Genomic DNA, 55,665 nt, shown 5'->3' on the forward strand with positions numbered 1-55,665 from the left:
CGATCCCGGTGCTGTCGGAGATTCCGGTCTTCGGCGCGCTGTTCGACGCCGACCCGCTCGTCTACCTGATGTTCGTCGCGACCGGTTTCTCGTGGTACGCGCTCAACCGGACGACCTTCGGCAAGCGCGTCGTCGCCAGCGGCGAGAACCCGAAGGCGCTCGACACCGCCGGCGTGAACGTGGGTCGCGTTCGGTACGCCGCGGTCCTCCTCTCTGGCGTGTTCGCCGGCATCGGCGGCGCGGCGCTCGCGTTCAGCATCGGCCAGTTCACCGGCGGCGGGCAGACGATGGTCAACGGCAAAGGGTTCATCGCGATCGTCGCGTACCTGTTCGGCAACTACAACCCCGTCGGCGCGCTCCTCTCGACGTTCCTCTTCGCCGGCCTCGACGCGCTGCAGATCCGCCTGCAGTCGGGCGCGATCGTCTCCGTCCCGGACTCGCTCGTGCGGACCATCCCCTACGTGACGGTGATCGTCGTGCTCGCGCTGTTCGGCAAGACGCGGATCCCGAAGGCCGCGGGCGAGCACTACGAGTCGGGCGAGGACTGAAAGGGCTCCGCCTTTCTACGTCGCCCGGCGGATCACGTCGTCGGGTCGACGACGGAATCGGGGATAAAGAGTTTTCCTCCCGGGATATGCACTCTCCCCAATGACCAGTTACGAGTACGACGTCGTGGTGGTCGGCGCGGGGACCGCCGGCTGTTACGCGGCGGCGACCGTCGCGAACGAGGGACTCGACGCGGTCGTCGTCGAGCGGAAGTCGGAGGAGGAAGCCGGGCACATCGCCTGCGGCGACGCGCTGAAGGGCGCAGACGCGTTCCCCGACGCGATTTCCAAATCGCAGATCGAGCCCGCGTTCACCAACACCGGCGTCGACCACGGTCGGTTCGAAATCCCGTCGCACGACACCGTGCTGGAGATCCCCGTGCCGGGCGAACTCGCGGTCATCGACCGCTGGGAGTACGGCCGGCGAATCATCGAGGGCGCGGCGAACGCGGGCGCGGATTTCCACTACGACACGGTCGTCCAGGACGTGACGCAGGACGACGACGGCCGGGTGACGGGCATCCGCGGCAAGCGGAAGGGCGAGGTCGTCGAGTACGAAGCGGCGGTGACGATCGACGGCGCGGGCGCCCTTTCCATCCTGCAGGACAAAGCGGATCTCTCGGCCGCGACGTTCGACACGAACGTCTCGTACTCGCAGTTCTGCTCGGCGTACCGCGAGATCGTCGAGGTGAACGAGGAGGTGCCGTGGAAGGACGCGCTCGTGTTCAAGCCGACGAAGCGCGCCGCGGGATACCTGTGGTACTTCCCGCGCACGGGCACGGAGATCAACGCGGGGCTCGGCTTCCAGATGAACGAAGAGCCGATGAAGCTGGTCGAGGACCTCAAGGAGGATCTGCGCGAACGCCCCGAGTTCGAGGGCGCGACGGTGACCGACAAGCTGGGCGCGGCGCTGCCGACCCGGCGGCCGTACGACTCGGCGGTCGCGCCGGGCTTTCTCGCCGCGGGCGACTCGGCGGGTCACGTCAACCCCACCACCGGCGGCGGGATCGCCGGCGCGGCGTACGCCGGCAACTACGCCGGCGAGCAGGCCGTGAGGGCGGTTGCGGACGGCGACGCGAGCGAGGAGGCGCTGTGGCGGTACAACGAGCGCGTGATGGACCACTTCGGGGCGCGCTACGCGGGCCTCGACGTGTACAACGTCCTCTCGACCGCGGTCGACGTGGACGACCTGATGGGGCTTCTCGCGTCCCTGCCGGGCGAGAAGCTCGCGGAGGCGCTGTACTCCGGGAAGACGTCGATGGGGTGGAAGCTGAAGCTCCAGACCGCGGTGCAGAGCCGCGACTACTGGGGCGTCATCTGGAACTTCTACCGGACGAAGCGCCTCGCGGAGGAACTCATCGAGCACTACCGGCGGTACCCGACGCGACCCGGCGCGCTCGCAGCGTGGCAGTCGGGGCGCGACGACCTGATGGACCGCATCTACGAGACGACGGGCGCGGAAGCGAAGTACTGAGCCCCGTCCGCCCCGATCGGACGCCGGACGGCTCGGTCAGCGCCGGCGTCGACGTTCGGTACGTTCTCCGGATCCGGGGCGTCGCTCCAAGAGACCTATAAGGCCCCGGCCCCCACGTGGACCAACGAGTCTGACCCACGGGAAAACACGAGCGGTCGCAGTCACGGAGAACACATGGAACGTTCGACGCACCGGATACTACTCGTCTCGGTCATCGTCGCCCTCGTGCTCGTGAGCGCGGTCGCGCCGATCGCCGGCCTCGCGGTCGCAGCACAGTCGCAGGACGAATCGCACCAGTCGCCCCGATCGACGCCCGCGGAGCGGGCGGTCGGACCGGCGGAGACGGCGTTCGACGCCCCGTCGATCCAGCTTTCGGGGACGGCGACTGATCAGCCCGATCCGGGCGTGCAACTCGCGGCGAGTTCGTCCGGATCCGTCGACGGCGGGTTCGAGCCCGCCCTGACCGCGTCCGGCGAGCGAGTCAGCCCGCCGGGGATCGTCCTCCTTCTGGGCTACAGCCGCTACGACGGGTCGAGTCCGCTGGACAACCCCGTCCGGCGGCAGGTGTACGACACGATCGCCGACTCGCCCGGTGCGTACGTCTCCGACATCGCGGAGCGCTGTGAGACCCCCCGGTCGACGGTCAGATACCACATCAAGGTGCTGGAACGCGAGCGGCTGGTCTTCGGCGAGAAGATTCGCGGAAAACAGCGGTTCTTCCCGGCCGGCGCCGAGGAGGTCGAACTGACCGCGGCGCTGGACGACGAGGCCGCGGCGTCGGTGCTCGACGCGGTGGCGCGGACGGCGCCGGCGACCGTCTCGCAGGTCGCAGAGGAGGTCGACCGGACGCCCGGAACCGTCTCACACCACCTCTCGCGCCTGGAAGAGGCGGGCCTGATCGAGCAGGAACGCAGCGGCGGGGCGGTGCTCAACCGGCTCGCGACCGACGTGCTCGACGAGGACGGACCGATCGACGTGCGGATCGAAGCGGCCCCCTGATCGGCGTCGACGCCGAGCGGCCGGCGACGAAACGACCGTTTTGACGGTTCGGTCAGAACCTCTTTTTCCCGTTCGTGGCTGTTGACGAGTGGGCCGAACGGCCCGCGAGCGCACGACCGACGATCCGACACCCGATTCCGGGGTTCGCCTCGAACCGACCCGGTCGGCGGCTCCCCGACGAGGGGACGGCCGAGACGGCGGGGACGGCGCGCGCCGCTCGACGAGTCGGGCACCGCGGAAAGCCACCCACGCAACGGACACGTGATCAAACGATGTCTCAGAATCAACGCAGGACGGCAGAAACGCGAGCACGAAAGGAGGAGCGAACCGGACGGCGGGAAGCCGCCCGGGAGGACGCCGTTCGGCGGTGCCCCGAGTGCGGCGGCGCGTGTTCGAAGAGCGCCGACGGCGAGGAGCTCGTCTGCAACGAGTGCGGCCTGGTCGTCGACGAGAGTCGGATCGACTTCGGGCCGGAGTGGCGCGCGTACGACCACTCCGAGCACCGCGACAAGTCCCGCGTCGGCTCCCCGCTGACGGAATCGATACACGACCGCGGTCTGAGCACGACCATCGACTGGCGCGACAGGGACGCGAGCGGCCAGATGCTATCGGCCGATAAACGCAGCCGGATGCACCGGCTCCGCTCCTGGCAGGAGCGCATTCGGACGCAGAACGCGAAGGAGCGCAACCTCAAGTTCGCGCTCTCGGAGATCGAGCGGATGTCCAGCGCACTGGGCGTCCCTCGCTCCGTTCGGGAGGTCGCCTCGGTGATCTACCGGCGCGCGCTCGACGAGGATCTGATCCGCGGGCGCTCCATCGAGTCGACCGCGACGAGCGCGCTCTACGCGGCCTGCCGGCAGGAAGGTATCCCGCGGAGCCTCGACGAGGTTGCCGAGGTCTCGCGCGTCGAAAAGCGGGACATCGGCCGGACGTACCGGTACATCTCACAGGAACTCGGCCTCGAACTCTGCCCGGTCGATCCGAAGCAGTTCCTGCCGCGGTTCTGCTCCGAGTTGGAACTGAGCGAGGAGGTGCAGGCGAAGGCGAGGGAGGTGCTCGACGTCGCGGCCGAGGAAGGGCTCCTCTCGGGCAAGTCGCCGACCGGCTGCGCCGCGGCCGCGATCTACACCGCCGCCATGCTCTGTGCCGAAAAGCGGACCCAAAAGGAGGTCGCCGACGTCGCACAGGTGACCATGGTGACGATCCGCAACCGGTATCACGAGCAGATCGAGACGCTGAACCTCGTCGAAGACGCCGCGGCCTGACGGGCAGCATCGATCGCAGACCACGCAGAACGACCGCAGACCACAGAACACGCAGAGGCACTCACGACTCACGCGCGCGGACGCCGCGCCGACTCGATCGGCGCACGCGTCCGCGATCGCCCCTCGGCTCCCTCACGGACGCCGCGCCGCGATCGCTTCGATCGACGCGGCGAGCACGTCGACCCCGATCGGGATGGACGCTTCGTCCACGTCGAACGTGCCCGTGTGGTGGCCGCCGGGGTGGTCGGTCCCGACGTTGACGTACGCGGCGAGGCCGCCGGCCTCCTGGACCCGGCGCATCAGGTAGGTCGCGTCCTCGCTGCCGCCGAGCGAGTCCCGCCGGATCACCGACTCGACGCCCGCCGTCTCGCCGCCGACGTCGGCGACGAGGTCGACGAGGGTGTCGTCGCTGCGGGCGCTCGGCGCTCGGCCCTCCGTCGTTATCTCGACCTCGCAGCCGTGCATCTCCGCGGCCGACCGCAGGACGCGCACCGCGCGCTCTCGCATGTACTCCATGAGTTCGGTCGTCTCCCCCCTGACCTCGCCCTCGACGAACGCCTCCTCGGGGACGATGTTCGTCGCCGTCCCGCCGCCGACGAGGCCGGCGTTGACCCGCGTCGCGCCGTCCGAGTGCCGGGAGATGCCGTGGAGGTTCTGCACCGCCGTCGCCATCGCCAGCACCGCGTTGTCCCCCTCCTCGGGTTTGGCACCGGCGTGCGCCGGGGTGCCGGTGAACGCCGCGCGGAAGTGGTGGACCGCGAGGAAGCCGTCGATGCCGGCGACGATCTCGCCGGTCGGGTGGTCGAGGCCGACGTGGACGGCCAGCAGGTAGTCCACGTCGTCGAGGTGGCCGCTCTCCGCCATCGGGCCGCCGCCGCCGACGACCTCCTCGCTCGGCTGGAAGAACACCTTCAGCGTCCCCTCGAAGTCGCTCTCCGCGATCGCGTCGATGACGCCGATCCCGAGCGTCGCGTGGGCGTCGTGACCGCAGGCGTGCATGTAACCCGCCGTCTCGGAGCGGTACCCCCCCGCGGCGGGCGCGTGGCTCCCGTCGTCGGATTCGGCGATCGGGAGCGCGTCGATGTCGACCCGGAGACCGACGGTCGGGCCGTCGCCCCGCCGGACGACGGCCACCGCGCCCGTGTAGCCCCCCGCGAGCGATTCGAGCACGTCCTCGCGCGCGCCCGCCTCGCGAGCGCGCTCGAACCACGCGTCGAGGTCGGTTTCGTCGGGAACGGCCATGCGGTCGTCGGTGAGCACCTCGCGGCCGACGTACAGCTCGTCGACGGGACGCGTTTCGAGTTCGTCGACGATTCGCGCGGTCGTGTAGAACTCCCGCCAGGCGGGTTCCGGGTGTCGGTGGAGATCGCGCCGGAGCGCGACGAGGTCTTCGGGTGCCGATCGGCTCATGCGCGTTCGGTCGCGACGACGGGGTATAAACACCGACTCCGCGGCAAGGAACCGGGTCGGGGGTCCGCCGTCCGCGACGAGGATCGGGTCGGGGGGCCGTCGGCGCGCGCTTCGGCCCCCCTCGGATCGCGCCGCTTCCAGGTCGCACCGTTTATTACCCGCGAACGGATTCGTGTGGTGTATGAGTACTGTTGACGTCGATGACCCACCAAACGAACGACAGCTCAGATTCCGCGGCGGGCGGCTAGTGAGCGGCTTCCCGATCGGCTTTTTCATCCTCTGGGCGATCGTCCAGAGCGGCGTGCTGGGGATCGGCGACACCACGGGCCTCGTCGCCGGGATGCTGATCGGGCTCATCCTCGGGATGCTGTTCGTGAAAGGCAACTGGAAGTACTACGCGGACACGGTGTTCGAGGGGATGACACAGCGGGTCGCCGCGACGGCCATCGTCGCGTGGCTCTGGGCGGGAATGTTCGCCCAGACGCTTCAGGACGGCGGGTTCGTCGACGGCCTCGTCTGGGCCGCCCAGGCGTTCAACGTCGGTGCTGCGCTCTTTCCCGCCGTCACGTTCCTCCTCGCCGCCCTGCTGGCGACGGGTATCGGAACCGGTTACGGCACCGCCATCGCGTTCGTCGGCCTCGTCTTCCCCGCCGGCGTGCTGCTCGGCGCGAACCCGATACTCATGTTCGGCGCGATCCTCTCGGGGGCGGTGTTCGGCGACAACCTCGCGCCGGTGAGCGACACCACCATCGTCAGCGCCGTCACGCAGGAGGCCGACATCGGGGGCGTCGTCGCCTCCCGGTTCAAGTACGCGATCGTCGCGGCGGTGTTCGCCTTCGCCGCGTATCTGGTCGCCGGAGCCGCGATGCCGGGCGCGAACGTGCAGGGACCGGGCGTGGGCGAATCGGCCACCGCGCTGGGCCTCGTCCACCTGCTCCCGATCGCCGTCGTCATCGGCACCGCCGTCAGCGGTCGCCACATCATCGAGGCGATCTCGTGGGGGCTCATCGCGGCGGTGGTCCTCAACCTCGCGCTCGGTCTCGCGCCGGCGAGCGCGATGCTGCTCTTCGAGGCCCCGCAGTCCGGACTGACGCGGGCGATCGCCGACGCGCCCGTGATCGGCGCGGTGGTGGAGACGGTTCCGGCCGAGGACGCGGCCGTCGGCGGGAGCATCTACGACGGCGCGGCGGGCTTCTTCTCGCTCATCGTGCTGGTGCTCCTCATCGTCGCCGGCGCGCAGATCATGCGCCGCGGCGGCGCGTTCGACGCGATTCAGGACTTCCTGCTCGACACGGTCGCGACCTCCGTCCGCCGGGCGGAGACGACGATGGTGCTCGGGACGGCGATCGTCAACGCGACGATCACGATCAACACGGCCGCCGAGATCGCGGTCGCGCCGTACATCCGGACGCTCGGCGAGCGGTTCAACATCAACGGCTACCGTCGGGCGAACATCCTCGACGCGAACACCTCCGCGCTCGGGTACATCTTCCCGTGGGGCGGCGGCGTACTCGCGGGGTACACCGAGATGCAGGGGCTGCCCGAGCAGTACGAGTGGTTCACGCAGGCGATGGTGGTGAACCCGGCGAGCGTGTGGCCGTACGTCTTCCACGGGTGGCTCCTCGTCGCGGTGTTCCTCGTCGCGGCGTGGACCGGTTTCGGCCGGGAGTACGTTCCCGACCGGCGGAGCGAGGAGGTGTCTCGCGTATGATCGGGAAGTTCCTCGCGGGCTGGAAGTTCAGGACCAGCACGCCCGCCTACGAACCGGGCGACGAGCTCACGGCGTTCGTGACGGGCGACCGCGGCGGGGCGGCCGTCGTTCGGGTCGGCGACACGATCATCAGGCTGCCGGACGCGGATCCGTCGCTCGTCGAGCGTCGGATCGAGCTGCGCGTCGTCGAGTTCGACGCGAAAACGCACGAGGGACGCGGGGAAGTCCTCCGCGTGCTCGACGGGCGGGAGTGAGCGGACCCGTCTATCAGTTCAGTTTCGACGGTAGCCGAGCGGCTTCTTCTGTTCGACTTCGATCTCCACGTGGACGCTGTCGGGGAAGTCCCGGTGGCCGATCTCGCGGGCGATGTGCTCGTTGCCGTGGATCTCGAGCCGGCGCGAGTACACCGTGTACGACCACGGCGGAAACTCGTCGCCAGGCGAGAGCCGCCGGTACTGCGGCACGATGAGCCGCTCCGGCGGCGAGGAGTGCGGCCCTTTACACTCCGCGCCCTTGCGTTCGATCAGTCGTTTCAGGTCGTCGACGACGCCGTCCAGGGCGGCTCGATCTCCGCTCTGGAAGCTGAGTTTGGTTACGAAGGTCATGAGCTGGGTCGTTAGAGAGGGGTGCGGTCGCGAGCCGTAAAAACGCATCTACCGACGGGTGCGGTCGCGACCCGGGCGCGGGTTCGCCCGCTCCTCCCGAACCGGCGCGTCGCCGCGATTCGCTTGTCCCGCCGGAGGTGGGTGCTACCGGTGGTTGCGCGGCCGTTCTCCGATATTCTCTTAACGCATGACCGATTACATCGAGCAATGACGGTCAAAGCGGTCAGCGCTGGGGCCATCCTCTTCCGCGATACCCGCGGCCAACGGGAGTACTTGCTCCTGAAGAGCCGACCGGGGGACTGGGAGTTCCCCAAAGGCGGGGTCGAGGGGAACGAGGAGCTTCAGCAGACGGCCATCCGTGAAGTCGAAGAGGAGGCGGGGATCGCCGATTTCCGCCTCGTCGACGGGTTCAGAGAGGACTACGACTACGTGTTCGAGGCGGGCGGGAAGACGATCCACAAGACCGTCCACCTGTTCATCGCGCGCTCGTTCGAAGCCAGCGCGGAGCTATCCAACGAGCACCGCGACCTCCAGTGGCGCGACTACGAGCAGGCCATAAACACCATCACGCAGGACGGCCCCCGCGACATCCTGGAGCGGGCGCATGCCTACCTCGACGAACTCGAATCGAAGAGCGAGGACGCCGAGGGCGGTCGAACGTACCTCGCGTAATCCCCCCGCCGTGCGACCTCACCCGACGGCCGGCCTTCGACGGGCGGTGAACCCGTGAGCGCGCGGTGCCCGGACGATTCGGAGTTCGTCTTCGAACTTCAGACCTGCCGGTGGGCCGAGCGCGCGTGGCCGCCGGACGGCGAGCGCGACGCCGTCCTCGTCGCCAGACAGCTCGGAACGCGCCGCCGCCGATGGGACACGGTGATCGTCGAGACGAACCCCGAAGCGCTCGCGGCGCGGGTGCGGTTCGGCCCGCGCGAGCTCGATTCCGACCTGCTGCACGTCGTCAGACACGCGCCCGAGGGGTGGGCGTGGTACCGCGACGCGCTGCCGCACCCGGGCTACCCGTGGCGGTACGTCCGCGCCGCCGTCCACCGCGCGGCGGGCCGCGGCGTCGTCGAGAAACGCCGCCGGGGCAATCGGATCGAGATCCGACGGATCGCGCCGTACCCCGACTGGGTGCGCCGGATCGTCGCCGTCGAGAACAAGCCCGACCTGGACGCGAGCGCCGCGCGCGCGCTCGCCTCGCAACTCGAACACGACGTGTCGCGGGCGCTCGCGGACGAGGTGTGGGTCGCCACGGCGACGACCGACGCGAGCGTCGAGCCGGCGCTCCTGGAGGACATGCCCGTCGAGGTCGGCATCCTGACGATGGACTTCGCCGCCGGGGCCCGGTCGGACGCCGGCGAGGTGCTCTGGTACCCGAGTGGGTTGGAGCCGCCCGGCGAGGGTGAGAGCGGAGCCGGAACCGACGACCGCACCGGGACGCGGCTTCGGATCGCGGAGCGCGCCTACGGTCGGGGCTGGCGCTCGCACGTCGAGACGATGCGGCCGGACTGCCGCCACTTCGAACTCCGTCGCCGCGGGGACGCGCTCCTCCCCCGGTGCGCCGCGAAGGGGAGACACCAGACGGCCGCGGAGTGCGCCGGGTCGTGCCCGCGGTTCGAACCGGAGCCGCCGGGGTGGCGGACGAAGGGGTGGCCGATCGAGGGGGGGCCCGGAAAGGGGATACAGCGCCTGCTCGCGGCGCGTCGCGAGTGGGTCCGCGAGCGCGAACTCGGCGGCCGCTGACCGGGGTCGAGAAGCCTCTCAGAGACCCAGCGCCTTCGGGGCCCACCCCGCGATCGTGTCGTCCGTCTCGCGCATCCGCTCGACGAGCCGCCGTTCGAGGCGTCGGCGGACGTCCCTGTACGCCGGGTGGTCGACGAGGTTGGTGAGCTCGTGGGGGTCCGCGCGCAGGTCGTACAGCTCGTTCCGGTCGGGAACGTTGAACACCAGCTTGTACCTGTGGGTCCGCAGCATCCGCTGGGAGTAGAGTCCGAACTCGTCGCCGTGGTACTCCGCGAACGCGTCGTCCGGCCAGTCGTCGGGCGCGTCGCCGCCGAGCAGCGGGCGGAGGCTCCGTCCGTCGAGGTCCGGCAGCACGTCCGCGCCGCCGACGTCGAGAAGGGTCGGCATCAGGTCGAGCAGGCTCACGAACGACTCGCAGACGCTCCCCGGTTCCGTCACGCCGGGCCACCGGACGAAAAGCGGCACCCGGTAGGTGTCCTCGTACATCATCGGGCCCTTGTTGAACTGGCGGTGGTTGCCGACGAAGTCGCCGTGGTCGGACGTGTGGACGGTCACGGTGGAGTCGGCGAGGCCGAGGTCGGAGAGGGCGGTCAGGATGCGGCCGATCTGCTCGTCGATGAGCGTCATAAAGCCCATGTACTTCGCGACGAGGCCGGCCCAGTCGTCCCAGTCGAAGCCGGCGACGCCGCGGTAGGCGAGGTACCGCTCGTGCGCGGCGGGCTTGCCCGCGAACGTCTCGGCGTACGTCGGCCACGGATCGATCTCCGCCGGGTCGTACATCGACGCGTACGGCTCCGGGATCACGTACGGGTGGTGCGGCCCGAGGAAGTCCGACCGGTGGAAGAACGGGCCCGCCTCGTCCCCCTCGGCGACGGCCTCCAGTCGCTCGATGGTCCGCTCCGCGAGGTAGTACGGCCGCGTCGCCTCCGCCGGCACCGGCGTCGTCGCCGCGAGGAGCGTCGGGTCGCGTTCGTGTTCCGTGTACACGACGTCTTCGAGTTCGATCCCGTCGGGATCGACGCCGAGCCGCCGCCTGTAGTCGCGGAAGGACGATTCGAGCTGCGGGTCGTGGTGGCGGTCGCTCCCTCCGAGGTACTCGAAGCCGAAGTCCGCGGGCCCCTGATCCCGTCCGACGTGCCACTTGCCGAGGTAGGTGTTCCGGTAGCCCGCCTCGGCGAGGCGCTCCCCGAGCGTCGGCAGGTCAGACGGGAGGTTTCGCAGGATCGCGTCGTCCTCGTGGCAGTTGTTCAACATCCCGTGGTTGTGCGGGTACAGCCCCGAAAGGAGCGAGGCGCGCGCGCTGCTGCAGATGCTGATCGGCGTGTACGCCCGTTCGAATCGCAATCCCTCGTCGGCCAACTCGTCGATCGCCGGCGTCTCCGGGCGGCTCCCGGGGGTCGTGAGGTCGTACCGCTCCTGGTCCGTCAGAAGCAACAGGACGTTGGGTCTCTCTGCGGGCATCTAGAGGTATCCGAGGTCGCGGAGCCTGTTCTGAGTTGCGGCGGTCATCGAGACGGCGTCGCCGTCCCCGTCGACGTTCGAGACGTCGCCGAACGCCCCCAGCCGCTCTTCCAGCACGGACCGGAGCGACGCGGCGCGCTCGGGTCGAGCGTCGACGAGGTTCCGCGTCTCCCCGGGATCGTCCGAGACGCGGTACAGCTCCTCCGCGCCGTCGGAGTGCGCGATGAACTTGTACTCGTCGGTTCGGACGGTCCGGATGGATCGGTCGTACCGATACAGCTCCGGCGGCAGGTCGCCGAACCGCGCCTCGAGCGTCTCGATCGACGGTTGCGGGCGAACGTACTCGGCGAAGACGTGCGCTCGCGGCGGCTCGTCGCTCTCGGGGTGGAACGATCGGGCGCGGCCGTCGAACTGCTCGCGCGCGGCCGGATCGTCGATCCCCGCGACGTCGAGCAGCGTCGGCGCGAGGTCGAGCACCTGAACGAGTCGGTCGGTCCAGCCGCGGCCCGCGAACGGCCCGCCGGAGATCACGAGCGGGACGCGCAACAGCGTGTCGTAGACGCAGTACTGGTGGCCGAGGAAGTCGTGCTCACCGACGTTCTCGCCGTGGTCGCCGACGACGACGAACACGGTGTCCTCCCACTTGTCGGCGGAGACGAGCGCTCGCCGCAGTTCGTCGATCCGCGCGTCGAGGTAGGCGATCTCGGCGCGATACAGCCCGCGAAGGACCTCGAACTCCGCGTCGGTGAGATCGAACAGCCCGGCGTCGTACTCTCTGGGTTCTTGTGGCAGCGCCATCGCCTCCTCGTAGCTCCAGCCGTCGGGGAGAAAGCGCTCCGCGAACGCCCGCGGGGGCCGGTACTGCAGGTGCGGTTCGATGAAGTTCGCGAAGAGGAAGAACGGCTCGTCGACGCCGTCGAGCCAGCGTTCGATCCACTGGACGGTCCGGTTCGCGCCGTCGTCGCCGTCGAATCGGAGCTGGTCGCAGACGGCGTTGACGGCGTTCGCGAGGGGATTCCCGTCGAAGAGGTGGGAGACGAACGTTTCGAGCTTTTGTCGGGTTCCCAGCACGTGCCGGAGTTCGCCGAGGTCGGCGTCGGTCTGCACGCGCTGCCAGGTGCGGTGGAACGTCTCGAAGCCGCGAGCGAGTCCGAACTCCTCCGTCACCCAGGTGTTGTTCGAGGTGCCGGCGGTCGCGTAGCCCTCGTCGCGGAACGCCTCCGCGAGCGTCCTGAGTCGGTCGTCGAGCAGCGTGTGGTCACCGTGCGCGCCGTGATCGACGGTGTACGTGCCGGTGAAAAGAGACGCGTGGGACGGCAGCGTCCACGGGGCGCTGGTGAAGGCCCGCTCGTACCCCGTCCCGGACGCCGCGAGGTCCGCGACCGTCGGCGCGGTCTCCGGATCGACGTCCACCATCCGAGCCGTGTCCATGACCACGACGACGACGTTCGGACTCGCGGTCGTTCCGGTCATGTTCGTGGCGACGACCGCGGACGACGGGGGCCTACGTCGCGACGCCGCACCGATCCGGTGTGTGGCTCTGGAGGGGTCACGTTGGAAGCATCGGCGCGTATTCGAAAGAACGTCGAGGTTGTATATACAGGGTGTTCACGCCAGTTTCGGCCGATCAGACGATCTCGACGTCCACGGCGTCTCGCTCGACGGCCAGCCGGAAGGTCGGCACCGTCCGGTAGACGACCTCGACGACGCCCTTGCGGCGGAGGCTCTGGAGGGCCCGTCTGACCGCTTCGACGTCGGGATCCGCGTCGAACTCCTCCCGGAGCTTGTTGAGGACGCTCACGACGCTCTCGGAGCGCTCCTCCGGGCCGGCGACGACCCGAAACACCCGCGCTTCGAGTTCGGGCACGCGGATGACGCTCGGCGTTCCGTCACCCTCGCCGCCCGCGTCGTCTTCGACGCCGGGTTCGACGTCGACGAGTTCGGCCGCCTCGCTCGTCGCCCGGATGAGGCTGTTGTCGTCGCGGTAGTAGTACTCCTTGAGGTGTCCTTCGAGGTACCGGTGGACCTCGCTCCCGCTGTCGAGCCCCCACTGCTCCTGCAACTCCTTGTTCTTCGTCGGCTGGAGGCGGACGACGTCCGCCAAGCGCCGCGTTTCCTCCTCGGAGAGACTCATGTCCGGGGGTTGGCGCACGACCTATATCGGTGTTCTGGAACCGACGGACTGGGGCGTGGCTCGCGCCCGAAGCGTTATTCCCCTCCCGCGTGAGTGCCACCCATGTCATGGGACACCGTCGAACTCGACGTCGAAGACGGGGTGGCGACGCTCACCGTCGATCGACCGGACAGGCTCAACGCGCTCAACCTGGAAACGCTGGCGGCGATCGAGGAGGCGCTCGCCGCGGCCGAAGACGGGGACGCGCGGGCGCTCGTGCTGACCGGGGCGGGCGAGAAGGCGTTCGTCGCGGGCGCGGACATCGAGTACATGCGGGATCTCTCGACCCCGGAGGCGCAGGCGTACGCGGAGCTCGGCCACCGCGTCGCCGACGCCGTCGAGACGTTCCCCGCGCCGGCGATCGCCGCCGTCAACGGCTACGCGTTCGGCGGCGGCTGCGAACTCGCGCTCGCGTGCGACCTCCGCGTCGCGAGCGAACGGGCCGTCCTCGGACAGACCGAGATCGACCTCGGCATCGTCCCCGGGTGGGGCGGCACCCAGCGGCTGCCGCGGCTCGTCGGCGACGAGGTCGCCCGGCGGCTGATCTTCTTCGGCGAGCGCGTCGACGCCACCGACGCGCTCGAATACGGTCTCGTCGGCGAAGTGGTCGCGCACGACCAGCTCGACGGGTACGTCGCCGAGATGGCCTCGGAGCTCGCTTCGAAGCCCGCGTTCGCCCTCAGGGCCGCCAAGGACGCGTTGAACGCGGCGAACGAGACGTCGCAGGCGGCCGGCCTCGCCTACGAGCGTCGCGTCTGGAGCGGCCTGTTCGGCACGCACGACCAGCGCGAGGGGATGGCGGCGTTCGTCGAAAAGCGCGATCCGGAGTTCGAGTGATCGGCGGTCGTCGGGTGCACGTGCCCGGAGCCGTGCTCCCGCTCGCAGACCGCCTCGGACGGTTCCGGCCGGAGACGCGACGACCCGAGTGTCGCGCGTCCGGGGCACTACAGGTAAGTTCTCACACGGCTAATCGTGAGGTATGCCCGAGACGGTCAAGCTCAGCAGGGTCGAATCGCTGTTCGAACGCCTCGATTACCCGACCACCAGGGACGCCGCCGCCGCGCGATTCGACGACGTCACCGTCCTCTTCGCCGACGGCGAGGCGAACCTGGGTCGGCTCGTCTCCGAGACGAACAGCGACGCGTTCGACGGACCGGACGAACTCGCCGCCGAGTTGAACAACGCGCTCCCGATCGAGGCCGTCGGCGAGCCGGGGCAGTCGGAGGGCGACGCCTGAGTCGGTCACGGCGTCGGTTTCTGCGGCCCGGATCGAACCCCCGTAGTTAAGTACGTCAGGCGACTGGAGCCAGTAACATGGAGTTCTGCGACGAATGCGGTTCGATGATGAAAGCCGAAGACGGCGTCTGGGTGTGCGGTAACTGCGGCTACGAGAAACCGCGCGATTCGGCGAACGAGGCGGCGATGGTGACGACCCAGGCGCAGGAGGAAAGCGAGATCATCGAATCCGGCGGCGGCTCCAGCGGTCTGCCGACCACCGACGCGCGCTGCCCCGAGTGCGGCAACGACAGGGCCTACTGGTACATGCAGCAGATCCGCTCCGCGGACGAGTCCGAGACGCGATTTTTCGTCTGTACCGAGTGCGAACACAAGTGGCGAGAGGACGACCACTGAATGCCGTCGCCGCCGGCGGTCCCGGACGACCGGCTCGCCGGCTGGCGGCGGATCGAACGGTCGACCGACACGCCGTTCGACGTCGGATTCTTTCGGATCACCGCGCACACGGTCGTCTACGAAGATGCCGACCTCCGGGCGGCGATCGGCGAGCGCGCCGGCACCGACCGCACGTGGCGGATTTTTCTCGCGAGCCGGCTGGTTCTTTCCCCGCCGCTGCCGCTTTCGCCCCCCCTGTCCCGGCTCATCGCCGACAGAGCCGCGGAGGGATTCGCGGACCGGCTCCGCGACCGCGGCTTCGTCGGCGTCGCGGAGACGGAGACGGGATCGCTCGACATCGACGGGGAACGCGCGCGCCTCACGGGCTACGAGGCCACCTGTCAGTCGGGCGGAGTGACGCTGGCGGTCGAGGGGTGGATCGCTCGCTGGCGATCCGACGGGCAGTTCCTCCTCGCCGGCGGCGCGTATCCGACGGCGGTGCGCGGCGCGGCGGACGACGGGACGGCGGCGGCGGTGCGCGAGACGCTGCGGCCGGAGGCGTTCCGCGACGAGTTGTTCGAGCTGATCCGCGCGACGGGGTAGCGTCGTTCCCCCGGTCGCCGGCGCGTCCGTTCGGCCGCCGGCACGTTCGCCGCGGTTCGGCGAACCGGTCCAGCGAACGCCGTCTCACCCCCGCCGCCGGGAGATCATCGCGAGAAGCACACCGCAGGCCGACACTCGCGCGGGCGCGACGCCGAGCAGCCGGGAGACGACGCCCGGTTCGACGCCGCGGCCGATCCGAGCGACGCTCCCCCCGCGCACCCTGACGTCGACCGCCGGCCCCGACTCGGCGACCTGTCGCGGCGCGGCGGACGGAATCGGGAGGGAAAAAGCGCCGCGAAGCAGCGACCGCGCGACGCCGAGCGTCGGCGCGTCGACCACGACGAGGTCGCCGTAGCCGCGGACCCGGACGTCGGCCTCCTCGATCGTCAAATCGAGGTCGGCGTCGATCGCGAGGCGTCGGCCGCGCTCGGTCACTTTTCGGAATCGCGCGTCCTGATCCGGAGCGTGCCGTTCAGCCGCCAGTGGGCGTACTCGGCGTCGTCGCCCGTTTTGTTCGGCACGTCGACCTCCATGTCCTCGAACTCGTACGTGATCTCCGCGCCCCGGCCGGTCAGCCGCTCGTACAGCCCCATGGCGAGTTCCGGCCACGTGCGCGTCTCTTCGACCTCCGGGACCGCGTCGTCGGCGCTCATTTCGAACGGACGGTTGGGCCGCGACGCTCAAAGAAGTTCGCGCTCGGCGGGCGAAACACGGGAGCGGTTACTCGTGGCGGGCGAACGTCAGGTAGCCGGTGTGACCCACGCCGGCCGTCGCGGGCCGCGACCCGCGGTCGCCGAAGTCCATGCGACGCTGGATCGTCTCGTAGGTTTCGATCCCCGAGAGGCCCCCCTCGCGGGCCGCTTCGACCGCGGCGCGGGAGCCTTCGACGAACGGCGAGTAGACGGCGACGAACCCGCCGGGGACGAGCACGTCGGGCGCGCGCTCGACGACCGCCGGCGCGTCCTCGGTGTCGAGGGTGACGAGGTCGAAGCCCGACAGCGAGTCCAGCCGTTCTGTGAGGTCGTCGGTTCGGACCTCCACGCGGTCGCTCACGCCGGCGAGTTCCATGTTTTCGCGGGCGACCGCCGCGAACGACGGCTCGCGCTCGAAGGTGAGGACCGACGCGCCGATCCGTCCGAGGTAGGCGGCCAGCACGCCCGTTCCGGTGCCGGCGTCGAGGACTCGGTCGGTCGCGGACGCGCCGGTGTGGCCGACGATGAGGCCCACGTCCCGCGGCATCATCGGCGCGCCGGTGCGCTCGAAGTGGTTGAACAGGTCCGGGCCGCGCGGCTCGCGGACGACGAACTCCTCGCCGAGGTGCGTCTCCAGCCGCTGCCCCGGCGACGCGTCCTCCGGGACGTCGAGCACCCCGAGGTCGGTCTGTAGCTCGTCGCCCGGCGCGAGGAGGTACTCGCGGTCGCCGTGGACGAGGAGGATCACTCCAGTCGGGCGATCGCCGCCGCCAGGTCGCCGTTCTCGGCTTCGAGCGCGTCGCGAGCCTCGTCTTCGGGTACCCCGGCTCGCTGGGCGACGATCTGGACGTCCGAGTCCGGGATGTCGTCGCCGGCGCTCGCTTCCGGTCCGGAGTCGGCTTCGACCTCGCCTGCCGCCTCGCTTCCGGCGTCGCGCGTCTCGGGCTCGCCGACGATCTGGTAGGTCATCTGCCCCTGCGCGTCCATGCGCGTCACCTGCGCGTCCGTGAACACGAGCTCCTCGTCGCCGGTTCGGATGACGACCTCCTCGGCGTCGAGTTCGGTGACGTCGATGCCCATCTGCTTCATCATCTGTTTCATCTTCCGCGGGTTGAGTCCGCCGCCTCCAAACATACCCTGTGGGTCGCGGTCCGGCGGCAAAAGTATGGCGAAGCCCGCGGGACGACCGGTGGCGTCGACGACGCGTTTTCGTTTCGCGGTTCCGACCGGCGGGCGTGAGTCAGGTTGTATGCTGTTCTCTGGCCGAAATTATTTCGTGTCTTCGTGATAATCTTACTTTGATCACTATTCAATGCTCATCGATGATCGGGATTCCACCGACGAGACGGCGCGCGATTCGCTTCCGGGGAACCGTCGTGACGGCCGCCGATCGGCGAGATCCGCGGACCTCGACGAACCGGATTGGATCGGAGGCGGGGACGGATGACACGAGGGGATCGACGGTCGATGCTGAAGGCGTTCGGAAGTCTCGCGCTCGTCGGCGGACTCGCCGGGTGTGCCGGCGGAAGCGGCGACGAGGATTCCGAACCGAACGCGACCGAGACGACCGAGGCGACCGAGGCGACCGAGAACGCTCACACGAGCGAAACCCCGGCGGAGACCGACACGCCGGCCGACGAGGAGACTGAAACCGAAGCCGACGACGAGCCGTCCGAGGGCGGCGGCGCGCGCGTCGAGTTCGTGCACGCCTCGCCCGACGCGCCGGACGTGGTCGCACTGGTCGACGGTTCGGCGGCGACGAAGGACCTCACGTTCGGTGACGTCGGCGACGCCGTCGATCTCGAACCGGGGTCGCACGACGTCCGGATCGTCGAAGCGACGGACGGCGACGCCGTTCTGTTCGAGGAGGAGGTGACTCTCGACGGAGCGGAGTACACGGCGGTCGCGCTCGGCGAAGTGGCGGAGGGAGCGTCGAACCCGTTCGCCGTGGAGTTTCTAGAGGACGAGACCGGCGGCCTCGGCGACGGCGAAAGTCGGCTCCGGATCGTCCACGCGTCGCCCGACGCGCCGGCTGTCGACGTGACCGAAGACGGCGGCGACGTGTTGTTCGAGGACGTCTCCTTCGGCGACGCGCCGGACACCGAACTCGCCGCGGACGAATACTCGCTGGAGGTGCGTCGGGCGACGAGCGGAAACGACGGGACCGTCGCCGAGACGTACGACGTCGACGTGTCGGAGCCGGGCGCGTACACCGCGTTCGCGCTGGGGTATCTCATGCCGGGCGGTGGCGGCGAGTCGTTCGACCTGAACGTCGTGCGCGACGACGGCTGAACGCGTCCGACGCTCGCCGCGGCCGACGCGAGCGTCTCGGAGCGTCCGACGGGCCGCGACGGCCGATCGCGAAGACGGACCGTGACGACCGATCACGATGACCGACGGACCACCGACCGACGCCGAGACCACGGGGGCCGATGCGACAGTCCGGAGGGAATGTAGTGGAGTTTATATCCGCGGTCGTCTCAGATCGACGCAGCGCGGAAAACCGGCGGACTGCAGAGACACGTGCGTTCGCGATGACGTTCGCGTCGACCGCCACGTCGAACACATGACACGACACAGTAAAACGATCTCCCGACGCGACGCGCTTCGGACGGTCGGCGGCCTCGCGACCGGGTTCGCGCTCGCCGGATGTGCGAGCGCGCCGCAGGGTGAGTCCACCCCGGCCGACCGGACGTTTCGGATGATCGGTCAGCCGCTCCGGACGCTCGACCCGGCGCAGTCGATCGACACGGCGTCCGCCCGCGTCGTCACCCAGTTGTACGACGGGCTGACCTACTACCCCAAGGGAAATCCGACGCCCGAACTCCTCCTCGCCGAGGACCTCTCGGTGTCGGACGACGGCACCGAGTACACGTTCGCGCTGAAGCGCGACGTGACGTTCACAGACGGGTCGACGCTCGGTGCGGCCGACGTCGTCTACACCTTCGAGCGGCTCGCGGCCTCGCCGAACTCCAGCTGGGCGTCGACGCTCCTCGATCTCGTCGGCGTCGAACACGAGCGGCGCGACGCCGACTCCGGGGGCGACGGCGAGTACGTTCCGGGCAGCCTCGGCGTCGAGGCGCTCGACGAGCGCACCGTCCGGATACGCCTGTCGTCGCCGTTTCACGCCACGACGGCCGTCCTCGCGCACCCGTCGTTCGGCATCGTCCCCGAGGGCGTCGTCGGCGACGTCGAGGGCCACGACGGTCGACTCTCACAGGAGGAGTTCGCGACGGATCGACCGGTGGGCGCGGGACCGTTCGAACTCGACTACTGGAACCAGGGCACCGAGTACCGCGTGAAGGCGCGCGAGGACTACCACGGCCACGGGCCGGTGTCCGCCGGCGTCCACTGGCAGGTGATAAGCGAACCGACGAGCGCGTTCGAGTACGCGCTGAACGGCAACGCGGACGCCTTCTGGACCCCCGACTCCGAGTTCGACCCCGGCTCGGTTTCGATCGAATCCGAGGACGAACAGGGCCGCAAGATCGGGTCGTACGGTCCGCTGGAGGGCAGCGGCGACACCGTCCGGTACCTGCAGGTTCCGCAGGCGGCGACGATGTACCTCGGCTTCAACGCCGAGCGCGTCCCGAAACCCGTCCGCAGGGCGGTCGCGTACGCGCTGAACCAGGACCAGCAACTCCGGGACATCCACAAAGGGCGAGGGGTCGCCGCGGCGCACCTGACGCCGCCGAACCTCTTTCCGGGCGGTCCGGAGGGGTACGACCGACACGTCCGCGAGGAATACCCCTACGGAATCGGCGAGACGCGCCTCGACGCCGCCGAACGGGTGCTGCGAGGGGCGGGCTACGCGCCGGACGACCCCGCCGAAGTGACGTTCACGACGTACGAGGGCGACAACTGGCGCTCCACGGGCGAACTCCTGCGCGATCAGCTCACCGCCGTCGGCGTCGAACTCACGATCGAGGAAGCGCCGTTCTCGGCGCTCGCGAAGCGCCGCGAGAGCGGCGCGCTGGAGATGTTCTCGTTCGGCTGGGCGATGGACTACGCGGCCGCGGAGAACTTCCTCCAGCTCCTCTCTCCGACGACCGACGCCTCACAGCACCGGTGGGAGGGCACGGACGCGTCGGCGCGCGCGGCCGACGCCTGGGAACGGATCGAAGACCACCGAACCGCCTCCGACGCCGACCGCCGGGCGCGACGACGGGCCTGCCTCGAACTGGAGCGCGCGAACTGGGAGGACGCCGTCCTCGTCCCGAAGTACCACCCCGTCGGCGAGGGCTTCTACTACCGCTGGGTCGACGTGCCGAAGACGGGGGCCGCCGGGTTCGACAAGCACAAGTACAACCACGTCCGGATCGGCCGGCGCTCGTGAGCGCACCCGATCGACGTCTTCGAATCGCGTCGGGAGGCACGCACGGAGTCGATTACGGCGTCTTGATGTACGCGTAGCCGTCTTTCGCCTGCAGCTTCGTGAGTTCACCGACGCCGGCCGGGACCGTCTCGACGCCGTCGATGAGGTCGTCGTCGGTCAGGTCGCGGGCAGCCATCGTGTTCTCACAGGCGCGGATCGAGACGCCCTCGTCGAGGAGCCGCGTCACCTCGTCGGGGAACGCGGAGGTCTCTTCGAGGACGAGATCGAGGCCGCGCGAGTTGACGACGAGGACGACCCGCTCCGTGTCCGTCGTCCCGTCTTCGAGGAGGTTCGACACGTTCGAGATCGCCCGTTCCTGATTCGATTCGCCTTCCGTCGTGAAGTGAAACACCGTGCTCATGCGTCCGTCCTCGTTCGCGCCGGATTCGTCCTCCGTCCGCTTTCGATCCGTCGATTCGGTCCGCTCCGTGGCCGGTCCGTCGGCCGTCGCCTCCGAGTCGGCACCGCCCAGACAGCCGGCGAGCGCCAGCCCGGTGCCGACGCCGGCGAGTTCGAGGAAGCGACGTCGGGTTCGACTCATCGTCTGATCGGAGGGTTCCCGACGGCGTTATTATTGACGTGCTAACGCCCGTACGTGTTCGATCGAACACGTGTTCTGCGTCGAATCAAACGCTTAAGGTCGGCCATACCCTCACGTTCGACCATGTTCGATCGGGACGACCTGGAGGAGATACGCTCCGCGAAGGAAGCGTGGGAAGCGGAGACGCTCGGACCGACGCTGGAGCGCTTCGGCGAGCGGGAGGACCGCTTTACGACCGACACGGGCGGCCAGGAGGTGAAGCGGCTCTACACGCCGGCGGACGTCTCGGATCTCGACTACCGCGACGATCTCGGCTTCCCCGGCGAGGAGCCGTACGCGCGCGGGGTCTACCCGACGATGTACCGCGGGCGCACGTGGACCATGCGCCAGTACGCCGGCTTCGGCACGGCGGAGGAGACCAACGATCGGTACCACTACCTCATCGACAACGGTCAGACCGGCCTCTCCGTCGCGTTCGACCTGCCGACGCAGATGGGCTACGACTCCGACGCCGCGATGGCGGCGGGCGAGGTCGGAAAGTCCGGGGTCGCCATCGACTCGCTGCGCGACGCGGAGACGCTCTTCGAGGGCATCCCGCTGGACGAGGTGTCGACGAGCATGACGATCAACGCGCCCGCCTCGGTCCTGCTCGCGATGTACGTCGCCGTCGGCGACCAGCAGGGCGTCCCCCGCGAGGAGCTGCGGGGGACCGTCCAGAACGACATCATGAAGGAGTACATCGCGCGCAACCTCTACATCTACCCGCCGGAGCCGTCGATGCGGCTCATCACGGACATCTTCGAGTTCTGTGCCGCCGAGACGCCGAAGTTCAACACGATCTCCATTTCCGGGTACCACATCCGCGAGGCCGGTTCGACGGCGGCGCAGGAGGTCGCGTTCACCCTCGGTAACGGCATCGAGTACGTGCAGGCGGCCGTCGACGCCGGCCTCGACGTGGACGGGTTCGCCCCGCAGCTTTCCTTCTTCTTCAACGCGCACAACAACGTGCTGGAGGAGGTGGCGAAGTTCCGCGCGGCCCGGCGGATGTGGGCGAAGATCATGGAGGAGCGATTCGGCGCGGAGAGCGCGAAGGCGAAGCAGCTGAAGTTCCACACCCAGACCGGCGGGTCGACGCTCACGGCCCAACAGGTCGAGAACAACGTGGTCCGGGTCGCTTACCAGGCGCTCGCGGCGGTCCTCGGCGGGACCCAGAGCCTGCACACCAACGGCAAGGACGAGGCGCTGTCGCTTCCCACGGAGGAGAGCGTCCGGACGGCGCTCCGGACGCAGCAGATCCTCGCCCACGAGTCGGGCGCGGCCGACACCATCGACCCGCTCGCCGGCAGCTACTACGTCGAGGCGCTGACCGACGAGATCGAGGCGGAGGCGTTCGAGATCATAGACGACGTCGACCGACGCGGGGGGATGCTCGAAGCGGTCAAGGATCAGTGGGTCCAGCGGCAGATCCAGGAGGTCGCCTTCGAGCGCCAACGGGAGATCGAAACGGGCGAGCGGATCATCGTCGGCGTCAACGAGTACCAGGTCGACGAGGAGGCCGACATCGACGTGGAGGAGGTCACGGAGGAGGACGAGCGCCGACAGGTCGAGCGACTCGAATCGCTCCGCGCCGAGCGCGACGACGAGGCCGTCGACGCCGCGCTCGCGGCGCTGCGCGACACCGCCCGCGGCGACGGAAACCTCGTGCCGCCGATCGTCGACGCGGTGAAGGCGTACGCGACGATCGGCGAGATCTGCGGCGTCCTCCGCGAGGAGTTCGGCGAGTACCACCCGTCGAGCGCCGTGTGACTTTCGCCTCGCCTCGCCCCCTCGGCCCACACCGCGGTAACCGCCCCCGGTAACCCGACGGTTAGCGAAGGTACATACGATCCGGACGGGCAGGGGAGATCGGGGGAGGAAAGTGGATTACGAGGACGCACCCGCGTATTCGACGCAGGCGTCGGCTCGCGCGCGGCCGGGCCGACCGGACCGCCCGGCCGCCGGATCGATCGCGGTCGACGCGACGTCGACGCCCGAGGGGGGGACACGATCGGAGGTGGCGTCGACCGCAGCGCACCTCGCGGAGCAGCTCTGCCGAGGGTTCGTCGCGCACGACGACCGCGACTGGGGGGCGGCGGTCCGCGCGTTCTACGAGGTGGATCGCCGGCAGTTCGCCCACCTCACCGGCGCCGAGGCGTACGAGGCGGCGCGAGCGTACGCGGCCGCGCTGTGGGAGAAAGACGACGTCGAAGCGCCGCACGTCTCGTCGGACGGCGGGGTCGACCGGGAGGGACTCTCGGCGGCGGATTGGACACCCGTCGAGGCGCGACTCGCCCGCCGGGCGTCGATCGTCGGCATGGAGCGCACCTACGCGACGGAGACGACCGCGGCGTGGCGCGAGCACAAGATCGGCGGGGACTACTGGACGCCGACGATGCGCGCACAGCGGATCGAGATTCGGGCCGCGATCGGATGCGGGGAGCACCCGGAGAAGCCGAGATTCGGGCGATCGGGGTTCGGCCACCTCGCGGCGTACTACCTCGCGGGTACCGAACTGCACGACATGCACACGCGACGCCACTGGGTGCGGGCGGCGCGGATCATGGCGCACTACTTCGAGGAGATTCTCGTTCGTCGGGCGGAAGCTAGCCGCGAGACTGCGTGAGGTCGAGGGGGTTCCGAGCCACCGAGGTCGTGCCGGGCGGGCGCACTCAATCGTCGTCGGATCTCGCGCGCACGGCCGTCGCGTCGGACGCGGCGGGGAGGGTGAAGAAGAACGTCGAACCCTCGTCGGGCTCGGACTCGACCCAGATCTCGCCGCCGTGGCGCTCGACGATCCGCTTGCAGGTCGCGAGACCGATGCCGGTTCCGCCCCCCTCGCCGGAGAAGAGATCGAAGATTCGGTCCCGTTTCTCCCGCGGGATGCCGACGCCGTCGTCGGCGACGGCGAACAGGTACGCCTCGCCGCGCTCCCCGTCGCACCCCTCCTCGCGCGGCTCCGCCCGGATTCGGATTCGGGGGGGTTCGTCCCCGGCGTACGCGAGCGCGTTGCCGACGAGGTTCTGAAACAGTAACACGAGAAGCGTCTCCATGCCGACGACCGTCGGCAGCGAGTCCACGACGATCTCCGCGTCGGTTCGGCGGACCGCGACCTGCACGTTGTCCAGCACCGTCCGCACCACCGCGTCGCAATCGACCGGCGCGCGCGGCTCCTCCCGACGGCTGACTCGCGAGTAGCGGAGCAGGTCGTCGATCATCTCGCGCATCCGATCGGCACCGTCGACGGCGGCGGCGACGAACTCCCGGGCGTCCGCGTCGAGGTCGTCCCCGTACCGCCGGTCAAGCAGCCCGAGGTAGCTCGACACCATCCGCAGCGGCTCCTGTAGGTCGTGTGACGCGGCCGATGCGAACCGTTCGAGTTCGGCGTTCGAGCGCTCCAGCTCGGCGTTCTTCCGGTCGAGTTCGGCGTTCTTCCGGTCGAGCTCCTCCCGCTTGCGGCGGAGCTGTCTCTCCCGGCGCTTCCGTCCGGAGATGTCGCGACCGATGCCGCAGACGTACCGCGGTTCGCCCGACGCGCCGCGGACGAGCGAACCGACGAACTCGTACGGCACGAGCGTCCCGTCGCGCGTTTCGATCCGGATCTCCTCGGTCGCCTCCCCGGTCGAGAGGACCTCGGACACCGCGGCCGCAGCCCGCTCCGCGTCCTCGTCGGCCATGAGGTCGAACGGGCTCATTCGGGCGATCTCCTCGCTCTCGTAGCCGGTGACCTCGCTCACGCGCTCGTTCCACCTGACGAACTCGGCGTCGGCGTTCATCACGAAGAACACGTCCGTCAGGTTGTCGAGGACGTCGTCGACGAACGCTCGCTCGCGTTCGAGCGCGCGCAGCGCTCCCTCCCGCGCCGTGGCGCGTCGCCCGTCGGTCGATCGATCGGGGCGGAGGTGACGCTCGACGGCGGCGAGGAGCGCGCGGCCGTCGTCGACGCCGTCGAAGCCGTCCGGTTCCTTCCTCCCGCTCTCGTCCGAATCGACCCTCGACACGGATTCGTCGTACAGCCCCGACGAGACGCCGCGGTCGGCCGAAGGGTCGGCGGTTCGCAGGACGACCGGCACGTCCGGGACGACCTCCTGGACGAACCGGAGAAAGTCGGCGGCGCCCTCGTGCGGGGTGAGACGGTCGTAGACGAGACAGTCGATCGGACCGGCGAGCAGCTCCGCCGTCGCGGCGTCCGTCTCGGTCGCGGCGACGACGATCGCGTCGGACGGCCCGGACGAGAGCAGGCCGGGAAGCCGGGCGTCCCGTCCGACGTACAGGACGCGAGGGACGGTCATCGGCGACGGGACGATCCGATCGGCGAACCGAGGCCCGTCCGCCGGCGAGGCGACCGCTCGACCGAAGCGCTCGAAGTGATCATTTTTCGTCGTATCCGTCCGATGACTCGTAAACATTTAGATAAATATTTTCTGTTCGGGCGGTCGATCGGACCGCCGCGACGGGGAGAGGTTTATCCGGCGGGCGGCCGAGACGCCGCACATGCAGTTCGACCACGTCGGGATCGCGACGCCGGACGCCGCGGCGCTCGCCGACCTGTTCAGCGACCTCTTCGATGCCCCGATCGCGCACGAAGAGCGGTTCGAGGGGATGACGGTCCTCTTTCTCGAACTGGAGGACGGCTACTTCGAACTCCTCGAACCCCACGAGGGCGGCGCGATCGCGCGCTACCTCGACGGCCACGGTCCGGGGATCCACCACGTCGCGCTCGCCACCGACGACGTCGAGGCCGCGCTCGCCGCGGCCCACGACCTGGACGTCGCGCTGATCGACGAGGAGCCGCGACCCGGGGCGTGGGGCCACGAGGTCGCCTTCCTGCACCCGAAATCGACCGGGGGCGTCCTCGTCGAGTTCGTCCAGCACTGAGCGGCGGCGACCGTCGTCGACCGCCGCCTCCCGTCAGTCGCCCTCCGACGACTCGCCCTCCGCGTCGCCATCGTCGCTGCGCCCGGTCGCCCTCGGGTCGCGGCGGATCGAGACGGGTCGGCGGAGGCCGACGCGCCACGGCGACCAGTACAGTTCGAGGCCGAGCCACAGCGCGGCGACGCCGAGCGCGAACGCGAGCGTCAGCGCGTCGGCCATCCCCATCCACGCCGGAAGGACGAAGCCCACGGCCAGCACGATCTCGCCGGGAACGACGGCGTAGACGATCGATCCGAGCGAGAGGTCGTCCCCGCCGCGGTTCGCCCTGGTCGAAGGGAGGTCCGCGCGGTCGGCGCTCGGGCCGCCGGCGCTTTCGGGACCGGTGCCGAGGCGCTCGGCCTCGTACGGCAGCGTCAGGTCGAGCGTCCAGACGACCTCGCCCTCCTCGTTCACCTCGACGACGCGCCCGCCGTTCGAGTCGGTGACGAGCGTGTGACCGTTGGGAAGGCGGTCGGCGTCGCGCGGCCACTCCAATCGGCTGTCGTTCCACGACCACGTCCGGTTCCACGCCCCGTCCTCGCGGCCGTACTCGACGACGCGGTTGTTGTGGGAGTCGGCGACGAGCACCGCCGGGCCGCCGTTTTCGGGCGGGATGTAGTCCGGGTTGTGCTGCTCGTAGAGCGTGTCGTAGTCGTCTTCGCTCCCGAGCGTCCACCCCTCTTCCAGCCCCGTCTCGGGGTCGAGGAAGACGACCTGATCCTGGTTCCGGAGGCTCACCATGATGCGGCCGTCGGGCAGCACCTCCACGTCGTTGAGGTGGGTCCAGTCGTGCGGGTACGGCCCGCCACCCGACGTCGGGTAGTCGCTCTGGGCGTCCCACTCCCACTCGATCACCTCCGTCTCGGTGTTGACGACGAACACCCGATCGCGGTGGATGTCGGCGACGACGAGTCGTTTTCCGTCGTATCGGTCGACGTCGTGCCAGCGGATCGTCTTCCCGTTCGGGACGATCCGCGAGTACACCTCGGTCGTCTCGCCCGTCGAGAGGTTCGTTCGTTCGACGACGTTCCGGTAACACTCGGTCTCCGCGCCGCACTCGTCGGTCGACAGGTGTTCGGAGGCGACGTACATCACCGTCCGGTCGCCCTCGGGGCTCGGGTCGACGTCCCAGTAGCTGTCGTACTCGTCGTCGTAGTAGAGCACGTCCCCCCTCTCGTCGACGGCGACCAGTTCACCCGGGCTGTCGCCGGTGAACCGCAGGTGCCAGCCCTTCGCGCCGAACCCCTGCGTCGCGACGACGGTCGCGCCGTCCGCGGGCGGGGCGACGGACCCGCCGGCGGCGACGCGCTCGGGGAACGACGGCGGCGCGGCGAGGTAGCCGGCGACGAGCGAGCCGACCGCGAGGACGAGGAGGGCGGCGAACGCGACCCGGAGGATGCGCCGTTCGTCCATTTGGTCTACTGTCCGAGGAGGGGAGGATGAAACTACCGATGCGACGACACGAGAGCCTCGGCGCGCCGACGGGATGAAGACGCGCCCGATGCGCTGCACGTCGGAGTCAGGGTGTCGTATTAACGACATTTATCGCCGATGCAAAGACAGTAGTGTGCCCGTGTCGATGAGCGGGTAATGGACGACTGGCTCACCCACAGGGCGCGGGCGACGCCGGACGTGACCGCCCTCGTCGACGCCGACGCGGGATCGGAGTGGGACTACGCCGCCCTCGACGCCGAGGTCGACGAGACCGCGGGACGACTGGCCGCGCTCGGGATCGAAGCCGGCGACCACCTCGGGACGCTCCTCCCGACCGGCGTTCCGGCGGTTCGGTTAGTCCACGCGGCCATGCGCCTCGGGGCGACGCTCGTCCCGCTCTCGGACCGCCTGACGCCGGTCGAACTGGCCGCGCAGATCGAGGCGACCGACCTGACCGCGCTCGTCTGCGGGGACGGGACCGAAGGCACCGCGGTCGAGGCGGCCGAGACCCTCGACGGACTCGTCGGCGTGCCGATCGCGTCCGTCGACGAACCCGACCGGAGGGGCGTCGAGGCGCTGTCGGCGGCGGAGCCGATCGCGGTCGATCCCGCGACGTGGGAGCGCGACGATCCGCTCGCGATGCTCTTCACCTCCGGAACGACCGGCGCGCCCAAGGCGGTCGTCCTCACGATGGGCAACGTCTTTTCGAGCGCCGTCGCGTCCGCGTTCCGACTCGGCGTCCTCCCGGACGACCGCTGGCTGGTCGCGCTTTCGCTGGCCCACATGGGCGGCCTCGCGCCGCTGTACCGGTCGACGCTGTACGGCACGGCGGTCGTCCTGCGGTCGTCGTTCGATCCGGGGGCCGCCGCCGACGACGTCGGAACGTACGGCGCGACCGGTATCTCGCTCGTGCCGACGATGCTCCGGCGGATGCTCGACAGCCGCGGCACGCTCTCCGATCCGCTCCGGTTCGTCCTGCTCGGCGGCGCGCCGGCCTCCCGGGAGCTGATTCGGCGCTGTCGGGACTACTCGGTTCCGGTGTACCCCACCTACGGGATGACCGAGACGGCCTCGCAGGTCGCCACCGCCGCGCCCGCGGAGGCGTTCGAGTTCGAGGGGACGGTCGGACGGCCGCTCCTGTGGACGGAGGTCGCCGTGCTCGACGACGACGGCGAGGCGGTCGAACCGGGCGAAACCGGCGAGATCGTCGTGTCCGGTCCCACCGTCTCGCCCGGGTACTACGGGAATCCAGAGGCGACCGAGGCGGCGTTCGGTCCGCGGGGCCTCCGGACGGGGGACGTGGGCTACCGCGACGAGGTCGGCCGGCTGTACGTGCTCGGGCGGACGGACGACCGGATCATCACCGGCGGGGAGAACGTCGACCCCGGCGAGGTCGTCGAGGCGCTGCGCGATCACCCCGACGTGGCCGACGCCGCCGTCGTCGGACTCCCCGACGACGAGTGGGGCGAACGCGTCGCGGCGCTTCTCGTCCCGGCGAACCCGGACGCGCGCCCGACGGCCGCGGAGATCGACGCGCACTGCCGGGAGCGGCTGGCGGGCTACAAACTCCCTCGAACGATCGCGTTCGCCGACGATCTCCCGCGGACGGCCTCCGGAACCGTCGCGCGCGAGGCGACGAGAGAGCGGATTCGAGCGTTCGAGGCGGCCGAAAAAGACGGGGACGAAAAAGCCGACGAGGCCGGCGACGACGAGTCGGACGCGTCGGAGATCGATCGGGACGAAGACGATGGGGGCGGCGAAACCGTCCGCGATGACGCGGAGGGACGGGTCGAGGAGCCCGACGGGCCCGAGTAAACGCGAGTTCCGCGACCCCGAGTTCCACGAGCTATTTTACCGCGGCCCGCGGACGAAACGCCATGGACTTACTGGACGACAGCATCGTCCCGGCGCACGCCCGCGAGGTCAAGGCGGCGGCTCGGGAGTTCGCGGCGGAGCACATCGCCCCGAACGCGTCGGCGCACTTTCGCACCGGCGAGTACCCGTGGGAGGTGCTCGAAGCCGGACAGGACGCCGGTCTCGTCGCGCAGGACATCGGCGAGGAGCACGGCGGGAAGGGGTACGACCTCCAGCAGATCCTCGCCATCGCGGAGGAGTTCTACCGCGCCGACGCCGGGATCGCGCTGACGCTGCAACTCGCGAGCTTCGGCTGCGAGATCGTCGAGACGTACGGCTCCGAGGAGCAGAAGGAAACCTACCTCCGGCCCGTCGCGGAGTGCGAGGAGATCTCCGGGCTCGCCGTCTCCGAGCCCGAAACCGGCAGCGACCTCGCCGGGATGACGACGGCCGCGGAGAAGACGGAAGACGGGTACGTCCTGAACGGCGAGAAGTACTGGGTCGGCAACGCCGTCGAAGCCGACTGGCTCACCGTCTACGCGAAGACCGGCGACGGGGAGGACCGGTACTCGAACTACTCGATGTTCGTCGTTCCCACGGACGCCGAGGGGTACGAGGCCGAACACATCCCCGAGAAGATGGGCATGCGCGCGTCGAAGCAGGGCCACATCGTCTTCGACGACTGCGCGGTCCCGGAGGAGAACCTCGTCGGCGCGGAGGGCGGCGGCTTCTACATGCTCGCGGACTTCTTCAACCACGGCCGCGTCGTCGTCGGCGGCCACGGTCTCGGACTCGCCGCGGCGGCCATCGAGGAGGCGTGGGAGTTCGTCCACGACCGCGAGGCGTTCGGTCGAGGGGTCGCGGAGTTCCAGGCGGTCCAGCACGCGCTCGCCGACATGCGCACGGAGTTCGAGGCCGCCCGCGCGCTGAACTGGCGAGCCGCGGAGAAGGTCGCCTCGGGCGAGGACGCCGGCTTCTGGGCCGCGATGGCGAAGACGAAGTCGACCGAGACGGCGACCTTCTGCGCCGAACGCGGGATGCAGCTGCACGGCGGCCGCTCGATCCTCGACGAGCGGCGCATCGCCCGCGTGTACCGCGACGTGCGGATCCCCGTCATCTACGAGGGCGCGAACGAGATCCAGCGGAACCTGATCTACCGGCAGTCGCGGTGAACGAGGCGACCGTTCGTCGACCCGCGATTCTCTGCGGCGGTCGCCGAACCGGGGTTTATCTCTTCGCCGTCCCAACCTCCGCCATGGCAGACGTCAGTGTCCACCTCCTCGACCGCGGGCGCGTCAGGGCGGACGCGAACTACGTCGTCGACGGGTACGCGATGGCGAGCGCGTCGAACCCGCGTCCGGAGCACGAGATCCGCGAGTTCGTCGTCTGGAACGCCGTCATCGACCACCCGGAGGCGACGATCCTCTGGGACACCGGCTCCCACCCGGACGCGGGGGACGGCTACTGGCCCGCACCCCTCTACGACGCCTTCGAGCACGTCGACGCCGACGAGCACCGCCTGGAGGACGATCTCGACGCCGCGGGCTACGCGCTCTCGGACGTCGACGCCGTGGTGACGAGTCACCTGCACCTCGACCACGCGGGCGGGCTGTACGAGTTCGAGGGGAGCGACGTCCCCGTGTACGTCCACGAGGAGGAACTCAAGTACGCCTACTTCAGCGCCAAGACGGACGAGGGCTCCGTCGCCTACCTCGCGCCGGACTTCGACCGGGACCTGAACTGGGAAGTGGTCCGCCGCGACCGGCGGACGCTCGCCGGAGGCGTCGAACTCCTCCACCTGCCGGGCCACACGCCGGGGCTCCTCGGGGCGCGCATCGACCGCGACGACGGGTCGGTGCTCCTCGCCGGCGACGCCGCGTACGTCGACGCCAACTACGCGGACGAGGTGCCGATGGGGCCGGGGCTCGTCTGGTGCGAGCGGCGGTGGCTCGACAGCGTCCGGACGCTGAAGGAGGAGGCGCGCGTTCACGGCGCGGACATGCTGTACGGACACGATCTGGAGCGGTTCGAGTCGTTCGGCGACGGGTGGACGTGATCGAACAGCCGGGTCGATCCACGCGGAGTCGAGGATGACATTTCCCACAGTTATTCGACCATCTGTGGCCATTCGATCGGTCGAATTCGATAAATTGCATCATCTGGTCACCGTGCGGTTTACCTGCGACGAGCACGTACGATACTCACGGTGAAGAAGAACGAATTGGTCCACCTTCACGCACTGCTTGCGACCATCGCGGAGGACTACGTCGAACGCGGCGTCGCGGCGCGGGAGGACTTCGAGCCGTATCGGGAGCTGGGGATCACGCCGATGACGCTCACCGCCTCCCGCGACCGGCACGAGGAAGCGGTGATGGCGCTCCTGCGCGTTCTCGCCGCGCGATCCGCGGGGGAACCCACGGCGCGCCCCGAACTCGTCGAAGGGTGAGCCCGGTTCCTCGATCGGACGATTCGCCCGACGACGTCGCGCGCGTCCGACGCGACTTTTCGCGACGAGACGGTTCTCGAGTGACGACGCGTGAACTCGGGATCATACGCTGAATACCATGTATCGACAAATGATAATTTGACGATATTAGTACTATTTTGTCTATATTGAGCATATATCAGGCGGATGCGACCCGTCGATATATCCTTGAACGAGGCGTTTAACCGGCCAAATCACGCGTTCGACTGACGGCAGACGTAATAACAGCCAGTTATTTTCACGGTGAAATCAGTACGACAATGTTATCAGATTTATAACTATTATCCGCCGTGGGAGACGGAGGGACGATGGCAACCGAAGCCGGCACCGCAACCGGGCGAAGCCCGTCCGCGTGGCGGTCCCGAACGACCGAGCTGTACGCGAAACACTATCCGCTCGTCGGATTACTCCTGATCGTCCTGTTCTCGGGGGTTCTCCTCCGTGGGCAACTCGACATGAGCCAGCGGCCGCTGGCGCAGTACCGGCTCTTCTTCGAGCTGATGCTCGCCGGATTCGTCATCACGCTGCTCAGGAGCAAGGTGGGGCTCGTCACGTACGGCATGTTCGGCCCGATAATCATCTCGTACATCCTCCTCGCCAGCGGGCCGCTCTGGGGGACCGTGCTCTTCGTGAACCTGTTTCTCATCGCGCTCACGACGTTCCTGATCCTCGAACCGTTCCGGCTGGGGACGGCCCACCGGATCGGCGCGCTCGTCATGACCGTCGGCGTCGCGATCACCGTCTTTCACGTGCTGGCCGACCAGCGGGTTCTCCCCGCCGCGCTCGACTCGTTGCAGGTGTTCTTCCCGGCGATCATCACCGGCTGGTACGCCGATCGATTCGCGCGCGACCTCTCGGAACGGGGGTGGCGAGCGCCGGCGATCCGGTTCGTCTGGACGCTCGTCGCGATACTCGTGGCGTACGCGATCCTGTCGCGCGACGCGCTCGTGAGCTGGTTCGTCCACACCCCGGAGGCGTGGGCCGCGATCATCGGGCTCAACGTCTGGCTCGGCACGACCGGCGCGATTCGGGTGAAAGAGTACCTCCGTTTTTCGAACGTCTTCCGGGGCTCGCCGTGGAGCGCAGCCCTGAGCGCCGCGGAGACCTCGCTGCACAACGCGAAGGCGCGCGCGGTCAACGCGCTCGGCGGTTCCGCGTCGTACCGCAATGGGAGCGACGTGCTCGCGATGAACCGCCGAAACGCGTACATCAAACGGTACAACCCGACGCACCTCTTCCCGGAACTCGACAAGGCGTCGATGAAGCGCGCCTTCCACGGGACGGGCGTCTCGACGCCGGACACCTACCTCCTCGTCGAGCGGCTCGGGCAGATCGGGCGGGCGGAGGCGCTGTTCGACGCCCGCGACGAGTTCGTCATCAAGCCCGACAGCGGATACGGCGGCGAGGGGATCGTCGTCGTCACCGGACGCACCGACGACGGCGAACGGTTCGAAACCTCGAAGGGCGAGCGGACGCCCGAGCAACTGCTCGCCCACGTCCGCTCCGTCGTCGAGGGGCACTACTCCCCGATGGGGCTCGACGGCGTCGCGATCGTCGAGGAGCTCGTCCACCCCGACGACTTCCTCCGCTCCCGCGCGGGGCAGGGCGTCCCGGACATCCGCGTGATGGTGTTCAAGGGCTTCCCGATCATGGCGATGACGCGGCTGCCGACCGAGGAGTCCGACGGCGCGGCGAACCTCCACATGGGGGCGATCGGGGTCGGGCTGACCGTCGCCGAGGGGCGGGCGCTCGGCGGCTACCGGAGCACCAACCAGTGGCACGACGAACACCCCGACACGGGGGCGGACCTGCGCGACTTCACCGTCCCGAACTGGGACGAGGTCCTCGCCACCGCCGTCCACGCCGCGGAGGTCTCCCGGCTCGGGTACGCCGGCGTCGACGTTGTCGTGGACGAGGAGAAGGGGCCGGTCGTCCTCGAAGTGAACGCCCGCCCCGGGCTGGGAATCCAGAACTCGACGTTCGACGGGCTGCTCAGGCGGCTCGATTTCGTCGAATCGCTGCCCGACGACTACGACCTGAAGCCGCCATCGGAGAAGATTCGGCTCGCGAGGCGATGGGACGAAGCGGACTGGGAGACGGACGCGACGGGGACGGACGCGATGGAACCGAAAACGAGGGGAAGCGAGCCGGATGAATAGAGCGACGCTCGGATCGCTGTTCGTCCTCGGCGGACTCCTTCCGGGGTTGCTGTTCGTCGGCACGCTGGACGCGCGAGTCCCCGCGCCGCCGGTTCTCGGACGCTATCTCCCGGCGGACGGCGGCGCAATCGGCGCGCCCGAACTGCTCTTCGTCGCGATCCCGGTCGCGTTCGTGGTCTTCGTGGTGTACGAGTCGCTCGGCCACTACCGGAACCGGAAACCGCCGTCCTGAACGACTGGGCGGGACCCGTCGTTCAGCGGCGTTCGGCTCGGGCTCGCCGAGCAACCGGCAACCACTAAGTCCGTCCCCCGAAAGCGTCGGGTATGCGACTGGAGGAGTACTGGGGCGTCGGACCGAAGACGAGCGAGCGTCTCCGGGAGTCGCTCGGCGCGGAGCGGGCGGTCGAGGCGATCGAATCGGCCGACGTCCGCGCGCTCACGGAGGCCGGCATTTCGCGCGGCCGGGCGACGCGCATCCTCCGCCGGGCGAACGGCGGAGACGGGATGGCGATGCTCGGCACGCGGGACGCGCGGAACGTCTACGACGAGCTGCTCTCGCGCGCCGCGTCGCACGCGGTCACGCGCCACGCGGCCGACCGGATCCGGGTGTTGACGCCGCTTTCGGACCGCGACGAGGCGGACGAGCGCCTCGACGAGGTGCTCGACGCGCGGGACGCGTGGCGAGCCCTCGACGACGACGCCCGCGAAGCCGTCCGCGACGCGTTCGAGACCTACGACGAGGCGGGGGGCACCGAACGGGCGTCGGTCCGCGCCGCGCTGGCGCTCCGCGACGCCGGCCTCGGCGAGGAGTTCGACGCGCTCTACGGCCTCGACGACGACGCCCTCCGCGAGGCGCTCCGCGCGCTGGGGCGCGTGACCGACGGATCGGTCGGGGCGGGGGCGGACGAACGGCTCGACCGACTCCGAAGTCGGCTCGAAGACGCACGGCGGCTCGAACGCGGCGCGTTCGACGTGCTCGACGAGGTCCGAGACGCCGGGGTTCGGAGCCTCGAAGATTTCGAGGGGGCCGTCGTCGAGTACGTCGCCCGCGAGACGGACCTCACCCGCGACGACGTCCGGGCGGCCGCGGCCGACGACGTCGTGGACGCGGCGGACTTCGTGAGCGCGACCCTCAGGGCGCTCGCCGCCGACCTCCAATCGCGCGCCGCCGACCGTGAGGCGACGGTGGCGGCCGAACTGGAGGCGTCGATCGAGGCGGCCAGATCGGACGTCGACGCCGCCGTCGCGGCCGTCGACGAGGTCGCCTTCGTCCTCTCGCTCGCTCGCTTCACCGACGCGTACGACCTCTCCCGACCGGAACTCGTCGAGGACGGTCTCGCCGTCGAGGGGGCGCGGAACCTCTCGCTGGACGGGGCGGTCCAGCCGATCACTTACGCAGTCGGCGACCACTCTCTCGGCGTCGGCGAACTCCCGTCCGGCGACCGCGTGACGGTCCTCACCGGCGCGAACTCCGGCGGCAAGACGACCCTGCTCGAAACGCTCTGTCAGGTGACGCTGCTCGCCTCGATGGGGCTGCCCGTCCCCGCCGACCGCGCGCAGGTCGGCCGCTTCGACGCGGTAGTGTTCCACCGTCGACACGCGAGCTTCAACGCCGGCGTGCTCGAATCGACGCTGCGCTCCATTGTCCCCCCGCTGACCGGCGAGGGCCGGGCGCTCATGCTCGTCGACGAGTTCGAAGCCATCACGGAACCGGGTCGGGCCGCCGACCTGCTCAACGGGCTGGTCCAGTTGACGGTCGATCGGGGGGCGCTCGGGGTGTACGTCACGCACCTCGCGGACGACCTCAGCCCGCTGCCGTCGCAGGCGCGGACCGACGGCATCTTCGCGGAGGGACTGACGCAGGAACTCGAACTCCGGGTGGACTACCAGCCCCGGTTCGGGACCGTCGGAAAGTCGACGCCCGAGTTCATCGTTTCGCGACTCGTCGCCAACGCCGGGAGCAGGGCCGAACGCGGCGGGTTCGAGGCGCTGGCGGCGGCCGTCGGCGAGGAGGCCGTCCAGCGAACCCTGTCGGACGCGCGGTGGCGATCGTAGCCGGACGATCCGTCGATTCCGCCCTCCTCAGCCCCTCAGCGCATCTCTTCGAGGCCGACGAACGCCCCGTGGTTCGCCGTGAGCCACGACTCGACCCGCTCGTGGCTCTTCTTCCGGCGGGGGTAGATCGTGCACCGATCCGGGCCGTCCTCGTAGCTGACGACCACGCTATGGAGATCGTAGTCGCGCCCGTCGATCCGCCGCTCCGGCCCACACTCGTAGCCCGTTCTCGTCCCGGCGTCGGCGTCGAGTCCTGACATGGCTTCCGTCAAGTACGTAGAAGCATTCCTGGATACATAACGGCTGCTAAGAGCGCTCCATAGCCCCACGTATCGGTCGTGATCGGTCGTGCGTGCGGAGCCGAGAGCCGAGGTGCGGGCCTCAGACACCGACGCTCGTTCGGATGGTTTTCTATATATTTTATTCGCGGCTGAGAGTCGAGGAGGACGACGACCGCACGGCGCGCTTATGCCGCCGGAACGCCTCTCTCCCGATAGCGAGGCCCGAGAGACCACGGCCGCGCGTCGGAGGCGGGTTCGTGGGTTCGGTCGGGCGCTCGGAGGAGAGCAACATGACGACGAAGGCGAGAGCCGGTTCGGAACGGTACGTCGGACGGATCGTCGACGAGGTGACGGCGTGGGACGGGATCGTCGCCCAGCCGCATCGGTTCGGCGGGACCGAGTTCCTGCTCGGGCCGCGGGAGGTCGGCCACGTTCACCGGGTCGGGATCGTCGACATCAACTTCCCGAAGCGGATGCGCGATCACCTCGTGGCCGAGGGACGGACCGGCGAGCACCACGTCGTCCCCGAGTCGGGGTGGACGACGCTGTACGTCGAAACGGAGGGCGACGTCGACCGCGCGCTGTGGCTGTTCCGCCTCTCGTACCTGTACCTGGCGCTGACGATGAAGGAAAAATCGGCGGGGAGGGCGGCGCTCGCCGGACTCGACGTCGACGCGGAACTCGACGAACTCGAACCGAACGAGGACCTCCGGGCGATGATCGAACGGGTCCGTGCGCGGTAGCGCGCGTCGCCTCGTCACAACTGCCGACGAAGAGGGATTCAAGTGAGACGGGGGAAGTAGATGCAGGAAGAATGGTAGACCCCACATCGGATCTCGGCGACGACGTAGACGAGAGCACCGCCCCGGAGTGTGCGACCTGTGGGGAGAAGATCGTCCAGTCGCCGACGCACCGCGTCACGCCGTGGCTCGATGGCGGTCGGGTACGGCACCGTCACTTCTGCAGCGACGAGTGCCGAGCCGACTGGAACGAGGGGTGAGATCGATCAGTCGTCCGACCGATGCGTCTTCCAGAACTGCTCTAAACCGAAGGACAGCATGTCCGGGCTCACCGGCCGGAACTCTTCGCGTTCCCCCTCGGGGAAGTACTCCCTGACGTCGTCCCACGACTCGCGCGCGTACCGCGCGTCGACGAACACCCTGACTCCTACCTCGTCCGGGCCGCGGATCACGCGCCCGATCGCCTGTCTGGCTTTCCGAACGGCGGGCACCGTCAGCGCCGTCTCGAACCCGCTCCGGGAGCCGTCTCGCGGGCCGTCGGACCGCCGTCCGGAGGCGGAGCCGAAGGCCCTGTCGTACGCGGTTCGAACGGCCTTCGTCCGCGGGCTCGACGTGTTGATGATGGGCACGCCGCAGACGACGGCGGCGCTCAATCGGTCGCCGCGGTAGTCGACTCCCTCGGTCAGCGTCCCGCGGAGGCTCGTCACGAGGACCTTCTCGCCCCCGCCGAAGAAGTCGGTCTTGAGCGACTCGGTCGCACCGTCGTCGCTGGATTCGTCGAGGAGCACGGGTTTTTCGAGCCGGCGCTCCAGCACGCCCGCGATCCACTCCGCCTCGCCGTAACTCGGCATCCCGACGAGGACGTTGCCGGGGCTCTTCGCCACCGCGACGACCGCGTCGGCGTGGGCCCGCCGCGTCTCGTTGTCGGCCCCCGGCGGGCCGCGGTTCCCGTAGGTGAACTTCGGCGCGTCGACGGCGAAGCTCGCGCGGTTCGCCGCCGGAAACGACAGCCCGTACGTCCGCTCGACGACCGGACGGCCCCGCTCTCGGAGGTAGTCGAGCCCCGTCACCGTCCGGAACACGTCCAGTGGGGCGAGCGTCGCGCTCATCAGCACGCCCCCGCCGAACTCGGCCAGCCGCTCGCCGATGGCCTCGCTCGGCACGCAGTTGTGCAGGGCGAGGCGGGCGTTGTACGCCCGTCGCCACGAATCCGGCGGCTCCGTCTCGTCCCACGTCCGTTCGAGTTCGATCTCCCGGAAGTACCGCTCGTGGTCCCGCCGGTACCACTCGCCGAGCACGCGACCCGCCGCGGGGGCGGCGCGCCGCCTGTCTTCGCCCTCGACCGCGTTCAGAACCCGGGCGACGACCGCGCCGACCGCCTCCGACCGGACCCACGAGCCGCCGTCGTATCCCGCCTCCGTGGCCCACTCGGACAGTTCGTCCGGTTCCGGACGCTCGGGGTCCCTGAGCGGCAGTTCGGCGTCCTCCAGCGCCGAGAGGTCGGCACGCCAATCCGGCCGGACGCGGTCGAGGTGCGCGGTGACGCGGCGGTCGAGCTCCTCGCGGACGTCGCGGACGAACCGCCGCGTCTCCTTCAGCTCCGCGAGCGTCACGTCGCTGTCGGCGAGTTCGGCACGGATCTCGTCGGCCCCCGCGGCCGTCCGCCCGCCGTCGTCGAATTCGAGCGGCTGGACGACGCGGGTGAGCTCCGCCTCCGCGTCGCGGAGCGTCTCGTCGCCGACGCCGTCGCTGACGAGGTCGCGGACGCGGGGTTCGAGCATGTGCGCCTCGTCGCAGATCACGAACGTCGACTCGTCGAGCAGCGCGCCGGTGAACGTCGCCGCGGTGGTCGGATCGAACACGTGGTAGTAGTTGCCGACGACGACGTCGACGTGCGGCAAGAGCGCGCCCATGATCGAGTGCGGGCACGCCCCGTGGCCGGCCGCGAGCGCGACGAGGTCGGACGGTTCGAGCAGTCCGCGGTCCTCGAAGTCGAACGGGACGGCCTCGATCGGATCGCCGTCCTCGGGCAGGTCGTCGAGAAACCCCGCGTAGAACGGGCAGTACTCGACGTCGCCGTGCGTCGGCGTCTCCGGAAGGTACGGCGTCGGCTCGCCGGCGGTTTCGAGGTACGACGGGCCGCCGCGTCCCGAATCAGCGAGCCCCGTCTGCGCGCGTCGGGCGCGGGAGACGAGCGCGCCCGTCGTCGTCTCGCCCCCTTCGCCCGTCAGGTTCCGGGTGCGTTCGCGGAGACCCTCACAGCGGTCGTACACCGTCGACTCGTCGATCCCGGCGGTCCGCTCTCTGCTATACGGGCAAACGTCGGCCTTGCCGACGAGCGTCAGCCCCGAGACCGTCCGCCAGTCGTCGGGCAGGTTCTCGTTGATCGTCCGGAGGTCCGCTTCGAACTGGCGGAGCTGTTGCTTGACGCTCGTCAGGACGAACACGCGTTCGTACGCCGATTCCGGATCCCGAACCCGGTCGATCCCCGCCGAGAGCGCCAGCATCGTCTTGCCGGTCCCGCACGCCCCCTCGATGACGGTGAATCCGCCCGACTCGGCGGTTTCGACGGCCGTCTCGACGCCGTCGGCTTGCTCCGGGTACGGCTCGTCGTGTCCGAAGACGTCGCGCCAACTCACGTTCGTTCTCTCGCTCTCGCCCACGTTTATCGGTGTCGGAGACTGGTTCCGTCTTCGGATATAAACGCTCGGACCACCGTCGCCGGGCGCGCCGGCCTCAGCACGCGCTCGCCGGCGCGGTCGCTTCGGTTCCCTCGTCGCCGACCGCGTTCGCTCCCGTGCCGATCGACGCGGGTTCCGATCCGCTCGGATCGACCGCCGCGTCCCCGTCCGATGCGGCTCGAACGGCCGCGAGCGCGTCGAGCCGTTTCGTGCCGTGGGACTCGTCCGCGGTCCGACGGAGGATCCGTCGCGTCTCCGCAGGCGACAGGTCGTCGGCGTTGGACGTCATCAGCGCCGCGGTACCCGCGACGAACGGTGCGGCCGCCGAAGTGCCGTAGAAGCGCCCGGAGACGGCGGTCTCGACGCCGTCGGGTGCGCCGATGTCGACGCTCGCGCCGCCGACCGTCCCGCCGCGGGAGCTGTACGCGCGGACGGCTCCGCTCTCGGCGTCGAACGCGCCGACCGCGATGACGCTCTCCCCCGTCGCCGGGGCGACGAAGCTACCCTCCGGCGTGGCGTAGCCGAGCGACTGGTGCGCGGAGAACAGCCGGAGCGTGGCGTCGTTCGCGATCCCCTCGTGGGCGTGGATCGCGACGTAGTACGTGCCCCGGGGGACGCCGACGTCGATCGATTCGGAGGTCGGCGCGCTGTCGTTCTCCGCCTGCCGACGGATCGACTTGGCGACCACCGGATCGCTCCGATCCGGGACGTGTCGGTAGAGATAAAGGTCGTAATCAGCCGGCGAGTCCCAGTACAATCGAATCGCGACGCGTCCCTCGACGGCGGCGCCGCCGTCGAGCGGATTCGCCTCGACACCGGAGTCGAACGCCACCCATCCCCCGTCGTCCGCGCTCCCGGCCCAGTGGCGATCTGCGTAGTTCCCCGCGGAGGTGACGAACACGACGCCCTCGTCGGCGGCGTCGTCGGCCGCGTCGGCGATCTCCTCCATCCCCTCCATCGTCGGCGGGAAGTAGCTCCCGGAGTCGACGATCACGTCGACGTCGTTCGCCACGAGCCATTCGACGGCCTCGGCGTACTGCCCGGGCGCCGGTTCCGTGCCGACGCTCACGAGGTACAGGTCGGCGTCGGGTGCGGTTCGGGTCACGACCTCGGCGACGGCGGTGTCGTGGGCGGTTTCGCTCGATCCGTCCGCGCTCGCGCCGGTTCGTCGGTGCGTCGTGACGTTCTCGCCGATCGACCAGTGTTCGGGCGCGAAACCGCTTCCGATGACGCCGACCGCGGCTCCGTCGCCGGTGACGCCGCGCTCGTGCAGTTCCGTCGCTCGAATCGAGTCGAGGCCGGCCGCGAGCCGCTCCCGTCGCTGGTCGGATGGTCCAGAATCCGCGTTCGCGCCGCTCCCTTCGGCACGATCCGGTTCGAACGGATCGCGAAGGTCGATCCAATCGGCGGCGTGACGACCCTGCGGGGCGACGCCGTCAAGCCCCGGTACCGCGGCGAGCGCGACGGCGAACGCGACGACGAGAGCGACGGACGCACGTCGGCGGCTCATCGCGTCCTCTGTGCGTCGGATCTGACGGTCCGCGATGGTCGTTGGCGGGTCACGAACGGGCGTAGTGCCACGCGCTCACGAGCGCCAGCACGAGGAGTCCGCCGGCGAAGAACGCCGCGCCGGGCGGCAGCAACCCCAACACCGGCTCCGGACCTGCGCCGAAACCGTCTCCGATGCGCGGGGCCGTTCCGGGCCCGCCGAGGTCGACCACGCCGGTCCCGAACGCCAGCTGGACGGCGAAGCTCGCGAGGCCGAGTACGCCGACCGCACCGACGAGCCGCTGCAGCGAATCGAGAAACGTCGACCGGTCGTCCTGCCGGCCGACGCAGACCACGAGCGAATCGTCGGTCGGCGCGTAGACGTTCATCTCGCGTCCCTTCACCGAGTATCGCGTGTCGACGATCTGAACGAGTCTCGCCTCCCACAAGTTATTCACGTGGTGGCGGATGTTCTGTACCGACGTGTCGACCACCTCGGAGAGTTCGGAAGCGGTCGCGGGGTGATCGTGGAGCGTGGTGAGGATAGACCGGGCTGTGTCCGACGACAACGAGGTGATGAGCTGCTCGGACTCCTCGTCGTCGAGCCAGAGCACGCGGAGATCGCCACCTCGGGGCTGGGTGATTTCCGTGTCAGATGGTAGCAGCCCTGACATATTTATTCGTTTCGCTGAGGGATAGTAAACCCTTCGGAAAGGTGTCCCTCTCCGCAACAAAACGTCGGCGATTTCGGGAACGAAGTCACGGATCCACGCCGGGAGCCGTTCTGGCGAGGCGGTCGGCCTCCAACCTTCCGGCGAGATACAGCCCCGCCACGACGGCGAACACGACGATCAGACCCACAGCGAACGCTCGAAAGATCGCCTCGAACGCGAGACCCGACCCCCGGAGCGCACCGACCGCGCCGCTGCCGTTCGCTTCGATGAGCAGGGAAAGCCCGCTGAAGACGGCGTAGGCGGCTCCGCGGTTCGCGTCCGGTAGCGATTCGAGCAGGTAGGTGTCGAGGGCGGGAAAGAGGCTGTGGATAGCGTACCCGAGCGCCGCGGTCACGACCGCCACGGCGAGAAACGAGGAGACCGCCGTGAGCGCGACCAGGCAGGCGATGAACGCGGCGTGGATCGCCAGTATGTACGGCACGTGAGGAAAGCGATCCACGAACCGACCGCTGACCCAGAACGCCGGAACGCCGGCGGCGAAGACGACGGTCAGGAGCGTCCCCGCCGCCGACGTCGACAGGCCCTTGCTCTCGACCAAGTACGACACGTAGAAGTTGAAGAGGCCTTGCCAGACGAAGCCGAACGCGCTGATCATCAGCAGTCCGACGAGGATGAGCCGCCAGTGTGCGAGCGCGCCGAGGAAGTCGCGGTCGACGCCGACCGACGACGAGGGGATCCCTCTGCGCGAGCGCAACACGACGACCATGGCGACCGTGAGAAGCGCCGCGGCGACGGCGAGAAACCAGAACACGGCCCGCCAAGAGTGCGCCCCGAGGGCGAACACGACGGCCGGGGGCGCGGCGACGGCCGCCAGTTGGCTCGCGGTGCCGTGGACGCCGATCGCCCGTCCGAGGGCCTCGGGGTAGAGTTCGCCCACGAGCGGGACGGCGGCGACGAAGTACGCGCCGGAGGCGACGCCGATGGCGAACGCGCCGACGCAGAGGGTCGAAAGCGACGTCGACGACGCGGTGAATCCGGCCGCCGCGGCGAGGAGCGCGCCGGTGCCGAGGACGACGAGGTGGCGGGGGACGCGAGTCAGGAGGTATCCGACCGGGATGCGCGGGACGGCCGTCCCGACCCACACCAGCGTCGTGACGACGCCGACGGCGGCGGGTCCGACGCCGAACGTCGTCTCGAACGTCTCGATCAGGGGCGCGAACGCGGTTCGACCGAAGTTGACGAGGAAGACGAGTCCGCAGAGCGTCCCGAAGAGTCGGCGTGTCACCACCGGGGGTTCGGGGACCGGCGGCTCAAGGGTTGCGATCCGAACGGGCGCGCCCGCGTTTCCGTCGGTCGAGCGACAGAGCCCCATAGGTTAACACCCGATCGGGCGAACCACGACGTATGATCAGTTCGAAACGCATGGCCGCGGTCGACGAGAACGCCGCGGCGCTCGGCGTCCCGCGCAAACAGCTCATGGAGTCGAGCGGCAACGCGGTCGCGCGCGCCGTCCGCGAGGCGGCCGAGCCCGGCGCGAGCGTCGCCGTCGTCGCCGGACGCGGCAACAACGGCGGCGACGCGTTCGTCGCCGCGCGATTTCTCGACGGGTACGACCTGACCGTCCACCTGCTCGGCAGGCCCGAGACGATCTCGACGACCATCGCCGAGGAGAACTGGGACGCGCTGGAAGCGGCGGACTACGACGCGCGAACCGTCACGGACTCGCGAGCCCTCGATCTCGGGAATCCCGACGTCGTCGTTGACGCGGTTCTCGGGACGGGGGTCACGGGATCGCTCCGCGACCCCGAAGCCAGCGCGGTCGGAGCGATCAACGACGCCGACGCAGTCGTCGTCTCGGTCGACGTCCCGACCGGCGTCGACGCCGACACCGGCGAGTCGGACGGGATCGCGGTCGAAGCCGACCGCGTCGTCACGTTCCACGACGCGAAGCCCGGTCTCGCCGATCTCGACGCGGACGTGGTCGTCGCCGACATCGGCATTCCGAAAGCCGCCGAGCTGTTCGTCGGCCCCGGCGACCTGCGGCTGGTCGGCCGCGAGGCGGAGAGCCACAAGGGGGAAAACGGCGACGTGCTCGTCGTCGGCGGCGGGCCGTTCTCCGGCGCGCCGGCGTTGTCCGGCATGGCCGTTCTCCGCACCGGCGGCGACCTGGCGAACGTCGCGTGCCCCGCGTCGGTCGCGGAGGCGATCAAGGGGTACGAACCGGACCTCATCGTCCAGCCGCTCGACGGGGATCACCTCGAACCGGACCACGTCGGGGACCTCCTGTCGATGGCCGAGGGGAAGACCGCGATCGTGATCGGACCCGGACTGGGCGACGCGGACGAGACGCTGGAGGCCGTGCGCGAGTTCCTCTCGGCGTTCGACGGCACGGCGATCGTCGACGCCGACGCGCTCCGTGCCGTTCCGGAGGTCGACACCGACGCGACCCTGATATGCACGCCGCACCAGGGCGAATTCGCCGAGATGGGCGGCGAGACGAGCGACGACTGGCGCGAGCGGGCGGATCTCGTCGAGGAGTTCGCGGGGGATCTCGGGCACGTGCTCTTGGTCAAGGGCGCGCACGACGTGATCTCCGACGGCGAACGGACGCGCGTCTCGCGATCGGGAAATCCGGGGATGACCGTCGGGGGGACCGGCGACGTGCTCGCCGGCGCGACGGCCGCACTGGCGTCGGTGTGCGATCCGTTCGAGGCGGCGACCATCGCCGCCTACGCTAACGGCCGGGCGGGCGATCTGCTGTTCGAAGCGCGCGGGTACGGTTTCACGGCGTCGCAGATGCTGAGCGAGCTTCCGCTCGCACTCAGGAGCGACACCGATGTCTGAGGAGTCCCCCGAGTCCTCGTCGGACGCGGAGCTCACGCACACGGACGAGCGCGGTGACGTCCAGATGGTCGACGTCGGCGCGAAACCGGACGTCGCCCGCCGGGCGGTCGCCCGCGGAGAGATCCGCCTTCGGTCGTCGACGATCGACGCGATTCGGGAGGACGCCGTGAAGAAGGGCGACGTGCTCGCCACGGCCCGCGTCGGCGCGGTACAGGCCGTAAAGCACACGTGGGAGACGATCCCGATGTGTCACGGGATCCCCATCACGAACGTCGACACGGCGTTCGACGTGCGCGACGATCGGGTGGTTCTCACCGTCGCGGTCGAGACGACCGGAAAGACCGGTTGCGAGATGGAGGCGCTGGAAGGCGTCACGACCGGTCTGAACGTCGTCTGGGACATGGTGAAGGCGGCCGAGAAGGACGAGGAGGGGCAGTACCCCGGCACGCGGATCTCGGACGTCGAGGTCGTGGAGAAGACAAAGCGGACCTCGAAGTGATCCGTCCGCTCCCGCCGTCGAAACGCAAAACCCGTCCAGCTTCCGACGGATGTGAGTGCGAACAGACGGCACTCGGCGCGCGCGCGAAGCGGCGTGCCGTGCTCCCGCGGAACGCTTCGCAGCTGCGGTCAGCGCACGAACCCGAGTGGTCCCGTCTTCGTATTTGAAGGTTCGTGCGCCTCCGTAGGGCTCGTCGCGCGTTTCGCGAACGAAGCCGAGGGAGTTCAAAAAGGCCGGTGCGTCCGCCCGACTACGTCGGCTCCGCCGGCGTCAACTCGGCCGCCTTCGCCCGCGCCTTCTCGACGATCGCCGGACGCGCTTCGAACTCGACGAGCACGTGGTCGCCCTCGTACTCCTCGCGCTCGACGTGGCCGTGGTCGTGCACCCACGACACGACGCTCATCGCCTCGTCGCTCATCGGGAGCAGGAGCCGTTCCTCCCGCCAGGGAGGCAGTTCCGCCTCGATGCGGGCGCTCAACTCCTCGACGTTCTCGCCGGTCAGCCCCGACACCGCGACGGGGTTCGGCGCCAGCGCCGTGAGCGCGGCCTTCTTCTCCGCCAGCTCCTCGTCGTCGATCTCGTCCACCTTGTTGAACACGGTCACGAGCGGGGCCTCGTTGCGCTCGTAGAGGGTGTCGTGGCACGTCACGAGCTTCTCGCGCATCTCCTCGACCGGCTCGCTCGCGTCGACGACGAGCAGCACGAGGTCCGCGCGGTACACGGAATCCAGCGTGGACTTGAACGACTCGACGAGCCAGTGTGGGAGGTCCGAGACGAAGCCGACGGTGTCCGTGAGAAGCACGTTGCGCTTGCCGGTGTCCGCACGGCGGGTGGTCGTCCCGAGCGTCGTGAAGAGCCGATCCTCCGACTCGGCCGTCGCGTCGAGGTCCGGGTGGAGGTCCTCGTTCTCCTCCACGTCGAGGTCGGCCGCGAGCCGGCGCAGGAGCGTCGACTTCCCGGCGTTCGTGTAGCCCGCGAGCGCGACGAGGTCGAAACCGGACTCCCGGCGCTGCTCGCGTCTCGTCTCCTCTTTTTCGGCGATGGCGTCCAGTTCGCGTTTGATGTTCGCGATCTGCGCTTTGATGTCCTCCTCGCGGCTCTCGTCGTACTCGCCGAGACCCATAAAGCCCGGCCGCTCGTCGCGCTTCGCGAGGCTCGCCTTCGCCTCCGCGCGCGGGAGCTCGTACCGCAGTTCGGCGAGTTCGACCTGCAGTTGCGCCTTTCGCGTCCGCGCGCGCTGACCGAAGATGTCGAGGATAAGCGTGAACCGGTCGATCACCTCCCGCCCCTCCGGGAGCTTCTGCCCGATGTTGTACGTCTGGTACGGGCCGAGCCGGTCGTCGACGATCACGCAGTCGGCGTCGAGGTCGGCCGCGAGCGTCACGAGTTCGTCGACCTTTCCCTCCCCGAAGTAGTACGCGCCGTCCTCTTCGCGGGACTGCGTCAGCTCGCCGACGACGTCGTACCCCGCGGCGCGCGCGAGGTCGGCGATCTCGTCCAGGTCGGCGTCGCCGAAGTCGACCCGCTTTGCGACGATCGCTCTCTCGGTCACGGCGCCTGCCTCCGGCGGTGTCGAGGGGCGTTCTCGGCGAAGCGTGTGATTCGCGTCGAACCGCGCTCGCCGCTCTCTGTGCGTGTGGTGTCGGAGTGAAGTTCGGGTGTCACTGTCGGTGCTGATCGATCGCGGGGGTCGCCCCACCCGGCCGCGGCGGGCGCGTCGGGTCTCTGAGACGACACGCCGACGACCGCGACGGCGGACGACGTCTCGTTGCCCTCAGGGATGGGGATCCTTCACCTCGCGCTGCATGATCGGGGGTAGAACACGAACGCTCTTGAACGTTCCTGCGAAGCTCCGGAGGGACGATCGAAACGTCCTCTGTCCCGGATTTTGCCGGTCGATTTTACGATCGAGGTTCTACGAATTATATCTTTCACGTCACTTTATAACCGAGTTACTGAACCGTGTCTTACGTTCGTCTGACAGTCAGAGAAACATTCATATCACGTGGTGAGTATCGTGATCGTATGTTCGATACGACCGTCCCTGCGCTCGCGACCCTCGACGTCCGCCAACTCGGCGTCGAGGCCGGATCCGGAGCGGTCGTCGGCGCGATCGTCGGGTTCGCCGCGAAGAAGGTCGCCAAGGTCGTCGCGGTCCTCGTGGGACTCGAACTCGCGCTGTTCAAGTTCCTCGAAGCGCGCGGCATCCTTTCGGTCGACTGGGAGCGCCTCACCGCCGGCCTCGCGAAGACGAAAGACGGGGCCGCGGCCGGCGCGCCGCCCGATTGGGCGATGACGATCCTCTCGACGCTCTCCATCTCGGGGGGCTTCACGGCGGGCTTCCTGCTCGGGTTCAAAAAGGGATGACCGCCCTCTCGACGGGCGCTATCGCTTCCGCAGTTCGTCCTTGTCCTTGACGATCCGCGTCTCGGCCTCGCCGCTCGTGAGTTCGTTCACGAGGTCGTAGAAGTCGTTCTGCATCCCGGCGGGGAACGTCAGCACGCCGACCCACGAGCCGTCGTTCTGCCACTCCTCGCGGTCGAGGTCGCCGAACGTTCGGACGCGAGCCTGGGCGCTGCCGGCGTACTCGGCCGGCAGCTGGACGGCGATCGTGACCTCCGAAAAGCGGATCGGGATGACGGGGCGAAGCGCGTCGAGCGCGTCGTCGACCTGCGATTCGACCGGCTCCATCGGGTCGACCCGAAAGCCAGCCTCCTCCAGCGCCCGTTCGATGCGCTCCGGCGGGTGCGGCGCGTCGTCCATCTGCGGGTTGACCGCGTTTCGGGTGATCCGGTTTATGAGCTGTCTCCGCTTTTGCTCCTGCATCTCGCGGCGCTGCTCGGCCGTGATCTGGATCTCCCCCCGCGTCACGACCTCGGGGATGATCTCCATCGGGTCGGTCGTGCCGAACACCTTCTCAAGGTCGTTCTCCGCCGGACGGTCGCCGCGCGAGGCGTCCTCGAACACGTCCTCCGCGGCGATCACGTCCTCCAGTTCGCCGTCGAACTCGTCGCGTTTTATCGCCAGCGCCGCGTCGGGGTCGATGAGCACTTCGAACCGCGCGCCGTGCGATTCGAGCCGAGCCGTCACGGCCTCGTCGAGCGAAATCATACGCCGGGATACCACCTCCGACCTTAAAAGCCCTCCCCGACGCCGAGCGGACGCGTCGGGCGGCGGATCGACGCGTCGGCCGACCGACCGGCGCGCCCGTGCCGGTGAAACCGTTCCGAAAGGAAGCGCTATATCCGCCGATCGCCAGGTGACGGGTATGAGCACGACCGCCGAAAGGGGCCTGGAGGAGCGCATCGAGCTGTTCATGGCGCGGAACTTCCCGCAGATTCAGATGCACGGCGGCAGCGCCGGTATCGACGCCATCGACGAGGAAGCCGGCGAGGTGTGGATCTCGCTCGCGGGCGCGTGCTCGGGGTGCGGCATCTCCCCGATGACGATCCAGGCGCTCGAGGCCCGAATGGTCGCGGAGTTCGACGAAATCGACGTCGTCCACGCCTCGACCGGGATAGATGGATACGGTCACGGGTACGGATCCGACGCCGACGCCGACGACTTCTCGGACGTGCCGTTCTAACGTGAACTGAGTGAACTACCCCATAGTGGGTTCTTAACTACGGACGAGCACGCGGCCGAGCGGAGACACGGGGTGGCGTTCGCCCGGATCGAGTAGTCCGGGCGTAAGATTTTGGGTCGCGGCCCGCCGAATAACGGGCCATGGACGATTCCGAGGGCAGGCTGTCGGTTCTCCTCGACGCGGCTCGGGGCGGCGGGAGGGTCGCGCTCGATTCCTTCAGGACGGCGATCCCGGTCGAGACGAAGGACGGACCGCTCGATCCCGTCACGGAGGCCGATCGCGCGGCGCAGCGGCGGGTCGCGGAGCGAATCGGCGAGTCGTACCCGGACGATCCGGTCGTCGGGGAGGAGGACGACGCCGAAAAGCGCGTTCCACCGGAGGGATCGTCGTGGATCGTCGATCCCATCGACGGGACGAACAACTACGTCGCCGGCAACCGCCGGTGGGCGACGAGCGTCGCCGCCGTTCGGGACGGGGAGCCGGTCGCGGCGGTGAATCACCTCCCGGCCCTCGGCGACACCTACGCCGCGGACGCGGACGGGACGACGCGGAACGGCGAGTCCGTGTCCGTGAGCGACCGCGACGCGCCCGAGGAGTTCACGGTGAACGCGATCTTCGGGATGGACCCGGGCTCGCGCGGGCGGCTGTCGCGCGTGACGAGCACCATCGTCGAGGCGTTCGGCGACCTCCGACACGTCGGCAGCGGCCAGTCGGCGCTCTCGATGGTGGCCGATGGCGAGCTCGACGCCGTCGTGTCGACCGTCCCGCTCGACCCGTGGGACACCGTCGCCGGTGCGCACCTCGTCCGTCGGGCCGGCGGCACGGTCACGGACGTCCGCGGGAACCGGTGGCGGCACGACTCGACGGGGATCGTCGCCTCGAACGGGCGGGCGCACGACGCGCTCGTCGAGGCGTTCGGCGACGGAAAAAGCGTCCGGGATGCTTAGTCGGAGAGCCGTTCGACGATCGCCGCGAGGTCGGCCTCGTCCTGCACGCCGATGACGCGCTCCGCCTCCTCGCCGTCCGCGTAGAACTGGAGCGTCGGAACGCTGCGGACGCCCTCCGCGCGCGCGAGGTCCTGCAGTTCGTCGATGTCGACCTTCAGGACCGCCGCGTCGGTCTCGGCCGCGAGCGACTCGACGGTCGGTTCGAGCATCTTGCACGGCCCACACCAGTCGGCGTAGTAGTCCACGAGGACGACGTCGTGTTCGGCGACGAGCGCTTCCATGTGGTCCGCGCTCTCGACGTGGATCGGCTCGCTCGCCTTCGCTTCGGGCGTGCTCATACCCCTCGTAGCGGGGGGACCGGCTTAACTATTGATCAGCTATGCCCGCCGCGCGCACGACCGCCGTGCGGAGTGGTTTCGCACCTCACGGTCGGTGAGCGCGATCGGATCGCGCTCACTCTCCCGTCGCGTACCGGAGGAGTACCCCGTCGTCGACGCGTTCGACGCCGGTGAGTGAGAGCCGCGGAAATTCGTCGACGAACCCCTCGCCGTCGGCGAGCGTCGGCGCGTCCCGACCGCCGATCACCACGGGGCCGACGTAGACAGAGAGTTCGTCGACGAGATCGGCGGCGAAGAGCGAGAAGATCAGTTCGCCGCCGCCTTCGACCATCAGGCGGTCGATCCCCGCCGCTTCGAGCGACCGCAGTCCGGAGCCGAGATCGACGCGGTCGTCGCCCGCGACGACGACGTTCGCGCCCGCCTCTCGGAGCGTCCGCCGGCGTTCGGCGGACGCGGTTTCAGCCACGAGCACGTACGTTTCGGCCTCGCCGTCGAGGATCCGCGCGTCCGCTGGGGTCCGACCCCGGGAGTCGGCGATCACGCGGGCGGGGTTGCCGGGGCGGCCGTTTCGGAGCCGCTGTACCCGGCGGTCGCCGACGTCGAGCGTCAGGTGCGGATCGTCCGCGAGGACGGTCCCGACGCCGACCATCACCGCGTCTGCGGCCGCCCGGAGGCGATCCACGCGGTCGAAGTCGTCGGGTCCGCTGATCCGAACCTGTTCGCGACGGCGCGAGGAGAGCTTCCCGTCCGCGCTCATCGCGGCGTTGACGACGACGTGCATGCGTTAGTCGTCGGGTCGGCGGGCCGGGAAATGGGGCTTTCGGTGCGCTCGTCGGGGCGACTCGCGGGCGGCAAGCCATAAGTAGTCCCTCACGAAATTTCACGCTCATGCCACCGAGAGTTCTCATGCTGGGATGGGGGTTTCCGCCGAACGTCACGGGCGGGTTGGACACGCACGTCGGCGAACTGTTCGACGGGTTGCGCGAGCGGGGCGTCGACGTCGAACTCGTTCTCCCGGCCGAGTACGCGCCCGAGGAACGCGAGGGGATCGAGGGCGTTCCGACCGGCGACGGAGACATCGTCACCCGGATCGGCCGAATCAGCAAGCGGTTCGCCGAGCGCGCCGGCGAGTTCGACGTCGTCCACACGCACGACTGGTTCGGCTACGGGCCGGGTTCGCGGGCGAAGTCGAACGCCGACGTGCGGTGGATAACGTCCTTTCACTCGCTCAGCACCGACCGAAACGTCACGCCCCCCCAGCGAGAACTCGAAACCGAGCGTCGCGTCGTCGAGCGCTCGGACTACCTCATCTCCGTGAGCCACCTGCTCGCTCACAACCTGTACGAGCAGTACGGCGGCGAGTCCCACGTGATCCACAACGGCTTCTCGACGCCGATCATCACCGGCCGCGACGTGAAGGCGGAACTCGGCATCGAGGGGTCGATGCTGTTTTTCGTGGGCCGTCACACCGATCAAAAGGGGATCACCCACCTTTTGTACGCGATGAAGAAGCTCCGCGATCCGAGCGTGACGCTCGTCGTCGGCGGCAAGGGTCACCTGACGAGACAGCTGGAGAAGTTCGTCGAACTGCTGGGCGTCGAGGACCGCGTCGAGTTCGTCGGGTACATCCCGGAGGAGGAACTGGGCGACTACTACGCCTCCGCGGACGCGTTCGTCTCCCCGTCGCTGTCGGAGCCGTTCGGCATCACGATCACGGAGGCGCTGGCGGCGGGAACGCACGTCGTCGCCACCCCCTGCGGCGTCGCGGAGTGCCTCCCGGACGGCCTCATCGTCGAAGTCGAACCCGACTCCGACTCGATCGCCGACGGCATCAGGGAGGTGCTCGCCCGCGAGGAGCCGCCGAAGTACGAACCGAGAACGTGGGAGCAGGTCGTCGACGAGACCGTGTACGTGTACGAGACGGTCGTCGACGGGGAGTAGTCGAGACGCGCCGTCGCTTACGCCTCGACGATCGCGCGAGGCGTCGGGGGCGCGCTCACCGGAACACCTGAAACTCGGATACCGCCTCGGGGTGGACGATTCGAAAGCCTCCCTGCGTCATCGTGACGCCCGGGCTGCGCGCGAGCGATTGATAGGGACTGTCGTCGCGGGCGGACTGGTACGGACTGTCGCTGCTGGCGGACTGGTAGGGGCTGTCGTCGCGGGCGGACTGGTACGGGCTGTCGGCGTCGAGGTCGCGGTCGAACCCCTCCGGGGGAAGGTAGATGCGCTCGCCGGACGCCGAGCGGACGACGACCGCCACCTCCCGGGAGCCGGAGACGGTGATCTCGGTGCGATCGTCTTCGACGTGTGCCGTACAGTCTAACTCCTCGGTCATAGAGAGTGTGAGCCGCGTCGCTACTTAGTTTTCCCGCACGTTCGCGAACGGATCAGGCCGGGCGGATCCAACCAGCTGAAACGGATGGATATCATTCACAAACGTTCACGAACGCGTATCCGTCGAGTACTCGACGCCGAAACCGTCCCAACGGTTTCGTTGTCTCGACGCTTTCGTTCGCCAGTACGTACGTGACCCGTGGGATAAGAATCCGATAAGTTACGAATATCATTGAATGATCGTTTCAGAGCCTTTTTTACGGTTCGGTCCCGCCGTGCAATCGGGTTCCGCCAACAAGGCTGAATAACGGGGCACGTGAATCCACGCGACGAAGCGGACGGCGCGAATACGGGACGGCGGGTCGAACAGACGACAAACGCTCGGTCATCGGTACGTAATACGTGACATGACGGACGATCCCTTCGGTCAGAATCGGAATCGGCTCGGATGGTGGATACTCACGATCGCCCTGCTCGCGGTGCTGCTCTACGTCGGGTTCGCGTTCCTCGGGACGTTCGTGCTCGGTCTGTTCGTCTACTACGCGACGCGTCCCGTGTACGAGCGGATCGACGAGCGAATCCGCCCGCGAAGCCTGCGCGTGTTCCTCGCGCTGTTTCTCGTCGCGCTCCCCGTGCTCGTGCTCATCGCGTACACGGTCGCCGTCGGCGTCCGCGAGTTCGCGACGATCGCCGGAACCGACATCGAGAGCTACCAGCGGTTCGTCCAGCCGTACGTCGATCTCTCGGCGGCGAGCGACCCCCAGCGGTTGCTCTCGTCGATCCGGAGCGGCTCCGGACAGTTCGGCGACATCGGGAACACCGACACCGCCCAGCGCGTCCTCGAAGCCGCCGGCTCGTACCTCGGGGCGCTCGTGTCGGGGCTTCTCCAGCTCTTTATCGCCTTCACGTTCGCCTTCTACCTCCTCCGCGACGACCACAGGCTCGCCGCCTGGGTGCGGGCGGCCGTCAACGACGAAAACGACGTGCTGTACGCGTACGGGAAGGCGGTCGACCGGGACCTGAAGACGATCTACTTCGGCAACATCCTGAACGCCTTCGTCGTCGCGGTGGTCGCGGCCCTCTCGTACAGCCTCCTCGATCTCGTCGCGCCGCCCGGACTCTCGATCCCGGTCTCCGCCCTCCTCGGCCTCCTCACCGGGGCGGCGAGCCTCATCCCCGTCGTCGGGATGAAACTCGTGTACGTTCCCGTCGCTGCCTACCTCTTCGCGCTCGCGCTGTTGAACGACCCGGGCTCGATCTGGTATCCCGTCACCTTCCTCGCCGTCGCGCTCGTCGTGATCGACGGGGTGACCGAGATCCTCCTGCGTCCGTACATCTCCGGGCGGAACCTCCACGTCGGGATGGTGCTCTTCGCGTACATCATCGGCCCGATCCTCTTCGGGTGGTACGGCCTGTTCCTCGGGCCGCTCCTGCTCGTGTTGATCGTCCACCTCGCGCGGATCGTCGTTCCCGACCTCCTCGGCGGAACGCCGCTCACGCCGACGGCGCTCGGTGCGGATCCGATCCCGGATCTCAACGGCGACGCCGACGTCGAGGGTGGCGATGGGATCGACGACGCTGCGGACGACCGGAGCGACGCGGCTGATGCGGTGAACGCGGACGGCGCGGGTGCGCCGGACGGACCGACGGCGGAGCCGGACCGAGAATCGGCCTCGGACCGAGACGAACGAGTCGCGGAAGGGGGGTCGCAGGCGTCCGTGGACGGCGAAGAAGTCGACGACGCGAGCGATCCCGCGTCCGAGGGGACGTCCGACGAAACGACTCGGTAGTCCGAACGTCGACGCGGTCGCCCGCCCGTCGACGAGCGCCGAGCGCCCGATCGCGGCGACCGCCGGCCCGGCGGCAACGCTAACCTCGACGCCGACCTCAACGTCGGCATGGGAGCGTTCGGCGGGTGGCTTCGGCCGCCGCGACTGCGAAGCGGCGCGGACGGGGAGACGGACCGGCACGCGACGTGGCTCGAACTCTTCTTCGACCTCGTGTTCGTCGTCGCGGTCGCACAACTCGCGTACGTCCTGGCCGGCGACGTGACGCCGACGGGCGCGCTCCGGTTCGTCGCGCTGTTCGTGCCGGTGTGGTGGGCGTGGATCGGCTCGACGTTCTACGCGACGCGCTTCGACACCGACGACGTGGAGTACCGCCTCCTCACCGCCGTCGAGATGTTCGGCGTCGTCGCGCTGGCGGTCAACATCCCCGACGGGTTCGGAGCGTCGTCGAGCGGCTTCGCGCTGGCGTACGCCGGGATTCGCGGCGTCCTCGTGTTCAAGTACTACCGGGCGGTGCGGCACGTCCCCGAGGCCCGCCCGCTCACGACGCGCTTCGCTCGGGGGTTCGGACTCGCCGCCCTCGTCTGGTTCGTTTCGGCGTTCGTGCCGCCACCCTTCCGGTTCCTCCTCTGGGCGCTCGGGCTCGCGATCGACTTCGGGACGCCCATCACGGCGGGCACCCTCCACGCCGAACTCCCGCCCCATCCCTCGCACCTGCCCGAGCGGTTCGGCCTGTTCACGATCATCGTTCTCGGGGAAGCCATCATCGGTGTGGTCTCCGGCATCGCCGCGCAGGAGTGGACCGCGGCGTCGGTGCTGGTCGGCGCGTTCGGGACGGCGATCGCCTTCTGTCTCTGGTGGATCTACTTCGACGACCACGACGGCTCCGCGGTCCGAGCGGCGCAGGCGGAGGGTCGCATCTGGACGTACCAGGCGTGGCTCTACCTCCACCTGCCGCTCGTCGTCGGGCTCACCGCAGCCGGGGTGGGCGTGCTCCGCGTCCTCACGGGCGATCTGTCGACGCCGCTGCCGGCAGCGGAGCGATGGCTGCTCTGCGGGTCGCTCGCGCTGTGTCTCGTCGCCATGGGACTCCTCCACCGGACGACGCTCGCGTGCGCCGGGCGACGCGCCGCGCGGAGGAACGGGGTCGCCTCGCGGTTCGGCACCGGCGCGCTGATCGTCGCCGTCGCCGCCGTCGGCGCGGAACTCCCGGCCGTCGTCCTGGTCGGTCTGCTCGCGATCGCGTGCGCCGCGCAGGTCGGCGTCGACCTCCGGGCTCGCGGTCCCGACTCGTTCCCGTCGGAGGCGGATTGATCCC

Annotated in this window: 56 protein-coding genes (1 of these 56 cut by a window edge); 34 read left to right on the forward strand and 22 right to left on the reverse strand. The window is 69.2% G+C overall.

Annotated elements, in window-relative coordinates:
* The 4 genes from C3L37_RS22575 to C3L37_RS22590 form a co-directional block, all read left to right on the forward strand.
* Positions 1-548: the 3' portion of an ABC transporter permease gene (locus C3L37_RS22575; RefSeq protein ID WP_129116793.1), read on the forward strand. 517 nt of this gene lie to the left of the window's left edge; the window shows 548 of its 1,065 coding nt (coding positions 518-1,065); its start codon lies beyond the left edge, outside the window; it ends in the stop codon at positions 546-548.
* Between the two features lie 100 nt (positions 549-648).
* Positions 649-2,019, forward strand: coding sequence for a geranylgeranyl reductase family protein (locus C3L37_RS22580; RefSeq protein ID WP_129116794.1), 1,371 nt, complete (start codon positions 649-651; stop codon positions 2,017-2,019).
* 174 nt (positions 2,020-2,193) lie between these two features.
* Complete coding sequence (locus tag C3L37_RS22585) at positions 2,194-3,018, forward strand: winged helix-turn-helix transcriptional regulator (RefSeq protein WP_129116795.1); 825 nt, start codon at positions 2,194-2,196, stop codon at positions 3,016-3,018.
* A 272-nt stretch (positions 3,019-3,290) separates the two neighbouring features.
* Complete coding sequence (locus C3L37_RS22590; protein ID WP_129116796.1) at positions 3,291-4,283, forward strand: transcription initiation factor IIB; 993 nt, start codon at positions 3,291-3,293, stop codon at positions 4,281-4,283.
* A gap of 132 nt (positions 4,284-4,415) precedes the next feature.
* On the opposite strand, the gene C3L37_RS22595 is transcribed toward C3L37_RS22590, so the two are convergent.
* Positions 4,416-5,693, reverse strand: a complete 1,278-nt coding sequence (locus C3L37_RS22595) for an amidohydrolase (protein WP_129116797.1) — start codon at positions 5,691-5,693, stop codon at positions 4,416-4,418.
* 181 nt (positions 5,694-5,874) lie between these two features.
* Between C3L37_RS22595 and C3L37_RS22600 the strand changes: the two genes are divergently transcribed.
* Together C3L37_RS22600 and C3L37_RS22605 are read left to right on the forward strand one after the other, a co-directional pair.
* Entirely contained in the window at positions 5,875-7,404 is a 1,530-nt protein-coding gene (locus tag C3L37_RS22600; RefSeq protein WP_129116798.1) for a Na+/H+ antiporter NhaC family protein, read from the forward strand.
* Positions 7,401-7,658 (forward strand): DUF7513 family protein, encoded by a 258-nt coding sequence (locus C3L37_RS22605; RefSeq protein WP_129116799.1) that lies wholly within the window; start codon positions 7,401-7,403, stop codon positions 7,656-7,658. Before C3L37_RS22600 ends, C3L37_RS22605 begins: the two co-directional genes overlap by 4 nt.
* An 18-nt stretch (positions 7,659-7,676) precedes the next feature.
* Here the strand turns inward: C3L37_RS22605 and C3L37_RS22610 are convergent, their stop codons facing one another.
* The gene (locus C3L37_RS22610) at positions 7,677-8,009 is read right to left on the reverse strand and encodes an uS10/mL48 family ribosomal protein (protein WP_129116800.1); all 333 of its coding nucleotides are present in this window, start codon (positions 8,007-8,009) and stop codon (positions 7,677-7,679) included.
* Between the two features lie 207 nt (positions 8,010-8,216).
* Here C3L37_RS22610 and C3L37_RS22615 point away from each other — a divergent pair, with 207 nt between their 5' ends.
* On the forward strand, positions 8,217-8,681 hold the full coding sequence (locus C3L37_RS22615; protein WP_129116801.1) for a bis(5'-nucleosyl)-tetraphosphatase: 465 nt from the start codon (positions 8,217-8,219) through the stop codon (positions 8,679-8,681).
* A 54-nt stretch (positions 8,682-8,735) separates the two neighbouring features.
* Entirely contained in the window at positions 8,736-9,752 is a 1,017-nt protein-coding gene (locus tag C3L37_RS22620; protein WP_129116802.1) for a DUF5787 family protein, read from the forward strand.
* Positions 9,753-9,770: 18 nt separating this feature from the next.
* On the opposite strand, the gene C3L37_RS22625 is transcribed toward C3L37_RS22620, so the two are convergent.
* The 3 genes from C3L37_RS22625 to C3L37_RS22635 form a co-directional block, all read right to left on the reverse strand.
* A complete protein-coding gene (locus C3L37_RS22625; RefSeq protein ID WP_129116803.1) occupies positions 9,771-11,213 on the reverse strand; it encodes a sulfatase-like hydrolase/transferase in 1,443 nt (480 codons plus the stop codon).
* On the reverse strand, positions 11,214-12,686 hold the full coding sequence (locus tag C3L37_RS22630; protein WP_129116804.1) for a sulfatase: 1,473 nt from the start codon (positions 12,684-12,686) through the stop codon (positions 11,214-11,216).
* 154 nt (positions 12,687-12,840) lie between these two features.
* Positions 12,841-13,347 (reverse strand): DUF5797 family protein, encoded by a 507-nt coding sequence (locus C3L37_RS22635; protein ID WP_129116805.1) that lies wholly within the window; start codon positions 13,345-13,347, stop codon positions 12,841-12,843.
* A gap of 102 nt (positions 13,348-13,449) precedes the next feature.
* Between C3L37_RS22635 and C3L37_RS22640 the strand changes: the two genes are divergently transcribed.
* The 4 genes from C3L37_RS22640 (at position 13,450) to C3L37_RS22655 (ending at position 15,600) form a co-directional block, all read left to right on the forward strand.
* The gene (locus C3L37_RS22640; RefSeq protein ID WP_129116806.1) at positions 13,450-14,223 is read left to right on the forward strand and encodes an enoyl-CoA hydratase/isomerase family protein; all 774 of its coding nucleotides are present in this window, start codon (positions 13,450-13,452) and stop codon (positions 14,221-14,223) included.
* 142 nt (positions 14,224-14,365) lie between these two features.
* Entirely contained in the window at positions 14,366-14,623 is a 258-nt protein-coding gene (locus tag C3L37_RS22645) for a DUF5789 family protein (RefSeq protein ID WP_129116807.1), read from the forward strand.
* 77 nt (positions 14,624-14,700) lie between these two features.
* On the forward strand, positions 14,701-15,018 hold the full coding sequence (locus C3L37_RS22650; protein ID WP_129116808.1) for a transcription factor S: 318 nt from the start codon (positions 14,701-14,703) through the stop codon (positions 15,016-15,018).
* On the forward strand, positions 15,019-15,600 hold the full coding sequence (locus C3L37_RS22655) for a hypothetical protein (protein ID WP_129116809.1): 582 nt from the start codon (positions 15,019-15,021) through the stop codon (positions 15,598-15,600). It abuts the gene before it with no gap.
* An 84-nt stretch (positions 15,601-15,684) separates the two neighbouring features.
* Here the strand turns inward: C3L37_RS22655 and C3L37_RS22660 are convergent, their stop codons facing one another.
* From C3L37_RS22660 to C3L37_RS22675, 4 genes are all read right to left on the reverse strand, one after another.
* Positions 15,685-16,035 carry a hypothetical protein gene (locus C3L37_RS22660; RefSeq protein ID WP_129116810.1) on the reverse strand — a complete coding sequence of 117 codons (351 nt, stop codon included), beginning with the start codon at positions 16,033-16,035 and terminating at the stop codon, positions 15,685-15,687.
* Positions 16,032-16,253 carry a hypothetical protein gene (locus C3L37_RS22665; protein WP_129116811.1) on the reverse strand — a complete coding sequence of 74 codons (222 nt, stop codon included), beginning with the start codon at positions 16,251-16,253 and terminating at the stop codon, positions 16,032-16,034. The genes C3L37_RS22660 and C3L37_RS22665 overlap by 4 nt, the downstream gene beginning before the upstream one ends.
* 67 nt (positions 16,254-16,320) lie before the next feature.
* Positions 16,321-17,040 carry a methyltransferase domain-containing protein gene (locus C3L37_RS22670; protein ID WP_129116812.1) on the reverse strand — a complete coding sequence of 240 codons (720 nt, stop codon included), beginning with the start codon at positions 17,038-17,040 and terminating at the stop codon, positions 16,321-16,323.
* Positions 17,037-17,426: a nascent polypeptide-associated complex protein gene (locus C3L37_RS22675; protein WP_129116813.1), complete on the reverse strand. Its 390-nt coding sequence runs from the start codon at positions 17,424-17,426 to the stop codon at positions 17,037-17,039. The genes C3L37_RS22670 and C3L37_RS22675 overlap by 4 nt, the downstream gene beginning before the upstream one ends.
* Positions 17,427-17,735: 309 nt before the next feature.
* Here C3L37_RS22675 and C3L37_RS22680 point away from each other — a divergent pair, with 309 nt between their 5' ends.
* Together C3L37_RS22680 and C3L37_RS22685 are read left to right on the forward strand one after the other, a co-directional pair.
* Entirely contained in the window at positions 17,736-18,584 is an 849-nt protein-coding gene (locus C3L37_RS22680; RefSeq protein WP_129116814.1) for a DUF4397 domain-containing protein, read from the forward strand.
* 274 nt (positions 18,585-18,858) lie between these two features.
* The gene (locus tag C3L37_RS22685) at positions 18,859-20,628 is read left to right on the forward strand and encodes an ABC transporter substrate-binding protein (RefSeq protein WP_164974850.1); all 1,770 of its coding nucleotides are present in this window, start codon (positions 18,859-18,861) and stop codon (positions 20,626-20,628) included.
* A 52-nt stretch (positions 20,629-20,680) separates the two neighbouring features.
* Here the strand turns inward: C3L37_RS22685 and C3L37_RS22690 are convergent, their stop codons facing one another.
* Entirely contained in the window at positions 20,681-21,208 is a 528-nt protein-coding gene (locus C3L37_RS22690; RefSeq protein ID WP_129116816.1) for a DsrE family protein, read from the reverse strand.
* A 123-nt stretch (positions 21,209-21,331) separates the two neighbouring features.
* On the opposite strand from C3L37_RS22690, the gene C3L37_RS22695 reads away from it, so the two are divergent.
* Positions 21,332-23,014: an acyl-CoA mutase large subunit family protein gene (locus tag C3L37_RS22695; RefSeq protein WP_129116817.1), complete on the forward strand. Its 1,683-nt coding sequence runs from the start codon at positions 21,332-21,334 to the stop codon at positions 23,012-23,014.
* Positions 23,015-23,126: 112 nt separating this feature from the next.
* Positions 23,127-23,870 (forward strand): hypothetical protein, encoded by a 744-nt coding sequence (locus C3L37_RS22700; RefSeq protein WP_129116818.1) that lies wholly within the window; start codon positions 23,127-23,129, stop codon positions 23,868-23,870.
* A 46-nt stretch (positions 23,871-23,916) separates the two neighbouring features.
* On the opposite strand, the gene C3L37_RS25220 is transcribed toward C3L37_RS22700, so the two are convergent.
* Complete coding sequence (locus C3L37_RS25220; protein ID WP_228546437.1) at positions 23,917-25,653, reverse strand: sensor histidine kinase; 1,737 nt, start codon at positions 25,651-25,653, stop codon at positions 23,917-23,919.
* Between the two features lie 85 nt (positions 25,654-25,738).
* On the opposite strand from C3L37_RS25220, the gene mce reads away from it, so the two are divergent.
* Entirely contained in the window at positions 25,739-26,122 is a 384-nt protein-coding gene (mce, locus tag C3L37_RS22710) for a methylmalonyl-CoA epimerase (protein WP_129116819.1), read from the forward strand.
* 33 nt (positions 26,123-26,155) lie between these two features.
* On the opposite strand, the gene C3L37_RS22715 is transcribed toward mce, so the two are convergent.
* Positions 26,156-27,571, reverse strand: a complete 1,416-nt coding sequence (locus C3L37_RS22715; protein WP_129116820.1) for an aryl-sulfate sulfotransferase — start codon at positions 27,569-27,571, stop codon at positions 26,156-26,158.
* A 177-nt stretch (positions 27,572-27,748) separates the two neighbouring features.
* Here C3L37_RS22715 and menE point away from each other — a divergent pair, with 177 nt between their 5' ends.
* The 7 genes from menE to C3L37_RS22750 all read left to right on the forward strand — a co-directional run bounded on the left by menE (position 27,749) and on the right by C3L37_RS22750 (position 36,145).
* The gene (gene menE / locus C3L37_RS22720) at positions 27,749-29,407 is read left to right on the forward strand and encodes an o-succinylbenzoate--CoA ligase (protein ID WP_129116821.1); all 1,659 of its coding nucleotides are present in this window, start codon (positions 27,749-27,751) and stop codon (positions 29,405-29,407) included.
* Positions 29,408-29,469: 62 nt separating this feature from the next.
* A complete protein-coding gene (locus tag C3L37_RS22725; RefSeq protein WP_129116822.1) occupies positions 29,470-30,618 on the forward strand; it encodes an acyl-CoA dehydrogenase family protein in 1,149 nt (382 codons plus the stop codon).
* 83 nt (positions 30,619-30,701) lie between these two features.
* Complete coding sequence (locus C3L37_RS22730) at positions 30,702-31,502, forward strand: N-acyl homoserine lactonase family protein (protein WP_129116823.1); 801 nt, start codon at positions 30,702-30,704, stop codon at positions 31,500-31,502.
* A gap of 150 nt (positions 31,503-31,652) precedes the next feature.
* Positions 31,653-31,892, forward strand: a complete 240-nt coding sequence (locus C3L37_RS22735) for a UPF0058 family protein (protein WP_129116824.1) — start codon at positions 31,653-31,655, stop codon at positions 31,890-31,892.
* Between the two features lie 347 nt (positions 31,893-32,239).
* Complete coding sequence (locus C3L37_RS22740) at positions 32,240-34,090, forward strand: sugar-transfer associated ATP-grasp domain-containing protein (RefSeq protein ID WP_129116825.1); 1,851 nt, start codon at positions 32,240-32,242, stop codon at positions 34,088-34,090.
* Positions 34,083-34,322 carry a hypothetical protein gene (locus C3L37_RS22745; protein ID WP_129116826.1) on the forward strand — a complete coding sequence of 80 codons (240 nt, stop codon included), beginning with the start codon at positions 34,083-34,085 and terminating at the stop codon, positions 34,320-34,322. The genes C3L37_RS22740 and C3L37_RS22745 overlap by 8 nt, the downstream gene beginning before the upstream one ends.
* 92 nt (positions 34,323-34,414) lie before the next feature.
* Positions 34,415-36,145, forward strand: a complete 1,731-nt coding sequence (locus tag C3L37_RS22750; protein WP_129116827.1) for a DNA mismatch repair protein — start codon at positions 34,415-34,417, stop codon at positions 36,143-36,145.
* A gap of 35 nt (positions 36,146-36,180) precedes the next feature.
* On the opposite strand, the gene C3L37_RS22755 is transcribed toward C3L37_RS22750, so the two are convergent.
* Positions 36,181-36,405 carry a DUF7511 domain-containing protein gene (locus C3L37_RS22755; protein ID WP_129116828.1) on the reverse strand — a complete coding sequence of 75 codons (225 nt, stop codon included), beginning with the start codon at positions 36,403-36,405 and terminating at the stop codon, positions 36,181-36,183.
* A gap of 311 nt (positions 36,406-36,716) precedes the next feature.
* Between C3L37_RS22755 and C3L37_RS22760 the strand changes: the two genes are divergently transcribed.
* Both C3L37_RS22760 and C3L37_RS22765 read left to right on the forward strand, forming a co-directional pair.
* A complete protein-coding gene (locus C3L37_RS22760) occupies positions 36,717-37,169 on the forward strand; it encodes a luciferase domain-containing protein (protein WP_129116829.1) in 453 nt (150 codons plus the stop codon).
* 71 nt (positions 37,170-37,240) lie between these two features.
* Positions 37,241-37,426: a DUF7576 family protein gene (locus tag C3L37_RS22765; protein ID WP_129116830.1), complete on the forward strand. Its 186-nt coding sequence runs from the start codon at positions 37,241-37,243 to the stop codon at positions 37,424-37,426.
* Between the two features lie 6 nt (positions 37,427-37,432).
* Here C3L37_RS22765 and C3L37_RS22770 read toward each other — a convergent pair whose 3' ends face one another.
* The 4 genes from C3L37_RS22770 to C3L37_RS22785 all read right to left on the reverse strand — a co-directional run bounded on the left by C3L37_RS22770 (position 37,433) and on the right by C3L37_RS22785 (position 43,294).
* Complete coding sequence (locus C3L37_RS22770) at positions 37,433-39,805, reverse strand: ATP-dependent DNA helicase (protein ID WP_129116831.1); 2,373 nt, start codon at positions 39,803-39,805, stop codon at positions 37,433-37,435.
* A 97-nt stretch (positions 39,806-39,902) separates the two neighbouring features.
* Complete coding sequence (locus tag C3L37_RS22775) at positions 39,903-41,357, reverse strand: S8 family serine peptidase (protein WP_129116832.1); 1,455 nt, start codon at positions 41,355-41,357, stop codon at positions 39,903-39,905.
* Positions 41,358-41,406: 49 nt separating this feature from the next.
* Complete coding sequence (locus C3L37_RS22780) at positions 41,407-42,009, reverse strand: ArsR/SmtB family transcription factor (protein ID WP_129116833.1); 603 nt, start codon at positions 42,007-42,009, stop codon at positions 41,407-41,409.
* Between the two features lie 85 nt (positions 42,010-42,094).
* Positions 42,095-43,294: an MFS transporter gene (locus tag C3L37_RS22785; RefSeq protein WP_129116834.1), complete on the reverse strand. Its 1,200-nt coding sequence runs from the start codon at positions 43,292-43,294 to the stop codon at positions 42,095-42,097.
* A gap of 119 nt (positions 43,295-43,413) precedes the next feature.
* Between C3L37_RS22785 and C3L37_RS22790 the strand changes: the two genes are divergently transcribed.
* Complete coding sequence (locus C3L37_RS22790) at positions 43,414-44,853, forward strand: NAD(P)H-hydrate dehydratase (protein WP_129116835.1); 1,440 nt, start codon at positions 43,414-43,416, stop codon at positions 44,851-44,853.
* Positions 44,846-45,352, forward strand: coding sequence for a cyclic pyranopterin monophosphate synthase MoaC (gene moaC, locus C3L37_RS22795; RefSeq protein ID WP_129116836.1), 507 nt, complete (start codon positions 44,846-44,848; stop codon positions 45,350-45,352). Before C3L37_RS22790 ends, moaC begins: the two co-directional genes overlap by 8 nt.
* Positions 45,353-45,602: 250 nt before the next feature.
* Here the strand turns inward: moaC and hflX are convergent, their stop codons facing one another.
* Entirely contained in the window at positions 45,603-46,904 is a 1,302-nt protein-coding gene (hflX, locus tag C3L37_RS22800) for a GTPase HflX (protein WP_129116837.1), read from the reverse strand.
* A 473-nt stretch (positions 46,905-47,377) separates the two neighbouring features.
* Between hflX and C3L37_RS22805 the strand changes: the two genes are divergently transcribed.
* Positions 47,378-47,719, forward strand: a complete 342-nt coding sequence (locus C3L37_RS22805) for an FUN14 domain-containing protein (protein WP_129116838.1) — start codon at positions 47,378-47,380, stop codon at positions 47,717-47,719.
* A gap of 18 nt (positions 47,720-47,737) precedes the next feature.
* On the opposite strand, the gene C3L37_RS22810 is transcribed toward C3L37_RS22805, so the two are convergent.
* On the reverse strand, positions 47,738-48,463 hold the full coding sequence (locus C3L37_RS22810) for a ribosome assembly factor SBDS (RefSeq protein WP_129116839.1): 726 nt from the start codon (positions 48,461-48,463) through the stop codon (positions 47,738-47,740).
* 157 nt (positions 48,464-48,620) lie between these two features.
* Here C3L37_RS22810 and C3L37_RS22815 point away from each other — a divergent pair, with 157 nt between their 5' ends.
* Both C3L37_RS22815 and C3L37_RS22820 read left to right on the forward strand, forming a co-directional pair.
* Positions 48,621-48,938 (forward strand): NifU family protein, encoded by a 318-nt coding sequence (locus C3L37_RS22815; RefSeq protein ID WP_129116840.1) that lies wholly within the window; start codon positions 48,621-48,623, stop codon positions 48,936-48,938.
* 140 nt (positions 48,939-49,078) lie between these two features.
* Positions 49,079-49,885 carry an inositol monophosphatase family protein gene (locus tag C3L37_RS22820; RefSeq protein ID WP_129116841.1) on the forward strand — a complete coding sequence of 269 codons (807 nt, stop codon included), beginning with the start codon at positions 49,079-49,081 and terminating at the stop codon, positions 49,883-49,885.
* Here C3L37_RS22820 and trxA read toward each other — a convergent pair.
* Complete coding sequence (trxA, locus tag C3L37_RS22825) at positions 49,882-50,223, reverse strand: thioredoxin (protein WP_129116842.1); 342 nt, start codon at positions 50,221-50,223, stop codon at positions 49,882-49,884. The two genes, C3L37_RS22820 and trxA, sit on opposite strands and share 4 nt — an antisense overlap.
* Positions 50,224-50,338: 115 nt before the next feature.
* Positions 50,339-51,004, reverse strand: coding sequence for a 2,5-diamino-6-(ribosylamino)-4(3H)-pyrimidinone 5'-phosphate reductase (locus C3L37_RS22830; RefSeq protein ID WP_129116843.1), 666 nt, complete (start codon positions 51,002-51,004; stop codon positions 50,339-50,341).
* Positions 51,005-51,111: 107 nt separating this feature from the next.
* On the opposite strand from C3L37_RS22830, the gene C3L37_RS22835 reads away from it, so the two are divergent.
* Complete coding sequence (locus C3L37_RS22835; protein ID WP_228546438.1) at positions 51,112-52,164, forward strand: glycosyltransferase family 4 protein; 1,053 nt, start codon at positions 51,112-51,114, stop codon at positions 52,162-52,164.
* Between the two features lie 55 nt (positions 52,165-52,219).
* On the opposite strand, the gene C3L37_RS22840 is transcribed toward C3L37_RS22835, so the two are convergent.
* Complete coding sequence (locus C3L37_RS22840; RefSeq protein ID WP_129116844.1) at positions 52,220-52,561, reverse strand: DUF7510 family protein; 342 nt, start codon at positions 52,559-52,561, stop codon at positions 52,220-52,222.
* A gap of 406 nt (positions 52,562-52,967) precedes the next feature.
* Here C3L37_RS22840 and C3L37_RS22845 point away from each other — a divergent pair, with 406 nt between their 5' ends.
* Both C3L37_RS22845 and C3L37_RS22850 read left to right on the forward strand, forming a co-directional pair.
* Positions 52,968-54,350: an AI-2E family transporter gene (locus tag C3L37_RS22845; protein WP_129116845.1), complete on the forward strand. Its 1,383-nt coding sequence runs from the start codon at positions 52,968-52,970 to the stop codon at positions 54,348-54,350.
* A gap of 108 nt (positions 54,351-54,458) precedes the next feature.
* Positions 54,459-55,661, forward strand: coding sequence for a low temperature requirement protein A (locus tag C3L37_RS22850; RefSeq protein ID WP_164974851.1), 1,203 nt, complete (start codon positions 54,459-54,461; stop codon positions 55,659-55,661).
* Positions 55,662-55,665 lie beyond the last annotated feature (4 nt).

Origin of the sequence: Halegenticoccus tardaugens (genome assembly GCF_004116405.1) — an archaeon.
In the GTDB taxonomy this organism is placed as follows: domain Archaea; phylum Halobacteriota; class Halobacteria; order Halobacteriales; family Haloferacaceae; genus Halegenticoccus; species Halegenticoccus tardaugens.

Coding starts and splice junctions, on each gene's coding strand:
- C3L37_RS22580 (WP_129116794.1), top strand. CDS start 649: ATGACCAGTTACGAGTACGACGTCGTGGTGGTCGGCGCGGGGACCGCC.
- C3L37_RS22585 (WP_129116795.1), top strand. CDS start 2,194: ATGGAACGTTCGACGCACCGGATACTACTCGTCTCGGTCATCGTCGCC.
- C3L37_RS22590 (WP_129116796.1), top strand. CDS start 3,291: ATGTCTCAGAATCAACGCAGGACGGCAGAAACGCGAGCACGAAAGGAG.
- C3L37_RS22595 (WP_129116797.1), bottom strand. CDS start 5,693: ATGAGCCGATCGGCACCCGAAGACCTCGTCGCGCTCCGGCGCGATCTC.
- C3L37_RS22600 (WP_129116798.1), top strand. CDS start 5,875: ATGAGTACTGTTGACGTCGATGACCCACCAAACGAACGACAGCTCAGA.
- C3L37_RS22605 (WP_129116799.1), top strand. CDS start 7,401: ATGATCGGGAAGTTCCTCGCGGGCTGGAAGTTCAGGACCAGCACGCCC.
- C3L37_RS22610 (WP_129116800.1), bottom strand. CDS start 8,009: ATGACCTTCGTAACCAAACTCAGCTTCCAGAGCGGAGATCGAGCCGCC.
- C3L37_RS22615 (WP_129116801.1), top strand. CDS start 8,217: ATGACGGTCAAAGCGGTCAGCGCTGGGGCCATCCTCTTCCGCGATACC.
- C3L37_RS22625 (WP_129116803.1), bottom strand. CDS start 11,213: ATGCCCGCAGAGAGACCCAACGTCCTGTTGCTTCTGACGGACCAGGAG.
- C3L37_RS22630 (WP_129116804.1), bottom strand. CDS start 12,686: ATGACCGGAACGACCGCGAGTCCGAACGTCGTCGTCGTGGTCATGGAC.
- C3L37_RS22635 (WP_129116805.1), bottom strand. CDS start 13,347: ATGAGTCTCTCCGAGGAGGAAACGCGGCGCTTGGCGGACGTCGTCCGC.
- C3L37_RS22640 (WP_129116806.1), top strand. CDS start 13,450: ATGTCATGGGACACCGTCGAACTCGACGTCGAAGACGGGGTGGCGACG.
- C3L37_RS22645 (WP_129116807.1), top strand. CDS start 14,366: ATGCCCGAGACGGTCAAGCTCAGCAGGGTCGAATCGCTGTTCGAACGC.
- C3L37_RS22650 (WP_129116808.1), top strand. CDS start 14,701: ATGGAGTTCTGCGACGAATGCGGTTCGATGATGAAAGCCGAAGACGGC.
- C3L37_RS22655 (WP_129116809.1), top strand. CDS start 15,019: ATGCCGTCGCCGCCGGCGGTCCCGGACGACCGGCTCGCCGGCTGGCGG.
- C3L37_RS22665 (WP_129116811.1), bottom strand. CDS start 16,253: ATGAGCGCCGACGACGCGGTCCCGGAGGTCGAAGAGACGCGCACGTGG.
- C3L37_RS22675 (WP_129116813.1), bottom strand. CDS start 17,426: ATGTTTGGAGGCGGCGGACTCAACCCGCGGAAGATGAAACAGATGATG.
- C3L37_RS22680 (WP_129116814.1), top strand. CDS start 17,736: ATGACACGAGGGGATCGACGGTCGATGCTGAAGGCGTTCGGAAGTCTC.
- C3L37_RS22685 (WP_164974850.1), top strand. CDS start 18,859: ATGACACGACACAGTAAAACGATCTCCCGACGCGACGCGCTTCGGACG.
- C3L37_RS22690 (WP_129116816.1), bottom strand. CDS start 21,208: ATGAGTCGAACCCGACGTCGCTTCCTCGAACTCGCCGGCGTCGGCACC.
- C3L37_RS22695 (WP_129116817.1), top strand. CDS start 21,332: ATGTTCGATCGGGACGACCTGGAGGAGATACGCTCCGCGAAGGAAGCG.
- C3L37_RS25220 (WP_228546437.1), bottom strand. CDS start 25,653: ATGTTTACGAGTCATCGGACGGATACGACGAAAAATGATCACTTCGAG.
- mce (WP_129116819.1), top strand. CDS start 25,739: ATGCAGTTCGACCACGTCGGGATCGCGACGCCGGACGCCGCGGCGCTC.
- C3L37_RS22715 (WP_129116820.1), bottom strand. CDS start 27,571: ATGGACGAACGGCGCATCCTCCGGGTCGCGTTCGCCGCCCTCCTCGTC.
- menE (WP_129116821.1), top strand. CDS start 27,749: ATGGACGACTGGCTCACCCACAGGGCGCGGGCGACGCCGGACGTGACC.
- C3L37_RS22725 (WP_129116822.1), top strand. CDS start 29,470: ATGGACTTACTGGACGACAGCATCGTCCCGGCGCACGCCCGCGAGGTC.
- C3L37_RS22730 (WP_129116823.1), top strand. CDS start 30,702: ATGGCAGACGTCAGTGTCCACCTCCTCGACCGCGGGCGCGTCAGGGCG.
- C3L37_RS22740 (WP_129116825.1), top strand. CDS start 32,240: ATGGCAACCGAAGCCGGCACCGCAACCGGGCGAAGCCCGTCCGCGTGG.
- C3L37_RS22745 (WP_129116826.1), top strand. CDS start 34,083: ATGAATAGAGCGACGCTCGGATCGCTGTTCGTCCTCGGCGGACTCCTT.
- C3L37_RS22750 (WP_129116827.1), top strand. CDS start 34,415: ATGCGACTGGAGGAGTACTGGGGCGTCGGACCGAAGACGAGCGAGCGT.
- C3L37_RS22755 (WP_129116828.1), bottom strand. CDS start 36,405: ATGTCAGGACTCGACGCCGACGCCGGGACGAGAACGGGCTACGAGTGT.
- C3L37_RS22760 (WP_129116829.1), top strand. CDS start 36,717: ATGACGACGAAGGCGAGAGCCGGTTCGGAACGGTACGTCGGACGGATC.
- C3L37_RS22765 (WP_129116830.1), top strand. CDS start 37,241: ATGGTAGACCCCACATCGGATCTCGGCGACGACGTAGACGAGAGCACC.
- C3L37_RS22775 (WP_129116832.1), bottom strand. CDS start 41,357: ATGAGCCGCCGACGTGCGTCCGTCGCTCTCGTCGTCGCGTTCGCCGTC.
- C3L37_RS22780 (WP_129116833.1), bottom strand. CDS start 42,009: ATGTCAGGGCTGCTACCATCTGACACGGAAATCACCCAGCCCCGAGGT.
- C3L37_RS22790 (WP_129116835.1), top strand. CDS start 43,414: ATGATCAGTTCGAAACGCATGGCCGCGGTCGACGAGAACGCCGCGGCG.
- moaC (WP_129116836.1), top strand. CDS start 44,846: ATGTCTGAGGAGTCCCCCGAGTCCTCGTCGGACGCGGAGCTCACGCAC.
- C3L37_RS22805 (WP_129116838.1), top strand. CDS start 47,378: ATGTTCGATACGACCGTCCCTGCGCTCGCGACCCTCGACGTCCGCCAA.
- C3L37_RS22810 (WP_129116839.1), bottom strand. CDS start 48,463: ATGATTTCGCTCGACGAGGCCGTGACGGCTCGGCTCGAATCGCACGGC.
- C3L37_RS22815 (WP_129116840.1), top strand. CDS start 48,621: ATGAGCACGACCGCCGAAAGGGGCCTGGAGGAGCGCATCGAGCTGTTC.
- C3L37_RS22820 (WP_129116841.1), top strand. CDS start 49,079: ATGGACGATTCCGAGGGCAGGCTGTCGGTTCTCCTCGACGCGGCTCGG.
- trxA (WP_129116842.1), bottom strand. CDS start 50,223: ATGAGCACGCCCGAAGCGAAGGCGAGCGAGCCGATCCACGTCGAGAGC.
- C3L37_RS22830 (WP_129116843.1), bottom strand. CDS start 51,004: ATGCACGTCGTCGTCAACGCCGCGATGAGCGCGGACGGGAAGCTCTCC.
- C3L37_RS22835 (WP_228546438.1), top strand. CDS start 51,112: ATGCCACCGAGAGTTCTCATGCTGGGATGGGGGTTTCCGCCGAACGTC.
- C3L37_RS22840 (WP_129116844.1), bottom strand. CDS start 52,561: ATGACCGAGGAGTTAGACTGTACGGCACACGTCGAAGACGATCGCACC.
- C3L37_RS22845 (WP_129116845.1), top strand. CDS start 52,968: ATGACGGACGATCCCTTCGGTCAGAATCGGAATCGGCTCGGATGGTGG.
- C3L37_RS22850 (WP_164974851.1), top strand. CDS start 54,459: ATGGGAGCGTTCGGCGGGTGGCTTCGGCCGCCGCGACTGCGAAGCGGC.